Origin of the sequence: Pseudomonas sp. PAMC 26793 (assembly GCF_000313235.1) — a bacterium.
GTDB lineage: Bacteria > Pseudomonadota > Gammaproteobacteria > Pseudomonadales > Pseudomonadaceae > Aquipseudomonas > Aquipseudomonas yamanorum.
Genome location: NZ_AMXG01000036.1, coordinates 455,190 through 510,157 on the forward strand (window position 1 = coordinate 455,190; position 54,968 = coordinate 510,157).

Below are 54,968 nucleotides of genomic sequence, written 5' to 3' on the forward strand. Positions count from 1 at the left end.
CGCGCCAGCAGCGCCCAACCGGCGCAAGGGGCGCTGGCAACTGATCCTGATTTTGCTGATGGTGATCGGCCCGATGGTGCTCGCCACCTTCATGTACAAGTTGCAGTTCTGGGTGCCGGACAGCCGCAGCTACCACGGTGAGATGATCGGCAACGGCCAGACCCGTGCCGACATTGGCGTGCAGGCCGACGAAGACCGCTGGCAACTGCTGGTCACTGCGCCCACCGCCTGCACTGCCGATTGCCAGCAGCTGGTGTACCTCGCACGCCAACTCCAGATCGGCCTGGGCCGCGATGCCTCTCGCGCCAGCCACGCCCTGGCCAGCGCACAACCGGTAAGCACTGACTACGACGCCAAGCTCAAGGCTGAATACCCGCAACTGCAGCGCTATTCCCTCGACCTCTCGACTTTCAATAAAGACGCTGCCGCCCGAGGCACTGGCGATGCCCAGCTGTGGATCGTCGACCCCCACGGCAACCTGGTGTTGCGCTACGACGCCCAGGTCAAGGGCAAGGACTTGCTCAACGACCTGCGCCTGCTGCTGAAACTGTCGAACATCGGATAAGGACACCGTCATGGCCAAACCTGGATTTCGCCTCGCGCTGTTTGCCACCCTGCTGGCCCTGATCGTGGTGCTGCTGGGGGCCTATACCCGGCTGACCCACGCGGGCCTTGGTTGCCCGGATTGGCCGGGCTGTTATGGCTTTATCAGCGTGCCGAAAAGCGAAGCCCAGCTGGCTCATGCCGAACTGCATTACCCGGACACACCGGTGGAGGCGGACAAGGGCTGGAACGAGATGACCCATCGTTACTTTGCCGGCACCCTGGGGCTGTTGATCGTGCTGCTGGCGGCGCGGGCCTGGACCCATCGTCATCATCCGGGGCAGCCGTTGAAGTTGCCGTTGTTTCTGTTGGCTGTAGTGTTTGCCCAGGCGGCGTTTGGCATGTGGACGGTGACGCTGAAGCTCTGGCCGCAAGTGGTTACCGGGCATTTATTGGGCGGGTTTGCGACGTTGAGCCTGCTGTTTTTGCTGACACTGCGGCTGTCCGGTGTATTGCCGGCGCTGATCGTGCCCAGGCGTTTGCAGTATTGGGCGACGGCTGGCCTGGTGCTGGCGATCGGCCAGATTGCCCTGGGTGGATGGGTCAGCTCCAACTACGCGGCCGTGGCCTGTATCGACCTGCCGACTTGTCACGGGCAGTGGTGGCCGGCGGCGGATTTCGCCAATGGCTTTCACCTGACCCAGCATATCGGCCCCAATTACCTCGGTGGGCAGCTGGACAGTGATGCACGCACGGCGATTCACCTGACCCATCGGATTGGCGCGCTGCTGGTCACCGTCGTGCTGCTGGGCCTGGCCTGGCAACTCAAGGTGGTCGGCATGACCCGCTTGGCCGGCCTGTTGCTGATCGCCCTGGCGGCGCAAATTTGCCTGGGCTTGAGCAACGTGTATTTCCACCTGCCGCTGCCGGTTGCGGTCGCGCATAACGCCGGCGGCGCGGCGTTGCTGCTGACGCTGGTGCTGGTCAATTACCACGCCCGCACCAGCCTGGTTCGAGTGCGACATCAGTTACCGTTCGGCTGGCGCTTCAGCCCGCGTAAACACGTGTCGGGCCTCATGACCCTAAAAGGAGAGATGCCATGGCGACCTTGATCGGCGAGCGTCATAGCCAGGCGATCTGGCGTGACTACCTGGAGCTGACCAAGCCCAAAGTGGTGGTGCTGATGCTCATCACCTCGCTGGTGGGCATGTTCCTCGCCACCCGCGCCGGGGTGCCTTGGCCGGTGCTGATTTTCGGCAACCTGGGGATCGCGCTGTGTGCCGGCGGCGCGGCGGCGGTGAACCATGTGGTGGATCGGCGCATCGATGCGCTGATGGCGCGCACCCATAAGCGTCCGCTGGCGGAAGGGCGCGTATCGCCTGTGGCGGCGCTTGTTTTTGCGCTGGTGCTGGCGGTTGCCGGGCTGGCGCTGTTGCTGGCGTTTACCAATCCACTGGCCGCCTGGCTGACCCTGGCCTCGCTGTTGGGCTACGCGGTGATCTACACCGGTTTCCTCAAACGTGCGACGCCGCAGAACATCGTCATCGGCGGCCTGGCCGGCGCCGCGCCGCCGTTGCTGGGTTGGGTTGCCGTCACTGGCTACGTCAGCGCCGAGCCGCTGCTGCTGGTGCTGATCATCTTCGCCTGGACCCCGCCGCACTTCTGGGCCCTGGCGATTCACCGCAAGGAGGAATACGCCAAGGCCGACATCCCGATGCTGCCGGTGACCCACGGCGAGCACTACACCAAGGTGCATATCCTGCTCTACACCTTCGCCCTGTTGGCGGTCAGCCTGATGCCGTATGTCATCCACATGAGCGGCTTGCTGTACCTGGTGTGCGCGCTGGTTCTGGGCGGGCGCTTTCTGCAATGGGCCTGTGTGCTGTACCGTGGCAGTCGGCCGCACGCGGCGATCAACACCTTCAAGTACTCTATCTGGTACCTGTTCGCGCTGTTTATCGCCCTGCTCGTAGACCACTACCTATTGTTGAACCTATGACTCGAACTCAAAAAACTGTCTTCATTCTGGTGGCCATTGTCGCGTTGATCATGGGCCTGACCGTCAACAAAGTACTGAGCGGCAAAGGCCAAGGCGACCCGACGGCCTTGATCGATGCGGGCATCATCCTGCTGCCGCAAAGCCGCCAGTTGCCGCCGGTGACCATGACCAACCAGGACGGCCAGCCGGTGGTGGTCAACGAGCTGAAAGGCAAGTGGAGCGTGTTGTTCTTCGGTTACACCTTCTGCCCGGACATCTGTCCGACCACCCTCGCCCAACTGCGCCAGATCAATAGCGAACTGCCTAAAGACGTGGTGGATAAGTTGCAAGTGATCCTGGTCAGCGTTGACCCGAACCGCGATACGCCGGCGCAGCTCAAACAGTACCTGGGCTACTTCGATCCCCAGTTCGAAGGCCTGACCGGCGCGAATGTGGAGGATGTGCAGAAGGTTTCGAACGCGGTAAGTATTCCGTTCATTCCGGCGGACACCAGCAAGCCCAACTACACCGTCGACCACAGCGGTAACCTGGCGCTGATCGGGCCGGACGGCACCCAGCGCGGGTTTATCCGGGCGCCGTTGAACAACCAGAAGCTTGTGGCGCAGTTGCCGGGGTTGTTGCAGCGTAAATAAGCCTGCCGACCATTTCATGAGCGACACAAATCAAATGTGGGAGCAAGCCTGCTCCCACATTGGTTTAGATCGTTCCCACGCTCTGCGTGGGAATGCCGCACTGGACGCTCTGCGTCCGCTTTTGAGGTCGTGACGCAGAGCTTCACAGGATGCGTTCCCACGCAGAGCGTGGGAACGATCGATCGGGGTTTCGGTCTTGGATCAGAACGCTGGCAGGATCGCGCCTTTGTACTTCTCGAGAATGAACGCTTTCACTTCCGGTGTGTGCAGGGCTGCTACCAGCTTCTTCACCGCATCCGAATCCTTATTGTCTTCGCGGGTCACCAGAATGTTCACGTAAGGCGAGTCGTTGCCTTCGATCACCAGTGCGTCCTTGGAGGGGTCCAGCTTGGCTTCCAGGGCGTAGTTGGTGTTGATCAGCGCCAGGTCGACCTGGGTCAATACGCGCGGCAGCGTGGCGGCTTCCAGTTCGCGGAACTTCAGGTCTTTCGGGTTGCCGGTGATGTCCTTGATGGTCGACAGGATGTTGGTCGGGTCCTTCAGGGTGATCAGGTTGTGCTTGGCCAGCAGCAACAGCGCGCGGCCGCCGTTGGTAGCGTCGTTCGGGATCACGACGTTGGCGCCGCTTGGCAGGTCTTCCAGCTTCTTGTACTTGCTGGAGTAGGCGCCCAGAGGCTCCAGGTGCACAGCGCCGACGCTCACCAGGTGAGTGCCCTTGGCTTTGTTGAATTCATCCAGGTACGGCTGATGCTGGAAGAAGTTGGCGTCCAGGCGTTTTTCGGCAACCTGTACGTTTGGCTGGACGTAGTCGGTGAAGACTTTGACCTGCAAGTCCACGCCTTCTTTAGCCAGAACCGGCTTCACGAATTCGAGGATTTCAGCGTGGGGCACCGGGGATGCGGCCACGGTCAGGGTTTCGGCGGCGTGGGCGGAGAACGCGGCAACGGCGGCGAAAGCAACCAGTAGTTTTTTCATTCAACAAGCTCCTTGTTCGGGAATTGGCCGGCTTCGCGCCGGCAATAGCCGTTATTTTCGAGAAAAGTGCACCACCAGCTTGTCGCCGACGGTTTGCAGAATTTGTACCAGGATCAACAGCAGCACCACGGTGACCACCATCACGTCGGTCTGGAAGCGCTGATAACCGAAACGGATCGCCAGATCACCCAAACCACCGGCACCTACCACACCGGCCATCGCCGTGTAGGAAACCAGTGTAATCGCCGTCACCGTAATCGCCGCGAAGATGCCAGGGCGGGCTTCGGGCAGCAAGGCGTTGGTGATGATCTGCCGGGTAGTGGCGCCCATGGCCTGGGTCGCTTCGATAATCCCGCGGTCCACTTCGCGCAACGCGGTTTCCACCAGGCGCGCAAAGAACGGCGTGGCGCCCACCACCAGCGGCGGAATCGCACCGGCAACACCCAGCGAGGTGCCGGTGATCAGCACCGTGAACGGGATCATCACGATCAGCAGAATAATGAACGGCAGCGAACGCAGGATGTTCACGATCAGCGACAGCATCGCGTACAGGCCTTTTTGTTCGAACAGCTGGCGCGGGCTGCACAGGAACAGCAGCACGCCCAGCGGCAGGCCCAGCAACACGGTGAACAGCAGCGAGCCGAACAGCATGGTCATGGTGTCGCCGGTGGCCAACAGGATTTCGGACCGGTCGATGTTCGAGAAAAAGCTCAAGAAGATTTCCATTAGCGCAGCACCTCCATGTGGACGTCTGCGGCGGTGAAGGCGGCAAAGGCTGCCTCCATGTCGCCACCGGTGACGGCGAGGGTCAGTTGCCCGTAAGGAATGTCTTTGATGCGGTCGATACGACCGGCAAGGATGCTGTAGTCCACACCCGTTTCACGGGCGACGGTGCCCAGCAGCGGTGCGTAGGTCGCTTCGCCCTGGAACGTCAGGCGTACGATGCGGCCCGGCACGTGGGCGAAGTCGTCACGCTGCTCGCCTTCGTCGACTTGCTCGGACTCCTGCACGAAACGCTTGGTGGTCGGGTGCTTGGGGTGCAGGAACACGTCGGCGACGGTGCCTTGCTCAACAATCACGCCGGCGTCCATCACGGCCACGTGGTCGCAGACCCGGCGGATCACGTCCATTTCATGGGTGATCAGCACGATGGTCAGCTTCAGCTCGCGGTTGATCTCGGCCAGCAGTTGCAACACCGAGGCGGTGGTCTGCGGGTCGAGGGCGCTGGTGGCTTCGTCGCACAGCAGGATCTTTGGCTTGGTGGCCAGGGCGCGGGCGATGCCGACGCGTTGCTTCTGGCCGCCGGACAGCTGCGCCGGGTACTTCTTGGCGTGGTCGGACAGGCCGACCCGGGCCAGCAGTTCGGCCACGCGCAGGTCGATTTCCTTGCGGGAAAGTTCGCCCGCGAGAGTCAGCGGAAGTGCCACGTTGTCGGCGACGGTCTTGGAGGCCAGCAGGTTGAAGTGCTGGAAGATCATCCCGACCTGTTGCCGGAAACGGCGCAGGCCGTTGGCGTCCAGGGCCGTGACTTCCTCGTCATCGACCTTGATCTGGCCGCCGCTGGGTTCTTCCAGGCGATTGATCAGGCGCAGCAAAGTACTTTTTCCCGCACCGGAATGGCCGATCAGACCAAACACCTGGCCATTTTCGACGCGCAGGTTGGTGGGATGCAGTGCGGGGATATCCTTACCGGCGACCCGGTAGGTTTTATGGACGTTATGAAACTCGATCACGTAGCGAACCTTGTGGGGCGCATTAAAAAGGGATCAGCGGTTAGCCGGGCGCGCATTTTAGCCTGTCCGTATAGCGTTTCTTAGCATTTATTTCTCATCCGACCAGCGATTTGGCAATAACGCGATCAAAGGTCATAAAAAAGGAACGGTACAAAACCGTGTCAGTCACTACTTAAGCAACTCGAAATTCCCAGGTGCCGTGCCTGGGGTTTTGCTCAAGAAGAGCCGGGGATCGCTCTGGCCTACGCAAACGAGGAGTTTTTGTCTGATGAGTACTAAAAAGCCAGTTACCCCGCCCAAGAGCGAACTTGCGGGTACCGACACTCTGGACCGTGGCAATACCAACGCCAAGCTGCAAAGCCTGGAAACATTTCGCTCCGACGCGACGGGCCAGGCGCTGCGCACCAACCAGGGCGTGAAGGTTTCCGATAACCAGAACAGCTTGAAGGTCGGTTCCCGCGGGCCTTCGCTGCTGGAAGATTTCATCATGCGTGAAAAAATCACGCACTTTGACCATGAGCGCATCCCGGAGCGTATCGTCCATGCCCGGGGTACCGGCGCCCATGGTTATTTCCAGACCTATGAAAACCATTCGGCGCTGACCAAGGCCGGGTTCCTGCGTAACCCTGCGCATAAAACCCCGGTCTTTGCGCGTTTCTCCACGGTGCAGGGCCCTCGTGGTTCGGGTGATACCGTGCGTGACGTGCGTGGTTTTGCCGTGAAGTTCTTCACCGACGAGGGCAACTTCGACCTGGTGGGCAACAACATGCCGGTATTTTTCATTCAGGACGCGATCAAGTTTCCTGACTTCGTGCATGCGGTAAAACCTGAGCCCCACAACGAGATTCCTACCGGCGGCTCGGCCCACGATACGTTCTGGGATTTTGTCTCGCTGCAGCCGGAGTCGGCGCACATGGTGATCTGGGCCATGTCTGACCGGGCCATTCCAAAAAGCCTACGGACCATGCAGGGGTTTGGTGTACACACCTTCCGCTTGGTGAATGCCGAGGGTAAATCCAACTTCGTCAAATTCCACTGGCGTCCTACCGTCGGCACCTGTTCCCTGGTGTGGGACGAGGCGCAGAAGCTGGCAGGCAAAGACACCGACTTCCACCGTCGTGACCTGTGGGAATCCATTGAAAGTGGCGATTACCCGGAGTGGGAATTGGGCGTGCAGATCATCGCCGAAGAAGACGAGCATAAGTTCGACTTCGATATTCTCGACCCGACCAAGTTGATCCCCGAAGAGTTGGTGCCCATCACGCCGCTGGGCAAGATGGTGCTCAACCGCAACCCGGACAACTACTTTGCCGAGACCGAGCAAGTGGCGTTCTGCCCGGGGCATATCGTGCCGGGTATCGACTTCTCCAATGACCCGCTGCTGCAAGGCCGCCTGTTTTCCTACACCGACACGCAGATCAGCCGACTCGGCGGCCCGAACTTTCACGAGTTGCCGATCAACCGTCCGGTCGCGCCGTTCCATAACGGCCAGCGTGATGCCATGCACCGCACCACCATCGACAAGGGGCGCGCGTCCTACGAGCCGAACTCCATTGATGGCGGCTGGCCGAAAGAAACTCCGCCTGCGGCGCAGGACGGTGGTTTTGAGACTTATCCGGAGCGAATCGACGCCCACAAGATCCGTGCGCGCAGCGAGTCGTTCGGTGATCACTTCTCCCAGGCGCGCTTGTTTTTCCGCAGCATGAGCAAGCACGAGCAAGAGCACATCATCGCGGCATACAGCTTCGAGCTGGGCAAGGTGGAGCGTGAATTCATCCGGGCTCGGCAGGTGAACGAGATCCTCGCCAACATCGACCTCGAACTGGCCAAGCGTGTGGCGCAGAACCTGGGCTTGCCGGCGCCGAAGAAAGGCACGGTGTCGGAGCGCAAGACGTCTCCGGAACGTTCGCCAGCGTTGAGCCAGGCCAACTTGCTGTCGGGTGATATCAAGACCCGCAAGGTCGCGATCCTGGCGGCGAACGGCGTTGATGGTTCGGCGATTGACGCCTTGAAGAAGGCGCTGGAAGCCGAGGGTGCGCATGCGAAGCTGCTCGGGCCGACATCGGCACCGGTGACGACGGCGGAGGGCAAGAGCCTGCCGGTGGATGCATCCATGGAAGGCTTGCCTTCGGTAGCGTTCGATGCTGTGTTTGTGCCGGGTGGCGCCAAGTCGGTTCAGGCGTTGAGCGGTGATGGCGTGGCGTTGCATTACCTGCTGGAGGCGTACAAGCACTTGAAGGCGATTGCCTTGGCCGGAGAGGCAAAGCGGTTGCTGGATGTGCTGAAGCTTGAGGCAGATGCGGGGCTGATAGTGGGCGGTGATGCGAAGGCGTTGAAGGCGTTTTTTGCAGCGATTGCCCAGCATCGGGTCTGGGATCGGGAGCCGAAGGCTAAAGCTGTTCCGGCTTAAGGTATCGGTTGTTTGTTAGATCGCCTTCGCGAGCAAGCCCGCTCCCACATTTGAACGCATTCCAACGTTGGAACTCGGTTAAATGTGGGAGCGGGCTTGCTCGCGAATGGCTTTATTCAGTCTTACGCGGAATCAGCACAACCTGCGCCGGAACCTTCTTCAGGATCTGCCGGTGAATCTTCAGGTCATACCCCGAATCAATGCGCTTTACCCGTTTGGCCAGCAGCGTGGCCAGCCATGGGTAATCTTCGGTGCGCGGTGCCTGGATGCTCACATCGCACTGGTAATTCACCACATCGGTAGCGATCTCATCCAGTTGATGGCGCAGCGCTTCAATATCGGTGAGGTTCAGTGCAACCGTGGTGCTTGGCGCTGCCGGGTCGATGACCTTGGCCGGTGGCTTGGCCTCAGCGGCTTTCAAGGCCGCCTCGGCTTTATCCAACTCGACTTTACGGGCGTGGGCAATCGCGCTGTTGACGCCACCGGTCAGCGCCGGCGCCTTGGGCATTAAAGCCCGAGCGCGGCTCAAGGCCGTGGCAGCTGCGTTGACGTCACCTTTTTGCAGGACGATCTGGCTGCGCTGCAAATAGGCTTCGGCCAGTTGGCGCTGATAAGGCTCCAGCGCCGGGTCGTTGGGCGACTGGGCCTGCAAGGCGGCCAGCTCGTCTTCGGCGGTGGCCAGTTCACTGCTGGCGAGGTTTTGCTCCAGCTGTGCGATGGCCGCAGCGCGTGCGTCCGGCGCCTGGGGGGCGGCGGGCGGGGTGCTTTGGCAGGCGCCCAGCAGCAAGGAAAATGCGGCAAGGAGCAGATAACGGGCGTTGAACAGCTTCATTCCTGCGACTCTCTAATTGCGCAAAAAGCGAGCAAGTCTACACCCCACGACGGGGCAGGACAAAACTCAGCAGAAACAGGGCGGCCGCCGTGACCACAATCGACGGGCCGGCCGGGGTGTCCTTGAACCAGGACAGCGCCAGGCCACCACACACCGCAAGCATCCCCAACAGGCTGGCGCCAATCGCCATTTGCTCCGGCGAGCGGGCATGACGCTGGGCCGCTGCCGCCGGGATGATCAGCAGTGATGTGATCAACAATACGCCGACAATCTTCATCGCGACAGCAATCACCACGGCGATCAGCAGCATCAGGGTCATGCGCAGCGCGGCCACGGGCAAGCCTTCGACAGTGGCGAGTTCTTCGTGGACGGTGATCGCCAGCAGTGGGCGCCACAAGGTCACCAGCAGCACCAGCACTGCCGCGCTGCCGCCGAGGATCCAGGCCAGGTCGGTGGGGCTGATGGCCAGCAGGTCGCCGAACAGGTAGGCCATCAGGTCGATACGCACTTCATGCATGAAGCTCAGCACCACCAGGCCCAGGGACAAGGTACTTGGGGCCAGGATGCCCAGCAGCGTATCGGAAGCCAGCGGCTGGCGCTGTTGCAGGGTCACCAGCAGCACCGCCAGCAGCAGGCAGCCGACGGTGACGGCAATGGTTGGGCTCACATCCAGCAGAAAGCCCATGGCCACGCCCAGCAGCGCAGCGTGGGACAAGGTGTCGCCAAAATAGGCCATGCGCCGCCAGACCACGAACGAGCCCAGTGGGCCCGCCACCAGCGCCAGAGCCAAGCCTGCCAGCAGGGCGTAGAGCAGAAAATCAGCCATGCTTGCAGCTATCTCCATGAACGTGGGTATGGGGTGTGGCGGGGTCAGAGACAACAGCGCCATGCAGGTCATGGGCGTGGTCGTGATGGTGGTGATAGATCGCGAGACTTTGGGCGTTCTTGCCGAACAGCTCGACGAAAGCCGGGTCGCCGCTGACCTGTTCCGGGTGGCCGGAGCAGCACACGTGGCGATTAAGGCACACCACCTGGTCGGTGGTGCTCATCACCAGGTGCAGGTCGTGGGAGACCATCAGCACGCCGCAGCCATGGCGGTCCCGCAGGCGGGTGATCAGGCTGTACAACTCGGCCTGGCCGGCCACGTCGACACCTTGCACGGGTTCATCGAGTACCAGCAGTTCCGGTTCGCGCAGCAGGGCGCGGGCCAGCAGCACACGCTGCATTTCGCCGCCGGAGATGCTTTGCACCGGGCTGTCGATCACCTGTTCGGCGCCGACTTCCTTAAGGGCGGACTGCGCGCGGGCGCGGTCTACGCCGGGCACCAGGCGCAGGAAGCGCAGCACTGACAGGGGCAGGGTCGGGTCCACATGCAGCTTTTGCGGCATGTAGCCCACTCGCAACTTCGGCTTGCGCCATACGCTGCCGCTGTCGGGTTTGAGCAGCCCGAGCACGGCGCGCACCAAGGTAGTCTTGCCGGCGCCGTTAGGGCCGATCAGCGTGACGATCTGCCCCGGCTCGACGCTCAGGGCGATGTTGTCCAGCACGTTTTGCCCGGCGAACGTGACCCCGACCTGCTCCAGGCGGATTAACGCAGTGCTCATCAAGCCCCCTGGCAGCCCGAGCACACACCGACGACTTCGACGGTTTGCCCTTCGACCTTGAAGCCGACGTCGCCGGCGCTCTTGATGATGCTGTCGCTGATGCTTTTTTGCTCAAGCTCGATGGCGGCGTGGCATTCGCGGCAAATCAGAAACTGGCCCTGGTGCGCGTGTTCCGGGTGGTTGCAGCCGACAAAGGCGTTGAGCGACGAAATGCGATGTACCAGGCCGTTATCCAGCAGGAAGTCCAGCGCGCGGTACACCGTGGGCGGCGCGGCGCGGCGGCCATCCTGCTCGCTGAGTACGCCGAGGATGTCGTAGGCACCCAGTGGCTTATGGCTTTGCCACACCAGCTCCAGCACCCGGCGACGCAGGGCGGTCAGGCGCAGCCCTTGGCGCGCGCACAAGGCGTCGGCCTCTGACAGCGCGGTGTGCACGCAGTGAGAGTGGTCGTGGGGACGGCTGGCAAGCGGTGTTTTAGGCATGAGCGGCGACAGATATTTGTGAGAGACGTTATTATGTTACCTGTTCCTGCCTCCTTGAGTGGTCATCGTGTCCAGACTTTTTCCCGTTTTTGTCGTATTTGTCACCAGTTTGCTGCTTGCCGGTACCGCTCAGGCGGAGGTTCGGGTGTTGACCAGCATCAAACCGTTACAGCTGATTGCCGCCGCCGTGCAGGATGGCGTGGCGATTCCCGAGGTATTGCTGCCGCCGGGCGCTTCGCCCCATAACTATGCGTTGCGTCCTTCCGACGTACGGCGCGTGCAGTCGGTGGACCTGCTGTATTGGATCGGCCCGGACATGGAAAGCTTCCTGCCGCGCGTCTTGAAAGGCCGCAGCTTGCCGACGGTGGCCGTGCAGGACCTTCCCGGAATGAAATTGCGCCGGTTCGCCGAAGATAGCCATTCCCATGCTGAAGAGGCTGACGAACATGATCACGATCATCGCCCAGGCAGCCTGGATGCGCATTTGTGGCTGTCGACGGTCAACGCTCGGGTGATCGCCAACCGCATGGCGGCGGACCTCAGCACTGCCGACCCGGCCAACGCCGAGCGTTACCAGAGCAACGTGAAGGCCTTTGATGGCCGTATGGATGCGCTGGATGCGCGCTTGAAAGCACGCATGGCGGACGTCGCCGGCAAGCCTTACTTCGTGTTCCATGAAGCGTTCGATTACTTCGAAGATGCCTACGGCCTCAAGCACGCCGGTGTGTTCAGTGTTGCCGCAGAAGTGCAGCCTGGCGCCCAGCACGTGGCGGCGATGCGCACGCGTTTGCAGGAAGTGGGCAAGACTTGTGTATTCAGCGAGCCGCCATTGCGCCCTCGCCTGGCGGAAACGCTGGTGGCGGGTTTGCCGGTGAAGTTGGCGGAGCTGGATGCGTTGGGCGGTTACACGCCGGCTTCCGCCCAGGGGTATGAGCAGGTGCTGGAGAAGCTGGGGAATGACCTGGCTGGGTGCCTGGAATCCCTGTAAGGCTCAGCGAAGATCAAATGTGGGAGCGGGCTTGCTCGCGAAGGCGGAGTGTCAGGCAGCAGATGCATTGACTGATCCACCGCCTTCGCGAGCAAGCCCGCTCCCACTTTTTTTGACCGTGTACGATCTTTAGAGGGCGAATGGCAGCGGGGTCTTGACCTGCTGGCGTTGCGCCAGGCGCACCTGAAACTCTCGCGGGTCGTGAATCAGCACGTCCTGCCCGGCGAACGATTCAGCCGCAATCAGGCGTGACAGCCAGAACCGCACACAGGCCACACGCAGCATGGTCGGCCACAGCTCTGCTTCCTTGGCAGTGAACGGTCGCAAGCCCGCATAAGCCCCCAACAATGCCCGTGCCCGCTGGCCGTCGATCACGCCGTCGGCGTCCGAGCACCAGTCGTTCAGGGCAATCGCTACGTCGTACAGCATCGGCCCGGAGCAGGCGTTGTAGAAGTCGATCAGCCCGGTCAGGTGCGTACCTTCGAACATCGCGTTGTCGCGGAACAGGTCGGCGTGGATATTCGCCCGGGGCAGCGCGAGGATCTGCATCTTGTGCGCCTCGATCTCATCCAGCGCAGCTTGCAGCAGGCGTTGTTGTTCCGCGTCGAGGTGTGAAATCAGTTGCGCGCCTTCGCTGAGCATCCAGTCCAGCCCGCGATCGGTCTTGCGTTCCAGCACCTTGTCGCCTTGGGTGGCCAAGTGCAGGTGACCGAGCAATTCGCCCACTTGCACGCAATGTTGGGCGTTGGCGTCCTTGATGTGCTTGCCCGCCAGGCGCGGTTGCAACAGTGCCGGTTTGCCCGCCAACTCGCGCAAGGCCACGCCGTCAGTGGTACGCAGGGCGTAAGGCACTGGCAGGTCGGCGTCGTGGAGCACGTCCAGCAGTTCGATGAAGAACGGCATTTCCTGCACGGGGCCGCGCTCGACCAGGGTCAGGACAAACTCGCCCTGTTCCAGGCTGATAAAGAAATTGGTGTTTTCACTACCAGCGGCAATCCCCTGGAAATCAAGCAGGCGGCCGAGCCCGTAAGGGGCAAGAAAGGTTTCCAGCTCGGGCCGAGCCAGGGGGGTGAACACAGACATGGTTAAAACTGCCGTTACGGGCGCTGCGGGGAGCAGCGCCGATTAAAGTTAAGAAATCATTTCCATTCGAAAATCTTCCATGACGGGATCAGCATATCCGGCTGGTCAGAGCGGATGAAGTTCGCATCGGTTCCGTCCGCGCGCACCAGGAAGTAAGGCGGAAAGCCTTTCTGAGTCACCTTGATTGCGTACAGGAAGCCATTTTGGCGGTATTCCTGGATGGTCTTGTCGCCTTCCGTGCGAATGGTGACCTCCGGATCTGCCGAAGGCGCCCCGTCGGCTGCCATGGCGGCCAGCGGAAGGAATGCAATCAAGCCGGTCAACAACAAGCGATTTACTGTACGCATGATAACCTTGTCCCTTTGTCGTCATTGGTCCGGCTATTCTAGCGCCTGACCCGCCGAAAAGGTTGATCCTGCTCATGAGCCAAGCCCCCCTCGTCCTGGTGGACGGTTCTTCTTACCTGTACCGCGCCTTTCACGCGCTGCCGCCGCTCACCACTTCCAAAGGCCTGCCTACCGGCGCGGTCAAGGGCGTGCTGAACATGCTCAAAAGCCTGCGCAAACAGTACCCGAACAGTCCGTTCGCGGTGGTGTTCGACGCCAAGGGCGGGACATTTCGCGATGAGCTGTACGCCGAATACAAGGCCAACCGCGCGAGCATGCCCGATGACATGCGCGTGCAGATCGAGCCGCTGCACCAGAGCGTGATCGCCCTGGGCTTCCCGCTGCTGTGCGTCGAAGGCGTGGAAGCGGACGACGTGATCGGCACCCTGGCCCGCAGCAGCGCGGCCGCCGACCGGCCGGTGGTGATTTCCACCGGTGACAAGGACATGGCGCAGTTGGTGGACGGGCACATTACCTTGGTCAACACCATGACCGGTAGCGCCATGGACGTTGAGGGCGTGAAGGAGAAATTCGGTGTCGCTCCCGAGCAGATCATCGATTACCTGGCGTTGATGGGCGACTCGTCCGACAACATCCCGGGCGTTCCGGGCATTGGTCCGAAGACGGCTTCCGGCCTGTTGGTAGGCGTGAACGGCGGTTTGAAAGAGCTCTACGAGCAGCTCGATATCGTGCCGACCTTGCCGATTCGTGGTGCCAAGACCCTGGTCGCCAAGCTCGAAGAGCACAAGGAAAGCGCGTTCCTGTCCTACCAGTTGGCAACGATCAAGATCGACGTGCCGCTGGATGTGGGCCTGGACGATTTGCACCTGATCGAGCCGGATCGCGAGAAGCTGCTGGAGCTGTACACGCTGCTGGAGTTCAAGAGCTGGATTGACGAGATTCAGCGCGATGCCAAGCGGGTTGAATTGAGCGCAGCTCCGTCGGCCGCAGTCGCCGAGGAAGCGGTTGAGACAGTTGCGCCGGTTTCTGTAGAGCCGGTGTACGAAACCATCCTCACCCAGGCTCAGTTTGATGTGTGGCTGAAGAAGCTCAATGACGCCAAGCTGTTCGCCTTTGATACCGAAACTACCGGGATCGACGCTCAGAAAGCGCAACTCGTGGGTGTGTCGTTTGCCGTGCAGGCCCATGAAGCAGCCTACATTCCGCTGACCCACTCCTACATCGGCGCGCCGGAACAGCTGGATCGGGACACTGTGCTGCTGGCCCTGAAGCCGTTGCTCGAAGATCCGGAAAAACTCAAGGTCGGCCAGCACGCCAAGTTCGACATGAACATCCTGGCCAACTGCGCCATCGGTGGTGACCCGGCACACGGCATCACCGTGCGCGGCATTGCCTTCGACACCATGCTTGAATCCTACGTGCTGAACTCCGTGGCGACTCGCCACGACATGGACAGCCTGGCGAAGAAGTACCTGGACCACGACACCGTCAGCTTCCAGGACATCGCTGGCAAAGGCGCCAAGCAGCTGACCTTTGACCAGATTGCCCTGGAGCAAGCCGGCCCTTACGCGGCGGAAGACGCGGATGTGACCCTGCGTTTGCACCAGGAATTGCACAAGCAGCTTGCCGCTATTCCTACCCTGGCCAGCGTATTGTCCGACATCGAGATGCCGCTGGTGCCGGTGTTGGCGCGCATTGAGCGCCAGGGCGCCTTGGTGGATGCTGCTCTGCTGGGTATCCAGAGCATCGAGCTGGGCAACAAGATGGTGGACCTGGAACGCCAGGCGTATGAAATCGCCGGCGAGGAGTTCAACCTGGGCTCGCCCAAGCAGTTGGGCGCGATTCTCTACGAGAAGCTCGGGCTGCCGGTGTTGAAGAAGACCGGCAAGGGCCAGGCCTCGACGGCCGAGGAAGTCTTGGCCAAATTGGCTGAAGACGACTATCCGTTGCCAAAAGTGCTGATGCAGTACCGCAGCATGAGCAAGCTGAAAAGTACCTATACCGACCGTCTGCCCGAACAGATCAACCCGCGTACCGGGCGGGTTCACACGTCCTATCACCAGGCCGTCGCGGCGACCGGGCGTCTGTCCTCGAGCGATCCAAATCTGCAGAACATCCCGGTGCGTACCGCCGAAGGCCGGCGTATTCGCCAGGCGTTTGTCGCGCCCAAGGGCTACAAGCTGTTGGCGGCGGACTATTCGCAGATCGAGCTGCGCATCATGGCGCATTTGTCCAAGGACGCAGGGTTGCTGAATGCGTTCCGCGACGACCTGGACGTGCACACCGCCACAGCGGCCGAGGTGTTCAAGGTTGAGTTGGCTGAGGTCACGTCCAATCAGCGTCGCAGCGCCAAGGCGATCAACTTTGGCCTGATCTACGGCATGGGCGCCCAGAAGCTCGGCAAGGACATCGGCGTCGACACCAAGACCGCCAAGGCTTACATCGATGTGTACTTCGCCCGCTACCCGGGGGTTCGCGAGTACATGGAGCGCACCCGTGCCCAGGCGGCTGACCAGGGCTACGTGGAAACCTTGTTCGGGCGCCGCCTGTACCTGCCGGAGATCAACTCCAACAAGCCTCAGGAGCGTGCCGGCGCCGAGCGTACGGCGATCAACGCGCCGATGCAGGGTACCGCGGCCGATATCATCAAGAAGGCCATGGTCAAGGTCGACAACTGGCTGACGGCCTCGGGCCTGGACGCCAAGGTGATCCTTCAGGTGCACGATGAATTGGTGCTGGAGGTGCGTGAAGACCTGGTCGCTGAAGTCAGCGCGAAGATTCGTGAACACATGAGCGATGCGGCGAAGCTGGATGTGCCACTGGTGGTGGACGTCGGCGTGGGCGACAACTGGGACGAGGCGCACTAAGCCTGGGGCTTGGGCCGCGGCATCATGCCGCGGCAGCGCTTTAGATCGGAAAACGCGGCGAGTTATTTCCAATAGTTTTTTGAACGTGCCGGAACTTAACCCGTGAATTGCTACTCAGAGTTACTGAATGGGTGGTGAAGCCCTTCAATGCTCCTATGTTGTGTTAAGTGTTGGCAGATATCTGGACCCCGCCCTAGCGGTCCGGAACTTGGACCCCGAACTTCCCCTCCCCATACGAAGTCCGGGGTTTTTTTTGCCCCGAGTTTTTACTCGGCGGCTTCCGAACCTTTGTCAGCCAGTTCCATCCAGCCTGCCAGTACCGTATAGGCGTCTTCCAGGCCCATGCGTTTTGGCGCCGAGAACAGCTGGATAGTCACCGCGTCGCCCCAACCCTTACGGATTTCTGCCTGCACTTTGAGCAGGGTGTTCTTGGCTGCGCCGTAGGTCAGCTTGTCGGCCTTGGTCAGCAGGACGTGCATCGGCATGCCGCTGGCGACAGCCCAATCGAGCATCAACAGGTCGAAGTCGGTCATTGGATGACGGATGTCCATCATCAGAATCAAACCCTTCAAACTCTCCCGGCCACCCAGATAGGCTTCCAGGTGACGCTGCCAGTGCAGCTTCAGCGGGATAGGTACTTTTGCATAACCGTAGCCCGGAAGGTCGACCAGACGCCGATCATCGTCTAGCTTGAAGAAGTTGAGGAGCTGTGTGCGCCCCGGGGTTTTCGAGGTGCGGGCCAGGCTGGCGTGGGTCAGGGTGTTCAGCGCGCTGGATTTGCCGGCGTTGGAACGGCCGGCGAAGGCGACTTCGAAGCCTTCGTCATCGGGGCATTGGTCGACTTTGGCGGCGCTGAGCATGAAGGTGGACTGTTGGCACAGGCCGAGGATGGGATTCTTGAGTTGCATGAGTTTTCCGATGTGGGCGGTGCCGGGAATAGGTGCGGCAAGCGGTGTCGTTTCCGTTTCAGTAGCGCCAGTATATAATGCCGCAGATTTTGTGTGTGCTTTGTCCCAGCGAAGGATGAAGTTCACGGGAGCGATAGACCTTTATTGCGCATTAGAACGCAAAACGCTCTCAAACCCTGAAAAGGTCGATGTATGACCAAGTGGCTGCTAGCCGTCGGTGTCTTGATGCCACTTTACAGTGCTCAGGCTACACAGGAACCGGAGGCTGTGTACAACCGTGTTTGCGGGGCCTGCCATGCCCGACAGTTGCCCAACGCCCCGAAACGGGGTGACCAGGCAGCCTGGAAGCCAAGATTGGCTCAAGGTATGGACACGCTGGTGCAACACGTGACCCAGGGTTTCAAGGCGATGCCGCCGCGTGGTTTGTGCATGGACTGCAGTACCGAGGATTACCATGCCGTCATTCAGTTGATGGTGAGTAAACCCGGTCCATAACTCTTTAACCCTTAGCCGTAGTTGGATTAGCTGATGAACAAACTGATCGTGAGTCTGCTGTTGACCTTGGGCATCACCGGTGTTGCCCATGCCGCAGGCGACGCCACTGCCGGCCAGGCGAAAGCCGCCGTATGTGGTGCTTGCCATGGACCGGACGGTAATAGCCCGGCGCCAAACTTTCCAAAACTGGCCGGCCAGGGTGAGCGTTACCTGACCAAGCAGATGCACGACATCAAGGACGGCAAGCGTACGGTCCTGGAAATGACCGGCTTGTTGACCAACCTCAGCGATCAGGACCTGGCGGATATCGCGGCGTATTTTGCCAGCCAAAAGGGCAGCGTGGGGGCTGCTGATCCGAAATTGGTGGCCCGCGGTGAAGAACTGTTCCGTGGCGGCAACCTGGAAAAAGGCATGCCTTCCTGCATCGGTTGCCACTCGCCTAACGGCGCGGGCCTCGCTGCTGCTGGCTTCCCGCACTTGAGCGGCCAACATGCCCAGTACATCGGCAAACAGCTGACGGACTTCCGCGAAGGCAATCGTACCAACGACGGCGATACCAAAATCATGCAGAGCATCGCCGGGAAACTCAGCAACAAGGACATCGAAGCCGTGTCCCAATACATCCAGGGCCTGCACTAAGTGCCCCGGCTACGTTAACGCTCGATTAATCCGTCGATGCAAGCATAAAAAGGGTGGCTTAGGCCGCCCTTTTTTGTGGCCGGTGCCGTTACACTAACGAACTCATGCCCGCGTAGACCTGTCACAACAAAGGTCGCGTGAGGCGACTTTATTTGTCCAGGAGTAAAGCATGCGTAATCTGATCCTCAGCGCCGCTCTCGTCACTGCCAGCCTTTTCGGCATGACCGCACAAGCAGCCGACGTGCCGCTTGAAGCCGGTAAAACCTACGTTGAACTGGCCAATCCTGTGCCGGTTTCCGTGCCGGGCAAGATCGAAGTGGTGGAGCTGTTCTGGTATGGCTGCCCGCATTGCTACGCCTTTGAGCCAGTCATCAATCCGTGGGTCGATAAGCTGCCTCAGGGCGTGAACTTCAAACGTATTCCTGCCCTGTTCGGCGGCCCATGGGATGCCCACGGTCAGTTGTTCATTACCCTGGACACCATGGGTGTAGAACACAAGGTTCACGCGGCTGTGTTCAATGCCATCCAGAAAGAAGGCAAGCGCCTGGTGAAGCCTGAAGACATGGCCGATTTCGTCGCCACCCAAGGCGTCGACAAAACCAAGTTTCTGGAGACATTCAACTCGTTCGCTGTGAAGGGCAAGATGGCCCAATACAAGGAACTGGCCCAGAAATACGGCGTGCAAGGCGTACCGACCCTGATCGTCAACGGCAAATACCGCTTTGACATCGGCAGTGCCGGCGGCGAAGAGCAAGCGCTGAACGTGGCCGACCAGTTGATCGCCAAAGAGCGCGCAGCCAAGTAAGGGGCCCGTCATGCGTCGCTGGGGTACTGAACGTGTCGTTGGCTTGCATGACCCGAAGGTCAACGAGCACCACCTTGAATCCACGGGCCTGCCGGCAGACAGTCGGCTGCGCCTGCTCAGTTTCAATATCCAGGTGGGCATCAGTACCGAGAAATACCGGCATTACCTGACCCGTGGCTGGCAGCACCTGCTGCCCCACAACGGGCGTGCCGGTAATCTGCAAAAGATCGGCGACCTGCTGGGCGACTTCGATCTGGTAGCCCTGCAGGAGGCCGACGGTGGCAGCCTGCGTTCGGGCTACATCAACCAGGTCGAGCACCTTGCCCAGCTCGGTGCTTTTCCCTACTGGTATCAACAACTCAATCGCAACCTCGGCAAACTCGGCCAGCACAGCAATGGTGTGCTCAGCCGCCTGAAACCGTGGGCGATCGAGGATCACCCGTTACCCGGTCCAAAAGGCCGCGGGGCGATTCTCGTGCGGTTCGGCGAAGGGCCGGAAGCGTTGGTCGTGGTGATGATGCACCTCGCGTTGGGGGCACGAACCCGCACCCTGCAGTTGGCCTACATCCGCGAGTTGATTGGCAACTACAAACACCAGGTGCTGATGGGGGACATGAATACCCACGCCAGCGACCTGCTACAGAATTCCCCGTTGCGCGACCTTGGGTTGCTGGCGCCGCAAGTCGAAGCCACCTTTCCCAGCTGGCGACCGCAACGTTGTCTTGATCACATCCTGCTCAGCCCGACCCTGACACTCGAAAGCGTGCAGGTACTGGCGCAGCCCATCTCCGATCACCTGCCCGTCGCGGTAGAGATTCGTCTGCCGGGTTCGCTCACGGCTGATGCATTGCCCGCGTTGAGCCCCGGCCCTCGCGGACCTCTTGCATGAGCGACGACGCCCAGCGTTGGAAAGAAAAATACCTTAAAAGCGTCGAGCAACAAGAAAAGCTCGAACGTCGCTGGGCCGCCCGCCTCGACCTGCTGCGCCGGGGGCTGGTACGCAGCACCCTGGCGGCAGAAGGGACTGACCGTGCGGTTGACCAATGCATGAAGGAAATGCGCGATGTAGTGCGCACCGACGACATGGACGCTGCCCTCGCTGCATTGCTGCCGCGCCTGGAAAAGGCCGTGCTGGATTCGGAGCAGCGCCGCGAAACCCGGGTTGATCAGATCGGCAGCGCGTTGACGGCCCTGGTCACTCAGTTACAGAAACTGCCCTTGCCGCGGGAGGTGAGTCGCCCGCTGAAGGCCTTTGCCAAGCAGTTGGAGAGTCGGGTCGGCCAGGCGCGGGAGATCCCGCTGTTGCTGAGTGAGCTGAGCGGCCTTCAGGGGCAGGCGTTGAGTAACCTGGAGCCGGAGGGCGAAACCAGCCGTTCGAGCCCGGGGCTGTTGCAGCGTCTGTTTGGCGCCAAAGATGCAGCGACCGAAACCCCGGAGGTCGAGCTACCCACGGCATCCCGCCCAGCTGCTCCGGCGCCTGCTGCGCCTGCTGCGCCAAAGCCCAAGCCGGTGGATGAGCTTGAGGCGCCGACGCAATCGGCGGAGCTGGCCCAGGCGCTGCGGGCATTTGCACCGCAGCCGAAGGCCCCGGCCCCTGTCGAGTCGCCTCCTGAGCCCGTGCCGCAAGTAAAGGCTGCTGAGGCTGTCAGCGAAGCGGCGACCGTTGTCACCGCCGTCGTGGCTGCGGCGCCCGTCATCGAGGCGCCCGCTGCCATTATCAAGACGCCGGAGCCCGAACAACCGACCGAAACGGAGGTTGAGCTCGAGAGTGCCCTCGCCGCCATGGTCGAAGCGCCAGAGGTGCAGGTCCGTGAGCCTGAGCGGACAGAGATCGGCAGCCTCTCCCTGCCACCGATCCTGGCCGACGAGTCGCAAGAGTCGCCCGAGCTGGCAGAGTTGAACCCCGACGAGCTGCTAGCGGATCAGACCTACGCCCTGCCCGACACCCCCGAGCCATCTTACAGTTCGGTGGCCAAACATATCGAAGACACCCTGCTCGGCTTGCTGGAAGACCTGTCGCTGCCCGAGCGTTATCGGCCCCAAGCCGAAGCCATGCGCGAGCGCCTGACCCACGGATTGAACTGGTACGAACTGCTGCCGATTCTCGATGACCTGGCGGTGTTGATGCTGGCGATCACCGACAGCGGCCAGCACGAGTTTGAAGCCTACCTCAAGCAACTCAACGAGCGTCTCGAGGCATTCCAGGGGCATCTGCAGGTCGCCACCGACGGTCACGCCGACAGTCGTTCGGCCGCCAGAGAACTGGATACGCAGATCCGCGAACAGGTGGATGGTTTGCAAACCAGCGTCCAGGATGCCGCGGATCTGGACAGCCTCAAGCACGTGTTGGAGAGCCATCTCGAAGGGCTGCTGGGCACCATGGACCAACAACAGCACCAGCGTGACCAGCGCGAGGAGGAAGTGGCTGCACGCCTCAAAAGCCTCGCCGAACGAGTCGCCAATATGGAGCAGGAGGCCCAGGGCTATCGCGAGCACCTTGAGGTCCAGCGCCAGAAAGCCCTGATCGACCCGCTCACCGGATTACCCAATCGCGCGGCCTGGACCGAGCGCCTGGAGCAAGAGGTCAACGCCTGGCATCAGCGTGGTAATAACCTGTCACTGGCGATGCTGGACCTGGATCACTTCAAGCGTATCAACGACGGCTATGGTCATCTGGCCGGCGACAAGGTGCTGAAGATTATCGCCACGGTGCTGCGAAAACACCTGCGGCCCAACGACTTCATCGCACGCTTTGGCGGTGAAGAGTTTGTGTTGCTGGTGCCCAACTCATCACTGTCCGATGCGTTGGCCGTGGGCGAGACCCTGCGCGCGGCCATCGAAGCGTGCCCGTTTCACTTCAAGGGCGAGCCGGTGACCATCACGGTATCCATGGGCATGGCGCAATTTCAGCCGGGAGAACGCAGTGACCTGGCGCTCAAACGCGCTGACGAGGCGCTTTACCGTGCCAAGGCGGCGGGACGCAATCAGGTGCAGGCGGCCTGAAAATGTTCCATTTTGTTTAAAACTCCGCATTTGGCCGCCTGGCAGCAAACGGTACGTTACACTGTTGCATTATTGTCTTAAGCGTATTGTCTGCTGCCATGAAACTTCTGTGTTCTGCCTTTCTGCTTCTCCTGCTCGCCGGTTGCGCGAGTGGTCCTCGCCTGGACACCAGCCATCCGTCGGTGAACCACGACAATCGTGTGCAGTTCGTCATCGTGCACTACACCTCGGCGTCCCTTGAGCGTTCCCTGGCGCTATTGACCCATGGCCAGGTCAGCAGCCATTACCTGATCGGTGATGATGCCTCGGCCACCATCTATAAGCTCGTGGATGAGAGCCAGCGCGCCTGGCATGCCGGAGAGAGTGAGTGGATGGGCCGCACCTGGCTCAACTCCAGTTCCATCGGGATCGAGATTGTGAACCCGGGTTATCGCGACTTGCCGACGGGCCGCGTCTGGTACCCGTACTCCGAAGCGCAGGTGCAGTCGCTGGTGGTGCTGCTCAAGGACATCAGCAAGCGTAACGGTATCGACCCGCGAAATATCATTGGTCATAGCGACATTGCCCCGCTGCGCAAGCTGGACCCGGGGCCGTTGTTCCCGTGGAAGCGCCTGGCGGATGAGGGGCTGGGCATGTGGCCGGACGCCAAGGCGGTTGCCCGTTACCAGGTGCAGTACGCCGCCGATCTGCCGAGCATTACCTGGTTCCAGGAAGAGTTGGCGAAGCTGGGTTATCCGACGCCGCAGACGGGCGAGTTGGATGTGGCGACACGGCATGTGTTGGCCGCATTCCAGATGCATTTCCGGGCGTCGCTGTTTGATGGGACGCCGGATGCCGAAAGTGCCGCGATCTTGCGGGCGTTGAATCACCAATAACGGTTGGCGCGTGATCCTACAGGGGCAGCGCCATATAGAACTGCGTCCCCTGCCCCGGCCGTGAATAGACCCCCATGCGGCCACCGTGCAATTGCACGATCTCCTTGCACAGCGCCAGGCCCAGCCCGGCGCCGCCTTTCTTGCGGCCTACCTGCACAAACGGTTCGAAGATCCGTCCTTGCTGGCCGTAGGCAATGCCTTCACCGTTGTCCTCGACGCTGACAATCACCCGTTCGCCATGGCGGCGCGCCTGCAAGCGGATCTGCCCACCGTCGGCAGTGTGCCGAAGGGCATTGCCCAACAAATTGTCGAGTACCCTTTCCAACTGCGCCCGATCGGCATGCAACCTCGGTAGCGGGGATTGCTCCTCAACCAGCAGTTCGATGTTCTGCGCATTCGCCTGCTCCGCGAAGCGGGCGCGGGCATGTTCGAGCAGGTCGCTGATATCACACGGGCCCAGGGTGAGTTTCTGCAAGCCATTCTGGTAGCGCGAAAAGTTGAGCAAGTCGTTGATCAACTGCATCAGGCGCTGCATTTCCTCGTTGACCGTATCCAGCAGGTCCGCTTCGCGCGATTCCGCAGGAAACTTCGCCCGTTCCCGGAACAAGCCGAATGCCATGTGCATACCCGTGACCGGCGTACGTAACTCATGGGACGCGCGCAACACGAACTCACTGCGCACCCGTTCAAAGGCGCGCTGTTCGGTGACGTCATGCAGCACCATTACCGCGCCCAGAATGTGCCCCTGGGTATGGCTGACCGGTGTCAGGCTGTACGTCAGCAGGCGCAGTTCACCCTCAACCTCCACTTCCAGGTCTTCAGGTGCACGCTCCAGATTTCCGCCGCGCAGTACCAGGTGCAGCTGTTCATCCAGTTCCGGGCGGCCCAGGGCGTCGCCAAGGCCTTGGCCCAGGCGATTCTCGTCCCAGCCCAGTTGGCGCTGTGCCACCGGGTTAAGGTGTTCCAGGCGACCCTGGCGGTCAATCATCAGCAGGCCGTCGTCGATGCTGTCGAGCACCGCCTGCAGGCGTTGCTGCCCGGCAAGCAGCTCATCGACATTGGTTGCCTGATGCTGGCGCAACGCCTCGGCCATGATGCCGAAGCGTCGGGTCAGCAGGTTCATCTCCGCCGCCGACGAAATGGGCAGCGTGACTTCGAAGTTGCCCTGGCCGATCTTGTCGGCGGCCTTGGCCAGCGCTTCGATCGGCGCGCCAAAGCGTCGGGCAATGCCATGGGCGGTGATGAAGCCAATGATTAGCACCGCCAGGCCCACTAGGCCCAGCAAGCCGGCAATCAGCAGTGCGCGTTCACGAGATTTGTGTTCGGTATCGTTGATGTTATCCAGGGCCTTCTTGTGCTCGGCAATCAAGCCGTTGCGCAAGGTGTTGAAGCGTTCGGTGAGCTCATTGTTGTTGCGCTGTTGCGGCGGGGCATTTTCATTCTTGGCGAACGCCTCGAGAAAACTCAGGTAGTCGCTTTTGGCCTGGGTAAAACCGCTGGTTGCCGCGTCCTTTTGTTCGTGTTCGATGCCTTGCTGCAGGAGCTCGAAATAGCGTTGCTTGGAGTCTTCCAGCGCGGCGGTGTTCGGCTGTTCGTTGAGCATGATCATCAACTGGTCGCCGAGGGTCTGCCGAAGCTTGAGGCCCAGGTCCAGGGTGATGAAGTTGCTGCGAATCAGCGATTCCTGGGTCTTGGCCATTTGCATGACACTCACCAGGCCCAACAGCAACCCCAGCAAGGCAACGGTGATCAGCGCGGAGATGCTCAGGAACAACCGAGTGCGCAGCTTCATCGCAAGCTTCATAGGCTACAGCTCACAGGTTGTATTGTTTGCGTTTGCGGTACAGCGTTGACGCATCAATGCCGAGGGTTCGTGCCGCCTGGTCCAGGGTGTCACTGGTGGCCAGCACGGCGCCGATATGTGCCTTTTCCAGTTCATCCAGGCTCAACGCCGCACCAATACGCGGGGCGTTGTTGGTCGGCTGCTCGGCCATGCCGAGGTGACTGATCTCAACTTTTTCCTGTGGGCAGATGATGCTGGCCCGCTCCACCACGTTGCGCAGCTCGCGGATGTTTCCCGGCCAGCGGTAGTTGAGCAGCGCCTCACGGGCTTCATCGCTGAAGCCGCGAGCCGGCCGCGCATATTCCTTCACGAAGCGCGCTAGGAAGCGGTCGGCCAGGGTCAGGATGTCTTCGCTGCGCTCGCGCAGAGGTGGCAGGTGCAAGGTGATGACATTCAGGCGGTACAGCAGGTCTTCGCGGAAACGACCGTCACGAACCATGTCTTCCAGGTTCAGGTTGGTGGCGGCAAGAATTCGCACGTCAGCACGGCGAGTGACTGGGTCACCGACGCGCTCGTATTCCTTGTCCTGGATAAAACGCAGCAACTTGGGTTGCAAGGTAAGTGGAAAGTCGCCGATCTCGTCGAGAAACAGCGTGCCGCCATCTGCCTGGTTGACCCGGCCCAGGGTACTTTCACTGGCGCCCGTAAACGCACCACGGCTATGACCGAACAGCTCGCTTTCCATCAGCTCCGCCGTCAGCGAAGGGCAGTTGATGGTGACGCAGGATTTTTTCGCGCGCTTACTCCAGCCGTGGATCGCTCGGGCCAGCTCACCTTTACCGGTGCCGGACTCGCCGAGAATCAGGATGTTGGCATCAGTGCCCGCCACCTGGCGTGCGGTTTCCAACACCACCATCATTGCCGGGCTGTGGGAGTCCAGACCGTCCTTGGGCTGGCGCACTGCGCCTTCCAGGGCTTCCAGGCGCGCCGAGAGCTGGCGTACTTCCAACTGTTTGGCCGTGGCCAGGCGCAATTGGTCGGGGCTGCAAGGTTTGACCAAGTAGTCGGCCGCGCCGGCCTGGATCGCATCCACGGCGGTGTCGACGGCCGAATGGGCAGTGACGATCACCACGCGCATCCACGGTGCCTGGATACGCATTTGCGCCAATACATCGAGACCGTTGTCTTCGCCCAGGCGCAGGTCGAGGAAGCACAGGTCAAACACCTGGCGTTGCAACAGGGCATCGGCCTGGGCGGCGCTGTTGGCGGTGGCTACGGTGTAGCCTTCATCTTCCAGGCAGTAACGGAAGGTGCGAAGGATCGCGGATTCGTCATCCACTAAAAGAATGCGGCCTTGAAGTTCCTTGGCTGATTCCATCTGTCCCGCGCTCCCACTAAGAATGAATGATGTTGTTTAGTCCCGGAATAATCGGGCAAGTTGCATGGTTTATTCTGATTGATTAAAGCCGTCACCGCGCAGCTATCTGCGCTTCTTCTAAAAGAGACGCCGTTTTGAGGCGTTTTTATCGCCTTCTTGCCCATTCGGCAGTCGACCGCTGCCTTCCTATCCCTTGATCCGACCAGTGACCATCGTGCATTTCGCACGGTAAGGATAGGGGCATCGTGCAGGATGCTCGTGGTGTCAAAGCGCTTTTGTTTTCAAACTATTGATTTTATTGGGTTTTATTTTGTTAAAAAACTGGCACGCAGGGTGCAATACACCTCATACGAGTTTCATAAACGAATAATCAGAATGCGGGAGAGATACAGCATGACTCGCCAAAGCCTGACCCAACTGCGTGTATCGCCACTGCGTCTGCAACAGGGGCTGTTTGCCAGCCTGGCCCTGATGGTGACCCTGATTGGCGGTCAGCAATTGGCGCATTGGCAGCAGAGTCAGCAGCAAGTAGCCGCGCATTTTGAACGCCCGATGATGACCCAGACCCATTTCCGCTCCGTCGGCAGCACCAGCGCCGACGTGACAACACCGCAACTGACGGCGGTTGAACAAGACTCCACCCTCGGCGACCTGCCTTATCAGGAACGCTGGGTGTTCTAAGCAAGACACGGTCCTTTAATCGAGCGACCGCAGGCACCACCGCTGTTACCCCTAAAAGAAGCGTAAGGAGAATCACCATGTTGAGTTGGGCAATCACATTTCTGATCATCGCCATTGTGGCTGCAGTCCTGGGCTTCGGTGGTATCGCGGGCACCGCCACGGGTATCGCCAAGATTCTGTTTGTGGTCTTCCTGGTGATGTTTATCGCTTCCTTCTTCTTTGGCCGTCGTGGCCGAGGCTGAACATGTTCAATTCGTCTCTTAAAGTCTTGGCTGCCGCCCTGTTGTTGGGCGGCAGCGGCTTGGCGCTGGCTGCCAATGACGGCCAGACCCGGGTCAACGAACTGCTGAGTGCGAACCCGCAGTACCGCGAAACCTGGCAGAGCGTGGTGAAGAAGGAAGAGCGTTTGCCGGAATGGGTGTTGAACCTGTCGGGCAGCGCTGAACAGATGAATGCCGTTGAAGAGGATGGCGACAAGTACTTGGTAGGGCCGCTCTGCGAGACCGCAGACACGTGCCTGAACAAGCGCCTGATCGTCGCTTTCAGCTTCGATAAGGAAGATGCCTACGCCATGTTGGTGGAAGTTCCTGCGGGCCTGCCTGCGGACAAATCGCCAACACGGCACGCCGACTACCGTTTTCTTGGCAAGCCGAACGAAGGCATGCAGAAGCTGCTGATGGAACAGCTCAAGAAAGATCCGAATTGGTACTAGGTTCGGTCTGACGACGCTGTCGTCTACCGGCTTATCGTCCATAGAAAGAAGCGCCATGCTTCTTTCTGTTTGCATCGCCCGACAAGGGCGGTGCATGACCAAGGGGCCGGGTTGCTCTGATCGATCGGATCGGCGTGACCTACGGGGACAGGGAGTGCCTGCGCAAGGGCCGGGTCAGGTGAAAAGCTGCGACGCAAGTTCCCAAGCCGACGGTTTGTGGAACTTGCAACGGGCTTGCGGCTCTTATGCCCGCTTCAGTCATGCCGCCCATAGCGGCCATTTTTCTTTTTGCGTCGCCCCAACCATTTCTTAGTGTTTCCGCGTGACCATCTATCGAGAAAGTTTGTCTCCTGCCAGACGAGTTTTTCGATGGTATGCGTAGGAAATTTCAGGGGTTTTCAACCGCGACCGTAGAATTTCAAAAAACCCTGCGCAAGCCTGAAATGGCAGGTTCGCGGCATTTATGCCTGCCGAAATGTCGTATTCGAACTGACCGTTCAGACAGAAAAACTCAAAAAAACTCATGCCGATTCGGCATAGGGTAGGCGTTTACGGCATTAGACGTCGCCTGCTTGCATCGGAATAGTTGCGCCTTTTTTCGCCTGCCAGTGAGCCATATCGGCCAACTGCGGTGACCTTCTACGGGGGCAGATGCACACACTTTTTCGCTCTCGAGCGTTCCAGCTGCTGGCGCATCTGCCTGAGTCCACTTGAAGTAAGGGTAATGACATGAAGAAGGCAAAGCTAAGCCTCGCCTGGCAGATCCTCATCGGTCTGGTGCTGGGGATTGCAATCGGTGCGGTGCTTAACCATTTCAGTGCTGAAAAGGCCTGGTGGATCAGCAACGTATTGCAGCCCGCTGGCGATATCTTTATCCGCCTGATCAAGATGATCGTTATCCCGATCGTGATTTCGTCGCTGATTGTCGGGATCGCCGGTGTTGGGGATGCGAAAAAGCTCGGTCGGATCGGCGTGAAAACCATCCTTTACTTCGAAGTGGTCACCACCATCGCCATTGTGGTCGGCCTGCTGTTGGCCAACCTGTTCCATCCGGGTACGGGCATCGACATGAGTACTCTTGGTACCGTCGACATTTCCAAATACACGGCCACCGCCGCCGAGGTTCAGCATGAGCATGCGTTCATCGAGACGATCCTCAACCTGATCCCGTCGAACATCTTCGCCGCCGTCGCCCGTGGCGACATGCTGCCGATCATCTTCTTCTCGGTATTGTTCGGCCTGGGCTTGTCGAGCCTCAAGCCTGAACTGCGCGAGCCCCTGGTGACCATGTTCCAGGGCGTGTCCGAGAGCATGTTCAAAGTCACCCACATGATCATGAAATACGCCCCGATCGGTGTATTTGCCCTGATCGCAGTGACCGTCGCCAACTTCGGGTTCGCTTCGCTGCTGCCGCTGGCGAAGCTGGTGATCCTGGTTTACGTCGCCATCCTGTTCTTCGCCTTTGTGGTGCTCGGCCTGATCGCCCGCCTGTTCGGCTTCTCGGTGATCAAGCTGATGCGCATCTTCAAGGATGAGCTGGTGCTGGCCTACTCCACCGCCAGTTCCGAAACCGTACTGCCGCGTGTGATCGAGAAGATGGAAGCCTACGGCGCGCCGAAGGCGATCTGCAGCTTTGTGGTGCCGACCGGTTACTCGTTCAACCTCGACGGTTCGACCCTGTACCAGAGCATCGCGGCGATCTTTATCGCCCAGCTGTATGGCATCGACCTGTCGATTGGCCAGCAACTGATGCTGGTGCTGACCTTGATGGTCACCTCCAAAGGCATCGCCGGCGTACCGGGTGTGTCGTTCGTGGTACTGCTGGCGACCCTGGGCAGCGTGGGTATTCCGCTGGAAGGCCTGGCGTTCATCGCCGGTGTCGACCGCATCATGGACATGGCGCGTACTGCACTGAACGTGATCGGTAACGCCTTGGCCGTACTGGTCATCTCCCGCTGGGAAGGCATGTACGACGACGCCAAGGGCGAGCGTTACTGGAACTCCCTGCCGCACTGGCGCACCAAGCAAGTACTACCGGCCGGCGAGACTACTCGCGGCTGATCGCCAGAGTTGGCTCCTACGCAAACCCCGGAAAATTCCGGGGTTTGTCGTTTCTGCCAGCCCCGCTATCATTCGCCCCATCTTTCGGGGGATTCAACTGATGCTCAATGGCCTGTGGCTTGGCTTTTTTATCGTGGCGATGGTGTCCGCGCTGGCGCAATGGCTGATTGGCGGTAACGCCGGCATCTTTGCGGCGATGGTGGAAAGCATTTTCGCCATGGCCAAGCTGTCGGTCGAGGTGATGGTGTTGCTGTTCGGCACCCTGACCTTGTGGTTGGGCTTCCTGCGCATCGCCGAGAAAGCCGGGATCGTCGATTGGCTGGCCAAGGCCCTTGGCCCTCTGTTCCGGCGCCTGATGCCGGAAGTGCCCGCCGGCCACCCGGCCATCGGCTTGATCACCCTCAACTTCGCCGCCAACGGCCTGGGCCTCGACAATGCCGCCACGCCCATCGGCCTCAAGGCCATGAAGGCGCTGCAAGAGCTCAACCCCATCCCCAACACCGCCAGTAATGCGCAAATTTTGTTCCTGGTGCTCAACGCGTCTTCCCTGACCCTGCTGCCGGTCACCATCTTCATGTACCGCGCCCAACAAGGTGCAGCGGACCCAACGCTGGTGTTCCTGCCGATCCTGCTGGCCACCAGCGCCTCGACCCTGGTGGGCCTGCTGTCGGTGGCGGTGATGCAACGCCTGCGGCTGTGGGACCCGGTGGTGCTTGCGTATCTGATTCCGGGTGCGCTGGTACTGGGTGGTTTCATGGCCTTGCTGGCGACGCTCTCAGCCACTGCGCTGGCGGGCCTGTCGTCGATCCTCGGCAACCTGACGCTGTTCGGGCTGATCATGCTGTTCCTGGTGATCGGCGCGCTGCGCAAGGTGAAGGTCTACGAGGCGTTTGTCGAAGGCGCCAAAGAAGGTTTTGACGTGGCCAAGAACCTGCTGCCGTACCTGGTGGCGATGCTCTGTGCCGTGGGCGTGTTGCGGGCGTCCGGCGCGCTGGATTTCGGCCTGGAAGGGATTCGCCATGTGGTGGCCTGGACCGGCATGGACACGCGCTTTGTCGATGCGTTGCCGACGGCGATGGTCAAGCCGTTCTCCGGCAGCGCGGCGCGGGCGATGCTGATTGAGACGATGCAGACCCAGGGCGTGGACAGCTTCCCGGCGTTGGTGGCGGCGACGATTCAGGGCAGTACCGAGACCACGTTTTATGTGTTGGCGGTGTACTTTGGCTCGGTGGGGATCCAGCGGGCGCGGCATGCGGTGGGGTGTGCGTTGTTGGCGGAGTTTGCTGGCGTCGTGGCGGCGATTGCGGTGTGCTACTGGTTCTTCGGCTAAGCGCTAAATCCCCTGTGGCGAGGGAGCTTGCTCCCGTTGGGCCGCGAAGCGGCCCCAGTAAGTTATCGCAGGTGTGTCAGTCAAAGCTCATTGACTGGTTTTGGGGCTGCTGCGCAGCCCAACGGGAGCAAGCTCCCTCGCCACAAAAGCGCGGCTTCCCAGGCCGACTGCCCAATCCACCACCTGCTTGTTCAACGCATCCCCAGCCTGACCAAACCCGGCCACCACCGCCGGCACCTTGGTATCCCCCACCGGCTGTCTCACCTCAAACCGCTTGCTGGCAATAATCCGCTGATCACTCCCGCGCACCAACCGCGCGTCCAGGCGTATCACCACCTCAACCGCACTGCCGCGATACTCACTCTGAAACGCCTGCAACTGCCCGCCCAGCTCAAAGTCCGCCTGCAGATTGGTCTCATCGGTACTGAGCAGCGTCACCCGTCCGTCCCGCTGGAACCCGTCCAGCAACCGGTTACGCAACAGCACCGGTGCCGGATCGCTCCAGCGGGAATTCGCGTAGCTGCTGATCAGGTCACCGTTAGGCACTACGGCAATCCGCGGGCTGTCGAGGAATTCGCTGGTCTGCGGCTTGGCCACGCGCAGCGACCAGGTCACAGGGCTGGCCTGCGCGGTGGTCTGGGCCGAGGGCAGCCGGTACACGTCCGAAGGGTCCGCCTTGGGCAAGATCGAACACGCACTGACCAATGCCAGGGCAACGGGGGCGATCACTTGGTAAGCACGCTTCATGGCGTGAACTCCTTGTTCTTGTCGCTGCCCAGCAGGTAACCGCTGGGGTTGGCTTCCAGGCGGCGAGAAATGGCGCGCAACGAACCCAGGGTTTCCCGCAGCTCGCGCACCGCTGGCGCCAGTTCGTTGAGACCCTGCATGCCACTGTTCAGGGAATCCTTGTTGTTGGTCAGCAAGGTGTCGATCGTGGCCGTGCTTTGTTGAAGGGACTGCATGGCCTTTTCAGCGCTGCCGAACACCTGCTTGCCCTGATCATTGAGTAAACCGTTGGCGTTGCGCATCAGTGCGGTGGTTTGCTCCAGGGTGGCGCTGGCCTGTTTGCTCACCTGCATCAATTGCTGCATCACCACCTTGATGTCGCCGCGTTGGTCGGCAATCGCGCCGGTGGTCTGCTGCAGGTTGTCCAGGGTGTTGCTGAGGCGCTCGACGTTCTCCCGGGAGAACATGTGGTTGGCGTTGTGCAGCAGCAGGTTGATGCTGGTCATCAGGTCATTGCTGTTGTTCAGCAGGCGAGCGATAGGCGACGGTGAGGCGATGATTTGTGGCAACTCGCCGTCCTTGCCCTTGAGTTCCGGGCTTTGGGGCGTGCCGCCGCTGAGCTGGATGATCGAGGTGCCGGTGATGCCGGTCAGGGCCAGCTTGGCCTGGGTGTCTTCCTTGATCGGTGTTTGGCCGGCCAGACGGATGCGTGCCAATACCCGGCGCGGGTCTTTCGGGTCGAGGCGCAGGCTGGTGACGTCGCCCACCTTGATCCCGCTGTACTGCACGGCGCTGCCTTGGGACAAACCACTGACCGCCTCGTTGAAGATCACTTCGTAATCCTGAAAGGCGCTGTCGACGCTGGATTTGGCCAGCCACAGGCCAAACAGCATGGCGCCGACCACGACGATCACGCTGAACAGACCGATCATCACATGATGGGCTCGGGTTTCCATGTCATACCTCGTTGAGCAGTTGAGCGGCATCCAATGCCGCGCGGCCCCGTGGGCCATGGAAGTATTCGTGAATCCAGGCGTCGTCGGTTTCCGAGACGACATCGATGGCATCTGCCACCAGTACCTTTTTCTGCGCCAGCACCGCCACGCGGTCGGTGATGGTGTACAGCGTGTCGAGGTCGTGGGTGACCAGGAACACGCTCAGGCCCAACGCATCGCGCAGGGTCAGGATCAGTTGGTCGAAGGCGGCGGCGCCGATCGGGTCGAGGCCGGCGGTGGGCTCGTCGAGAAACAGAATGTCCGGGTCCAGCGCCAGGGCACGGGCCAGGGCCGCGCGCTTGATCATGCCGCCGGAGAGTGACGATGGATATTTGTCCGCGGCCGACAGCGGCAATCCGGCCAACGCCAGCTTTACCGCCGCCAGGTGTTCGGCATCGGGGCGGCTGAGGCCGGCATGTTCGATCAGTGGCAAGGCAACGTTTTCGGTGACCGTCAGCGAGGAAAACAGCGCGCCCTTCTGGAACAGCACACCGAAGCGCCGTTCCACCATCGAGCGCTCGTGTTCCGAGAGGCTCGGCAAGTTCTGCCCGAACACCCGCACTTCCCCTTCGCTCGGCTGGCGCAAACCAATGATGCTGCGCAGCAGCACCGACTTGCCGCTGCCGGAGCCTCCGACGACGGCGAGGATTTCGCCCTTGTACAAATCCAGGTCGAGGTTCTCGTGCACGCTTTGCGAACCAAAGCGGTTGCACAGCCCGCGGACTTCGATCACCGCCTCAGTGGGCGCACGGCGCAGACGACTCACCAGCCCATCTCCATGAAGAACAGTGCGGCGACCGCATCCAGTACGATCACCACGAAAATCGATTGCACCACGCTGGAGGTGGTGTGGGCACCGACGGATTCGGCGCTGCCGCTGACCTTGAAACCTTCGAGGCAGCCGATGGCGGCGATCAGGAATGCGAAGATCGGCGCCTTGACCATGCCGACGAGGAAGTGCTGCACGCCAATGTCCGATTGCAGCAGCGAGAGGAACATCGCCGGCGAAATATCCAGGGCCACGGCACACACCACACCGCCGCCGATAATCCCCGAGAGCATCGCGAGGAACGTCAGCATCGGCAGCGCCACCAGCAATGCCAGCACCCGGGGCAGCACCAGCAATTCCATCGGGTCGAGGCCCAAGGTGCGAATCGCGTCGATCTCTTCGTTGGCCTTCATCGAGCCGATCTGTGCGGTGAAGGCACTGGCGGTGCGGCCGGCCATCAGGATCGCGGTAAGCAACACGCCGAATTCCCGCAGGAAGGAGAACGCCACCAGGTCCACGGTAAAAATGCTCGCGCCAAAACTGGCCAGCACCGTGGCGCCGAGAAACGCCACCACCGCGCCCACCAGAAAGGTCAGCAAGGCCACGATGGGCGCGGCGTCGAGACCGGTCTGTTCGATATGCGCGACCATTGGCGTCACGCGCCAGCGCTTGGGCCGGAATACGCCACGGGCGAAGGTTTCGAGGATCAGGCCGATAAAGCCCAGCAGTTTCATGCCGTCTTGCCAGACGGTGTAGACCGCGCCGCCAATGCGCGCGAGCAATATGATGCCGGCGGCTTCTTCCGGTTCTTTGACCGGCACACAGAAGTCGTTCAGGGAGCGGTAGACGGTTTTCAGCAATGCGCGGTCGGCGGTCGAGAGGTTGCAGTCGGTCTGTTCGGCGGATTGTTCGATACGCTCGGGGCCGAGCAACTCCACCAGCAGCGAGGCGCCGGCGGTGTCCAGGGCGCCGAGACCGTTAAGGTCGATGCGTGCGCCCGCGTCGTACTGGCCGTCGAGCTTTTCCGACAGCTTCTTCAGGTTGGCATAGTGGGCCAGCGTCCAATCTCCCGTAATCCTCAACAGTGGAGGTTGGGTGGACGTGTCCAGATGGGCTGCACCGGCCGTTGTGCTACTGGTCATAAGCTCCGAGCTTGTTTGGCTATTCCAGAATTCCTACGTAATAGCACGATCCTGCCTACTTTGGCGCGTCTGGCGTTGTGGCGTCCTGACCGGGGTCAGTCACCTTGAAGCGCAACACACCGATCACTTGGCCATCTTCGGTCAGCACCCGTACCTGCCAGCGTCCCACCGAGTCGGGGGGGAAGTTCTGCTTGTGGGTCCAGGCCCGATAGCCTTCCTTGCGCCCACCATGGATGTCCAGGGCGATGCGGTCGACTTCCTTGCCGTTGAATTTCCACACATGGTAGATCCGCTCATCCAGGCCGCGCGGCGCGTTGATCGCGGTGTAGGCATACAGCCCGCTGCTGCGCAGCTGGGCGGCGCTGACTTCTTTCAGGTCATCGCCGGGTGTGCGGTCTTGCAATTGGGTGCTGATGGCCACTTCGGTCATCCACAGGGTAGCGGGCGGCACCCACGTGCGCAGGAACCAGCCGGCGCAACCAATCGCCGCGGTAACCCCCAACAGCATCGCCCAGCCCTTGATGCTGCGCAGCGGCAGGCTCACGGCCAGGCTCGGGATCGACAGCAGCATTGCCACGCCGAGGGCCAGTTTGTAACTCTCGGCGGTGGTCAGGTGGAGGATGATCGGCAGCGCGGTCAGCAGGGCCGCAAACAGGGTCAGGGTGTGCAGTGCCAGAAAGAGCGAGCGTTTGGGCGCCAGCCATTTGTAGTACAGCGGGTCGGTGATGGAGACCAGCGCCGCCGCGCCCAGCAGGCCGGTAAAAATCGACTGGCCGCTGTTCCAGGTGGTGGTGACAAAAAAGAACGGCAGAACAAAAAACAGGCTTTCTTGGTGGATCATCTGCGTGGCGTAGCGCAGCAGCGGTTCGGGGATTTCCCGTTTGAAGACTTTGCTGAACAGTTGGGTGAGGCTGTTTTCGAGCATCAGCCATAACCAGCTCACCAGCATAATGATCGCGATCCAGCTGGCCATGCCTTGCTGGCGATCCACCAGGATGAAGCTGCTCACACCCGAGATGAAGCCGCCGAGTGCAATCACCCCTGGGTAGCGCTTCATCAGCTCGAGGATGCGCTGGATGTAGTGGGTCAGGTTAGGCATTCGGCAGTTCACAGTTTTTGTAGGAAAAAATCCCAGACAGAATAACGTTTTAGCCGTTTTCTCGGGGCCTGATTACGCAATCCCTTTGCGATAACGCCACACGCCCAGCAACACAATTGCAAGCAGCCCCAGCGCGCCGGCGGCGATCCAGTTGAGGGTGTCGTAGCTGAACAACGGTTTCTCGATGCGCCAGTAGCCGTTCTGCTTGAGCAGTTCGCGCATGGCCTGGTTGGCTTGCTCCAGGCTGACGGCCTTGATGCGCTTGGCCGGGTCGCTGAAACGCCCTTTGGCGTAGTCGCCCGAGGCACTCCAGTAATAGTCGGCCAACGCGCTATTACCTTGAACGGCCCAGGCCTGGCGGGCGATGGCGGCTTGTTGCAGGCGGGCGAAGGTGGCCGGGTCGAGGCCGTCCTTGAGCAGTTGGGCCCTGAGGGTTTCCAGTACGTGCTCGGCTTCGGGCAGGTTGTCGCGTTCAAGGTCGGCGTTGAGGCTCATGAAGCCGACACCGCCCAGCACTTCGCGCTCGCTCCATGGGCCGTAGGACAAACCATGCTGCAGCCGCAGTTGGCGATACAGCGCCCAGTCCAGGTAGTCCTTGAGCAGGTCGAAGGTTTCATCATACTGGTCGTCCAGTACCGGCTCGGGGAATAACCAGTGCAGTTTGGCGTTGTCACCGACCCAACCGTGGATCAGGTCGCGGCGAATGGCGGCGGCGTGTTGAATGTCCGGCAGTGGGCGATGTTCGCTGGGGTCAACCGGGTCAAGTGCGCCGTAGGTGCGTTCGAGATAGGCCGGCAGCAGCTTGTCGAGGTCGCCGACAATGATCAGGGTCATGTTGTTGGGGGCGTACCAGGCCTTGCGCAGCTTTTCCAACTGGTCGCGAGTCAGTTGCTCGACTTCGGCCCGCTCGGCGCATTTGAGGCCCAGCTCGACGGCAAGCTGACTGCTGGCCTTGTGGCCGAGGTCCTGGCGGTCCAGCAGGCGTTGCAGGTGTGAGTAATGGCCGCCGTCTTCGCGCTCCACCACCTGTTTGGCGGCGTTGATGTTGGCGTCGGTCAGCTGGGTGCGGGTGATGATGGCCAGCAGCAGGTCGAGTACCTTGCGCTGGTTTTGCGCCGGGGCTTCGATGACGAAGGTGGTGTCGGCGTTGCTGGTGTAGGCGTTCCAGTCACCGCCGAGGGCTTGCATGCGTTCTTCCAGCTCACCTTCACCGCCGCCGTCTATACCGCTGAACAGCAGGTGTTCCAGCAGGTGCGGCAGCTCCTTGTCTTCGCAACTGAAGTCATCCAGGCCCACACCCACCACCAGGCGAATGGCCACGTGGCCGCGTTCAGTGCCCGGCTTGAGCAGCAATTGCAGGCCGTTGGGCAGGGTGTAGCCCTCGACTTGCAGGCGGTCAAAGGCAAAGGTGTGTGCCGAGCCCATGAGCAGGCAGGCGAATAGCAGGCGACGCATAACAGGCTTCCTGGCGAGTGAGGTCCGTTGTTAACTGACTTCACTCGCCGTCGTACGTTCAGGGCGAATGGGTGATGTCGGCAATATCGTCCGCCGAGAGGGCGCCGGTGTCGGTGGTTTCCAGCACCACATACGCGCTGCTGCAGAACAGCGAGTTCAGACGCTTCATGTCGGCAATCAGCTCCAGGTGCAGGGAACTGGTCTCCAGGCTCTGTACGATTTTACGTTGCAAGCGGCTCACGTGGGCGTGGGCCAGGCGACGCTCCTGAGCGCGGAAGCGACGTTTTTCCCGCAGCAGTTGCCGGGCGCTTTCCGGGTCGGCGCTGAGGAACACCGACAGGCCCAGGCGCAGGTTGGCAATCAGCTGGGTTTGCAGGCCGGCCAGCTCTTCCAGGCCGACTTCGGAGAACGAGCGGCGCTGGGAGGTCTTTTGCTGCTGGACCTTGCGCAGCATGCGTTCGATCAGGTCGCCGGCCAGTTTCAGGTTGATCGACAGCTCGATGATCTCGGCCCAGCGTCGGCTGTCTTGCTCGCTGAGGTCTTCCCGGGGCATTTGCGCAAGGTAGAGCTTGATCGCGCTGTAGAGCGCCTCGACATCGTCGCTCAGGCTGCGCATTTCCTGGGTAATGGCGGTCTGCTTGCCCCGCAGCACTTCCAGCATCGAGGTCAGCATGTTGTCGATCAGGTCCCCCAGGCGCAGGGTTTCGCGGGCGGCGTTGGCCAGTGCCAGGCTTGGGGTGGCGAGTGCTGCCAGGTCCAGGTGGCGCGGCTTGGCCAGACCGTTGACCTCCTCGCGTTCCGGTAACAGCCAGGCGCATAGGCGGGACATCGGGCCGATGGTCGGCAGCAGAATCAGGCAACGGATAACGTTATAGAGCAGGTGAAAGGTGATCACCATGCCTTGGGGGCTGTAGTCCAGAGTGTCCATCCAGCCGACCAGCGGGTCGAGTACCGGGATGATCAGCAACAAGCCGATCAGCTTGTAGAGCAGGCTGCCCAGGGCCACCTGGCGCCCGGCAGCGTTCTGCATGCTGGTGCTGAGGAAGGCCAGCACGCCGCTGCCGATGTTGGCGCCGATCACCAGGCCGATGGCCACGTGCAGGCCGATCACGCCGGCACCGGCCAGGGTCGCGGTCAGCAGGACGGCGGCCAGGCTGGAGTAGGAAATCATCGCGAACAGCGCGCCGACCAGGGCGTCGAGCAAGATGTCGCCGGTCAGCGAGGCGAACAGGACTTTAACACCCTGCGCGTGAGTAATCGGGCCTGCGGCTTCGACGATCAATTGCAGCGCGAGGATGATCAGCCCGAGACCGATCCCGACACGACCCATCTGCCCGGCGCGGGTCTGTTTGCGCGACAGGAAGAAAATCACCCCGAGGAAAATCAGCAGCGGTGACAGCCATGAGAGGTCAAAGGTCAGTACCCGGGCCATCAGCGCCGTACCGACGTCGGCACCGAGCATGGTCGCCAAGGCAGGCATCAGGCCCATCAGGCCCTGGCCGACAAACGAGGTCACCAGCATCGCCGTGGCGTTGCTGCTTTGCACCATGGCCGTCACCAGGATGCCGGCGATAAACGCCAGCCAGCGCTTGGACATGTTCTGCCCGATGACCTGGCGCAAGTTGGAGCCATAAACCCGCAGGATGCCGGTACGGACGATGTGCGTGCCCCAGATCAGCAGGGTTACCGCGGAAAGCAGATTGAGCAGGGTCAGCATGCTGGGCCCCCTGTGTTGAGTCGTGCTCCAATCGGAGCCAGTGAATAGTGCCGCGTGCCTTTCTACGTCTTGTACTTAAGCTGTAGTTGGCGAATGGGCTCGGCGCCAGCATCGCATAGCTAAAGTCGGGATTGAAACAAAACTGTCATGAAATCAGCTTTTTGCAGATGAAAAAAAGGGGCTCGAGAGCCCCTTCTTCAGCAGCGGGTCAAGGTTATTGACCCGGAATGTCCTTGCGCAGTTTCACAGGGTCCTGCTGTTTCTTCTTTTTCGCGATGGCAGTGCGCATCTTGATGTTCACCGCTTCTACCGCCAGAGAGAACGCCATGGCGAAGTAAACGTAGCCTTTTGGTACGTGAACATCGAAGGCTTCGGCGATCAGCACGGTACCCACCACCAGCAGGAACGACAGCGCCAGCATCTTCAGCGACGGGTGCTTGTCGATGAAATCGCTGATGGTGCCAGCAGCCAGCATCATCACCAGTACGGCGACGATGATCGCGGCCACCATCACCGGTACATGGGAAACCATACCGACGGCGGTAATCACCGAGTCCAGGGAGAACACGATGTCGATGATCGCGATCTGGATGATGGTGTAGATGAACTTGCCACCGGCACCTTTCGGCTCGTCGTGGGTTTCGTCTTCACCTTCCAGGGCGTGGTACATCTCCTGGGAGCTTTTCCACAGCAGGAACAGGCCACCGAAGAACAGGATCAGGTCGCGGCCGGAAATGCCCTGGCCGAACACCACGAACAGGTCGTCGGTGAGGCGCATCACCCAAGTGATCGACAGCAACAACAGGATCCGCGTGACCATTGCCAGGGCCAGGCCGAAGATCCGGGTACGTGCCTGCATGTGCTTGGGCATGCGGCTGACCAGGATCGAAATCATGATGATGTTATCGATGCCCAGGACGATCTCGAGGGCCGTCAGGGTGAAGAAAGCAATCCAGATTTCCGGATTGGTCAGCCATTCCATGTGTATTCCTTTGAACGAGTGTTAGACCGCGCCAGCTTTAGGAGCCGGCGCAGTGAGTTGTACGATTATAGAGTGCTGAACAGCGGAAAAATCCCCATCAGCAATGCGGCGACCATTATGCACAGGCACACCAGCACCGCCCACTTGAGGGTGAAGCGCTGGTGATCGCCAAATTCGATACCCGCCAGCGCCACCAACAGGTAGGTGGATGGAACCAGTGGGCTCAACAAGTGCACGGGTTGGCCAACGATCGAGGCGCGGGCCATTTCCACGGCGGTGATGCCGTAGTGGCTGGCGGCTTCGGCCAGTACCGGCAGAACGCCGTAATAGAAGGCATCGTTGGACATGAAGAAGGTAAACGGCATGCTCACCAGCGCGGTGATCACGGCCAGGTAAGGGCCCAGGGCATCAGGGATGACCGCCAGCAGGCTCTTGGACATGGCATCGACCATGCCGGTGCCGGACAGGATGCCGGTGAAGATACCGGCGGCGAAGATCAACCCGACTACCGCCAATACGCTGCCGGCGTGGGCGGCGACGCGGTCTTTCTGCTGCTGCAGGCACGGGTAGTTGACGATCATCGCGATACTGAAGGCCACCATGAACAGCACGGGCAGCGGCAGCAGGCCGGCGATCAGGGTGCACATCAGGGCCAGGGTCAAGGCGCCGTTGAACCAGATCAACTTTGGACGGCGGGCATCCGGGTACTGTGAAACGCTGATTTCGCTGTGGTCGATCTCGTCGCCGTGCAGGTGCAGTTCGCCGAGGCGCGCGCGTTCGCGTTTGCCGTACATGTAGGCAATTACCAGGATCGCAACCACACCCGCCAGCATCGCCGGGATCATCGGAACGAAAATATCCGACGGGTCTACATGCAGCGCGCTGGCCGCACGAGCCGTCGGGCCGCCCCACGGGGTCATGTTCATCACGCCGCCGGCGAGGATGATCAGGCCGGCCATGATCCGCGGGCTCATGCCGATGCGCTTGTACAGCGGCAGCATGGCGGCCACGCAGATCATGTAGGTGGTGGCGCCGTCACCGTCCAGCGAGACCACCAGGGCCAGTACGGCGGTGCCGACCGAGACCTTCAGCGGGTCGCCCTTCACCAGTTTGAGGATCTTGCGCACAGCCGGGTCGAACAGGCCGGAGTCGATCATCAGGGCAAAGTAGAGAATGGCGAACATCAGCATTACGCCGGTCGGCGCGAGCTTGGTGATGCCTTCGAGCATCATCGGGCCGATCTTCGGCGCGAAGCCGCCGAACAGCGCGAACAGGATCGGCACGATGATCAGGGCAATCAGCGCGGACAGGCGCTTGGTCATGATCAGGAACATGAACGTGATGACCATGGCAAAGCCAAGGAAAGTCAGCATAGGAATACTCCAGGCGTAGCGCGGCTAGGGAATGGCGAACCAGTTGGGCTCAGCGCAGAACGAACAGCACGAGGCGTACGGGTGGAGTCGGGGCAAAGAGGCGGGTACGAGCGGACATCGGGAATCACCATTGTTGTTGTTAACAACCGGTCTGTTGCCGGTAGTGGTGGGCGATCCTAGTCTCGGAAGCTTTCAGCCAGCTTTCGCTTGAGAAACAGGCTACGTTGAATGACGACTGGTCCTATATGAAATAAGGACGTGAGGAACAGAGCATGCATGAGCAATACCAAGGCGGCTGCCATTGCGGCCGGGTGCGTTATCAGTTCAGCGGGGCGTTGGTGGATATTGCCCACTGCCACTGTTCGATTTGCCGGCGGGTCAGCGGCGGGTTGGTGACCACCTGGATCACCCTGCCCCGTTCCGCGTTCGCTTGGTTGGCGGGAACGGCGGCGCAGTACGAATCGTCATCGACGTGCGTGCGGTATTTCTGTTCGAACTGTGGGTCGCACCTTGCGTTGATGACCCGCCTGAGCCCCGAGAGTATCGATGTGACCATCGCAACCCTGGATCACCCGGAGCTGGCCCCGGCAGATCGGCACATCTGGGTAGAGAGCCGATTGCCGTGGTTGCATCTGGATGAGCAATTGCCGGAAGAACACGGAGAAACGCTCTAGGGCAGTTCGAACCCACCGGAGGCCTTGTGCAAGGCGCGCAAGTGCTCGCCCAGCTGCTTGAGGTTGGCTTCACATGCGGCAATCTCCGCCGCGCGGGACGGTTCCAGCAGAGCCCTCACCTCTTTGTCCAGATCGCCGGTCAGCGACTGCAGTTGCTTCTGGCGCGCAGCGCTTTCTGATTCCAGGCGTTTGGATTCTGTTGGTTGTGGCAAGCCGTAACCGCTGGTGCCCAGCAGCTCTGCCGGGCGACTGAGGAAGCCACTGTTGGCGAGGATCTGCTGCAACGTCGCGTTGGCCTTTTCCATGCCGCCGTTCTTCAGCTCGCGGGCGCCAAGGTAGCGTTGCTTGACTTCATCCTGGGCCAGCATGAGCTGCTTGCGGAAACTTGCCTGTTCCAGCAGCAACAAGGCGGCGCTGGCGCGCAGGTCGGCTTCGGCAAACCATGGGCGACGTTCCTCGGCGCTCAGGGACAACCAATCCTCCACTTCAGCCTGTTTGATCGGCAGGCGCTTTTTCAACACCTCGAACATCGCCTGGTACCGCTCGCGGAAGGAGTCGAAGTGATAGCCCAGGCGCAGCGCGCGTTTTTTGTCATCCAGCACACTGGTATCGGCCAGGCCCCGGCCCTTGAGGACTTCCAGCAGGCCATTGGGGGTGATGTTGTCCAGTCCGGTCAGTTGCGGGTTGGCGCTGCCGCTGCGTAACAGTTTCAGGCTCTCCACTGCGCAGTTGTTGGAGATGAAGAAGTAGTTGCCGTCGTAGCTCCAGTGCATTTCGGCGGCGTGCTCGACGGTGTCGTTGATCTCCTGGCGCGTCAGTTTCAGGGGCACCGAGGCCAGGCCACGCAGTTCGGTCTTGGTGTACTCGTCGATGACCTGGGACAACGGCAGCACGAACAGCCGCGACGGGTACTTGCCGATCAGGCCGTCCCAGCTTGAAAGCTGTACGTCACCGACAAACGCGCGGTAGGACAGAACCAGGTGCTGATCCAGGTCCAGCCGGCAATCCGGGCCCCGTGGCCGGCCCGGGGCGCAGATCACCAGGCGCAGCATGCTGTGGCCCCAGCGGCTCACCAGGTTCTGGTTGGCTTCGGCCAGCAGGTAGTCGATTTCATAGACCCGCTCGGGGTCGACCTGGCCCAGTGGCGTCTTGGCGAAGTCGTTGCCGGCGTTGAGGAAGGCGTAGGTTTTGGCGCAGGTGTCCTTGGCCGGCGGCGCCCAGCCAAAGTGTTCCTTGTAATAGCGGTACAGCGAAGGCCGGCGGCAGGCGTAGCTCGGGTCGAGGAGGAAGTACTCCATGTTGACCGCGACGAACTCCAGCGGGCTGGTGGTTTCGTAGATGTCCGGGCTGCGGGCGACCTGGTGGTTGTTCTGCTCACGTTCTCCCCGGCGCCCGACGTATTGCGGCCACCCTGCGAGATCCAGCAGGCGTGGGTCATCGCTGAGGGTAAAGCGACGGTCGTTCTGGCCACGGCATTGATCGGGCAGGCCGATCAGGCCGGTGATGTTGTTCTGGCGGCTGCAGCGCTGGATCAGCTTGCGGTCAGCGCTGGACCAAAGGCGGGCACGGTCGTAGATGTGGGTGAGTTCATGCAGCACGGTGGCGAGCATTTCCCGTCGCACAGTGCCGTGGGGGCGATTGGTTTTTTGCGTCGCGGCGCTGCCGTCGGTGAGGCTTTCCAACAGGTTGCTGTTGAGGTCGAGTTCGGACACCAGCGAGGCCTGGCCGTAGGCGTTCTCGGGCATCTTATCGGTCCAGCCGACGTCGATGGTCCGGTCCAGTTGCTCGATGAAGCGCGGCGGCAACGCCTGCATTGCTTCATCCAGCAATGCCTGGCTGGCCTGTTGCTGGGCCGGGCTCAAGCCATCGGTCTTGAGCCGTAGTTGCAGAGCGGCCTGAGCCGCGCTGGCGCCCAGCAGCAAGGTGCCGGCCAGTAGCCAGGCGGCAATGCGCCTCACAGAGAGAGGATAGCTTCGGCGAGGACCTGGTCGCTGGCGTCGCGGGCTTCCGGCACGCGGGTCCGCAGGGTGTCGAAGGCGGCTTCCAGTTGAGCGCCGCGAATTTCGCCATTGCTGGCGACGAAACTGGCGGCATCGTCATGGGCTTCGCGTACGACTTTGGAGTCGCGGATGGACGTGGTGGTGTCCGACGTGAAATCGATGGTGCGGGCCGAAGCACGGACGATGATGTTACTGGTGGCCTTCAGGGTTTGTGCCTGGGCAACACCGGCCAACAACAGCAGGCCAAGAGCGGCGGCGATCAGCGGGCTACGCATGGAATGACTCCGAAATACAAAGATGATTATTGGACGAGAATTGCTTGCGCCAGTTCAAGGTCACTGGCGTTAAGTTTTGGCTGGGTATGGCGCAGATAATCCAACGCTGATTCCAGTCGGGCTCCCCGCCATTGGCCGTCAGTGGCAATGAAAGCGGCAGCGTCATCCTGGGCGGCCAGTATCAGTTTATGGTCGAACGGTGCGGAGGTCACTTTGCTGGTGGCGTACGCACTGACAACGAGGCTCTGGGTGGACAGGTCAAAGGCCAGAACCTGCGTGGACCAGCAGGCGCAAAATAATACGGGAACGATCAACAGGCGGTATGAAAAAGCCATGGGACTCGACAACTGAAAGCGAGCGCCAAGGCTAGCGTAATGCCCGTGCGAGAGCCAGCGCGAAGGGTTCAAGGAGCGCTTGGCGCTCCCCTCTTCCTCGTCTGCGGTCAGATGGCCAGGATCGCTTGGGCCAGTTGAGCGTCAGTCGCAGTGTTCAGTTGCGGGGCCTGTTGGCGGATCTGGGCCAGGGCGCTTTCCAGCTTCACGCCACGGATCGCGCCTTCGCTGGCGACGAAGCTGGCGGCGTCGTCTCGGGCAGCACGTACGACCTTGTTGTCACGCAGGGAGGATGTGGCGTCGGAAGTCGCATCTGAGGTGGCTTTCAGTGCGCCGACGATCGAGTCTGTGGTCACGATCAGGCTGGAGGCGTTGGCATTGGCAGCCAGGGCCAGCAGGGCTGCAGTGCTCAGCAGGCGAAGACGGGACATGGGGTGACTCCTGTAGATGAACGAATAAGGGTGGCACAAAGCCGCTGTGAGCAGCGGGACCATGGGCATCAGACGCCCGTTCTACAGGGTTCGCCACGTGGTAAATGGATATTAAGCCGCCGTTTATCTGTTCGGATAGCCACCCGAAGCGATTACTCACTCCAGAACGACTTGGACAGCTCAGTTGCTCGGTCGCCGTGACTGATGCCAGCGTCAGACAATTCCCGCGGATCCAACTGGGCCAGCAGCCTGCGGGTGCGGGAACGTTGCTCCCAGCGAGCAAGCGCTGCGGCCGTGCGCTTGAGTAGCCGTATCAACAGAGGGCGTTGCTGGATTTGGGTATTCATGGCGAGCGCCTTTCATGAGGTTCTGGAACACCATGTTGGGCTGGAAGGTAATACCAGTACAGATACACTAAGTCTTAATTGTACTGCTTAATTGTTATGTTTTTTTAAACTGTACCTATCCATATAAAAGCCGACTGTTTTCACTCTCAAAAAACCCAGATCCCAGAAACGACAAAACCCGCCTCCGGTTACCCGGGGCGGGTTTTGTTTTCACAATTCAGAGTGCTGGCGGTGGACCCGGTGGGTCAGGGCCAGCGGACGCTAATTAGCGCCAGAACGGCTTGCTCAGCTCTTCGTAGCGTTGTGCTTCGCTGATACCGGCGTCAGCCAGCAGACGCGAATCCAGACGAGCCAGTTGATGGCGGCTGGAGATGCGGCGCTGCCACAACATCAGGTTGGCGAGAACGCGCAGAGGCAGGGAAGCCTGGGTGTTTACAGCTTTTTCTTCGAAGAACAGATCGGAACTGAGTGTACGTTCCATGATGACATCCTTCCGCTTGTGGCGGGATTAGGTAGTGGTTTAACTGATGCCAATGATCCTCCTCCGGCGCAAGACTCTCTAGATACAGTTCACCTGTATTGTGAGGGGCCAGTTAACTGTTTATAGGGGCTGTACTGTACGAAATTGGGGCAACTGTACCTGTCGGCACTTTTATGGTGCGTTTTAGGCGGTTTTGGAGATTGGGGTAGGATATTTCGGTAGGAAATTACCGGTACAGCAGTACAGTTTTTTATAAAAGTTAAGTTTGGAAACCCGGACTGATGAAACTGTGTTTGCATCAGTCCGAATCTGTATCAATCACGCCTTCAGCATATGCCCGGTTTCTTCCAGGTTGATGTGCCAACTCAGTGCTTCCCGCAAGATATGCGGGGTGTGACCGCCCAGCGCACAGGCTTGGGTGAAGTAGGTATTCAGGGCATCGCGGTACGCCGGATGCACACAGTTGTCGATGATGACCCGAGCCCGCTCCCGCGGCGCCAGGCCCCGTAGGTCGGCCAGGCCGACCTCGGTCACCAGGATATCGACGTCATGCTCGGTATGGTCCACATGGCTGACCATTGGCACCACGCTGGAAATCGCGCCGGCCTTGGCAATCGACTTGGTGACAAAGATCGCCAGGTGCGCGTTGCGCGCAAAGTCGCCCGAGCCGCCAATCCCGTTCATCATCCGGGTGCCGCAGATGTGGGTGGAGTTGACGTTGCCGTAGATGTCGAACTCCAGCGCAGTGTTAATGCCGATGATGCCCAGGCGACGCACCACTTCCGGGTGGTTGGAGATTTCCTGGGGCCGCAGCACGAGCTTCTCTTTATAGCGGTCCAGGTTGCCGAACACGTCGGCGTTGCGCCGTTCCGACAATGTGATCGAGCTGCCTGAGGCAAAGCTCAGCTTGCCGGCATCGATCAGGTCGAACGTGGAATCCTGGAGGACTTCCGAATACATCGTCAGGTCTTCGAACGGCGACTCGATCAAGCCACACATCACCGCGTTGGCAATGTTGCCGATGCCTGCCTGCAGCGGGCCGAGCTTATTGGTCATGCGCCCGGCGTCGACCTCTTCTTTAAGGAAGTTGATCAGGTGATTGGCGATCGACTGAGTGTCACTGTCGGGCGGCGTCACGGTGGAGGCCGAATCCGCCTGATTGGTGATGACGATTGCGACGATCTTCTCCGGCGGGATCGGGATCGCGGTATTGCCGATGCGGTCGTCCACGGCCACCAACGGAATCGGTGTGCGAGTCGGGCGATAGCTTGGGATATAGATGTCGTGCAGACCTTCCAGGTTCGGGTTATGTGCCAGGTTGATCTCGACGATCACCTGCTTGGCGAAAATCGCGAAACTGGCGGAGTTGCCAACGGAAGTGGTCGGCACAATGTGGCCTTGCTCGGTGATCGCTACGGCTTCGATTACCGCAATGTCCGGCAGCTTGAGCTGATTGTTACGCAGTTGCTCGACGGTCTCCGACAAATGCTGGTCGATAAACATCACCTCGCCGGCATTGATCGCCTTGCGCAGGGTGCTATCTACCTGGAATGGCATGCGTCGCGACAGTACACCGGCTTCGGTCAGTTGCTTGTCCAGATCGTTGCCCAGGCTGGCGCCGGTCATCAGGGTGATTTTCAGCGGTGATGTCTTGGCGCGTTCGGCCAAGGCGTGAGGCACGGCCTTGGCTTCACCGGCGCGGGTGAAGCCGCTCATGCCGACGGCCATGCCGTCCTGGATCAGTGCGGCAGCGTCAGCCGCGCTCATGACCTTGTTCAACAACGAAGGCAAGCGGATACGATCACGGTACATGGATTGTTATCTCGGGCTACGGAAGCAAGATGCGCAGTCTAGTGATTTCAAAAAGTTTCGTCCCGCTACCATGGTCGAATGCCAGGCAGCGATTTAGAGCCTTTTGTCGGTTTTCTATCAGCAATAAAAAACCCCAGCCTACTAAAGGCCAGGGTTTTGGGTATTGCGCTGGCGCAGTGTTTATTCGACGGCCTTGACCATGTCTTCGATGACCTTCTTGGCATCGCCGAAGACCATCATGGTCTTGTCCAGGTAGAACAGTTCGTTGTCCAGGCCAGCATAGCCGCTGGCCATCGAGCGCTTGTTGACGATGATGGTCTTGGCCTTGAACGCTTCGAGGATCGGCATGCCCGCAATGGGCGACTTGGGATCGTTCTTGGCGGCCGGGTTGACCACGTCGTTGGCGCCGAGCACCAGCACCACGTCGGCCTGGCCGAACTCGGAGTTGATGTCTTCCATCTCGAACACCTGGTCGTAAGGCACTTCTGCCTCGGCCAGCAGCACGTTCATGTGGCCAGGCATACGGCCGGCAACCGGGTGGATCGCGTACTTCACGGTCACGCCGCGGTGAGTCAGCTTCTCGGTCAGCTCTTTCAGCGCATGTTGCGCCCGGGCTACCGCGAGGCCGTAGCCCGGTACGATGATAACGGTGTCGGCGTTGGTCAGCAGGAAGGTCGCGTCGTCAGCCGAGCCGGACTTCACCGGGCGCGCTTCTTTCGAACCAGCCGGGCCAGCGGCGTCTGCCGTGTTGCCGAAACCGCCGAGCAGCACGTTAAAGAAGGAGCGGTTCATCGCCTTGCACATGATGTACGACAGGATTGCGCCGCTTGAGCCCACCAGCGAGCCGGCGATGATCAGCATCGAGTTGTTCAGCGAGAAGCCGATACCCGCCGCCGCCCAGCCTGAGTAGCTGTTGAGCATCGAGACGACCACCGGCATATCGGCGCCGCCAATCGGGATGATGATCAGCACGCCCAGCACGAATGCCAGGGCCAGCATCAATGCGAAAGCGCTGAGGTTGCCGGTGAACATGAAGGCCAGGCCCAGGCCCAGCGTCAACAGACCCAGCACCAGATTCAGCTTGTGCTGACCGCCGAACTGTACCGGTGCGCCCTGGAACAGGCGGAACTTGTACTTGCCCGACAGCTTGCCGAAGGCGATGACCGAGCCGGAGAAGGTAATTGCACCGATGGCTGCACCGAGGAACAACTCCAGGCGGTTGCCGGCGGGGATCGAATCCCCCAGGTGTTTGACGATGCCCAAGGATTGCGGCTCGACTACGGCGGCAATCGCAATAAACACCGCTGCCAAGCCAATCATGCTGTGCATGAACGCTACCAGCTCCGGCATCTTGGTCATTTCCACGCGCTTGGCCATGATTGAGCCAGCGGTACCACCGACCAATAGGCCAACGATGACGTAGCCGATGCCGGCAGTCGCCAGTTCGGCGCCGAGCTTATAGATGAGGCCCACAGTGGTAAGGACCGCCAGCGCCATGCCGAGCATGCCGAACAGGTTGCCGCGCCGTGAAGTGGTTGGGTGTGACAAGCCTTTGAGGGCTTGGATAAAGCAGATCGACGCGATCAGGTAGAGCGTCGTGACCAGATTCATGCTCATTACTTGGGCGCCTCTTCTTTTACTTTCGGGGCTTTCTTCTTGAACATCTCAAGCATCCTGCGGGTAACCAGGAAGCCACCGAACACATTGACCGCGGCGAGGGCTACGGCCAGGGTGCCCATGGTCTTGCCCAGCGGCGTTACAGTGAGTGCGGCTGCCAGCATGGCGCCGACGATCACGATCGCCGAAATCGCGTTGGTCACGGCCATCAGCGGGGTATGCAGGGCCGGGGTAACGTTCCAGACCACGTGATAACCGACATAAATTGCCAGCACGAAGATGATCAGGTTGTAGATACCGGGGGAGATAAGCTCTTCCATCGTCTGAATCCCTGCTTAGGCGTTTTTGCGGATGACTTGGCCGTCGCGGCACATCAGGCACGCGGCGACGATGTCGTCTTCGAGGTTGATTTCAAACTGCCCTTCCTTGGTGAAGACCAGCTTCAGGAAGTCCAGCAGGTTGCGCGCATACAGCGCCGAGGCGTCGGCTGCGACGGCGCCCGCCAGGTTGGTCGGGCCACAGATGGTCACGCCGTGTTCCACCACCACCTGGTCTGCCACGGTCAGCGGGCAGTTGCCGCCTTGGGCAGCAGCGAGGTCGATGACCACTGAGCCTGGCTTCATCTGTGCCACGGTCTCGGCGCTGAGCAAGGTCGGTGCCTTGCGGCCCGGGATCAATGCGGTGGTGATGACGATGTCGGCTTGCTTAGCACGCTCATGCACGGCCAGGGCCTGACGCTGCATCCAGCTTGTTGGCATCGGGCGCGCGTAGCCGCCGACACCGACGGCGCACTCACGCTCTTCGTCGGTTTCGTAGGGCACGTCGACGAACTTGGCGCCCAGGGATTCGATCTGTTCCTTTACGGCCGGACGCACGTCGGACGCTTCGATGACCGCACCCAGACGTTTCGCGGTAGCGATCGCCTGCAGCCCTGCTACGCCCGCGCCGAGAATCAGCACGCGGGCGGCTTTCACTGTGCCGGCGGCAGTCATCAGCATTGGCATGAAGCGAGGGTAATGATGGGCGGCGAGCAACACGGCCTTGTAGCCGGCGATGTTGGCTTGGGAAGACAGCACATCCAGGCTCTGCGCACGGGAGGTGCGCGGCGCTGCCTCAAGGGCAAAGGCCGTAACGCCATGCTCGGCCAAGCGGGTGATGGTTTCGTTGCTGAACGGATTGAGCATGCCCACCAGCACGGCGCCGCTTTTGATCAGCGTCAGTTCGCTGTCATTGGGGGCGACCACCTTGAGGATCAACTCGGCGCCGAATGCATCACTGGCGCTGCCAATGGTTGCGCCTGCCGCTTCATAGGCACTGTCGACGACACTGGCATTGACGCCTGCTCCGCTTTGCACAGTGACCTTGTGGCCCTGGCCGATCAGCTTCTTGATGGTTTCCGGGGTGGCAGCCACCCGCGTTTCACCGGTCTGGGTTTCGAGAGGAACACCAATGTGCACGTCAAATCTCCTGCATGATCTTTTTGCTTTGATTTTGTAAAAAGGCCAGTGCACCGCAAGAGGTGCATCTGGGCGGCCGATCAGCACGATCCCGCTGAAATACAGCGGGGCGCGGCATTTTGCAGGCGAACTTTACGGCCTTCAAGAGATTATGACGGGTGACGAAAAATTAACTACAAGTCACCCTGTGACTGATTGTCGCAATACTTACTAATAAATCTTTAAAATACAGGTGGTTAAAGGCTTATAGCTGAAATGTGAGCTGTTTTCCATCGCCGATGTGAATGGCTGTGTATCGCTGGGACTTTATGGCTACAGGCCAATATATGCATGGCTTTAAGGCTTGTTTAGAGGCAAAAACTACGGTCTTCTAAATTGCGACATATATATACATATGTAGGTATTTACAATATTTGACTACAGGGTCAGCTTGTTGAGTTTCCCCTTTAAATATTGAGGTTATAGCGTTGTGACTGGTCGATCAGCCAGTCTCTGAATGCGTGGAGAGAGGCAGATTCGACTTTTCTCTCGGGAATCATCAGGTAGTAAGCCTTCGAGCTCGCCAATACCTGAGGGCTGGCGACCACCAGGTGCCCTTCCTTCAATTCCCTCTGAATAAGGAACGGCGGGATCAGTGCGACGCCCATGTCGTGCATGGCTGCCTGGGACAACATGGAGAATAGCTCGTAACGCGGGCCTGTCATGTCGCGGGGTATGTCCAGCTGTTGCGCGTTGAACCATTGACGCCAGGCGTAGGGTCGTGTGGTTTGCTGCAGGAGAGGCAGTTCGGCAATTTCCTGCGCGGAGAAGTGCGTTCGCTCACCCAGCAAGCGTGGGCTACATACCGGAAGCGGGTTTTCTCCCATCAGTTTGTGGGATTCGGTACCGGACCAGTCGGCATCGCCAAAGTAGATCGCGGCATCAAATTCGGTATCGGCGAACAGGAAAGGCCGTGTGCGGTTGGTGAGGTTGACGGTGACTTCGGGGTGTTTGCGCTGGAAGTCCTTGAGGCGCGGAATCAGCCATTGGGTGCCGAAGGTCGGTACCACCGCCAGTTCGATAACGTTGGTGCCCTGCTGGCCCATGACCGATAAGGTGTCGCGCTCGACCGCGTCCAGCTGCGTAGCCACTCGGCGGCTGTAGGAAAGCCCGGCTTCTGTCAGTTTTACGCCTCGGCGCGAGCGTCGAAACAGCTCGACACTCAAAAAGTCCTCGAGGCTGGCGATCTGTCGGCAGATTGCGCCCTGAGTGATCGAAAGCTCCTGCGCAGCCTTGGTAAAGCTCTCGTGGCGGGCTGCTGCCTCAAAACTGACCAGCGCCGTGGTGCTGGGAATCTTTCTGCGCATATACCGTAGCCTCACAAGTAAAAGTCATCCATGGCGGTTCTGGATGTTACGGAGTGAGAAATTAGCACAAGGCTATGCAAAAACCTCGTTTGCCCTCCTCGCCTGGCCGGCCTAGGCTCCATGCACGACTTTTGATTTACTTCGCGAGGACTCACTCATGGGCGGTAAGGCAAGCTTCAACTGGATCGATCCACTGCTGCTGGATTCACAGCTCACCGAAGAAGAGCGCATGGTGCGCGACAGTGCCGAGCAGTTCGCCCAGGACAAGCTGGCGCCGCGTGTGCTCGAAGCTTTCCGCCATGAAAAGACTGACCCTGCGATCTTCCGCGAAATGGGCGAGACCGGCTTGCTGGGGGCGATGATTCCGGAGCAGTACGGTGGCAGCGGTCTGAACTACGTCAGCTATGGCCTGATCGCACGTGAGGTCGAGCGTGTGGACTCCGGCTACCGTTCGATGATGAGTGTGCAGTCCTCCTTGGTGATGGTGCCTATCAATGAGTTCGGCACCGAAGCGCAAAAGCAGAAATACCTGCCGAAGCTGGCCTCTGGCGAATGGATTGGCTGCTTTGGTCTGACAGAACCTAACCATGGTTCCGACCCGGGAGCGATGATTACTCGTGCGCGTAAGGTGGATGGCGGCTACAGCCTCACTGGCAGCAAGATGTGGATCACCAACAGCCCGATTGCCGATGTGTTCGTTGTGTGGGGCAAGGACGATGCGGGCGACATCCGCGGCTTCGTCCTGGAAAAGGGTTGGAAAGGCCTGAGTGCTCCGGCGATCCACGGCAAGGTCGGATTGCGCGCTTCGATCACCGGTGAAATCGTCATGGATAACGTGTTTGTTCCTGAGGAGAACATCTTCCCGGATGTGCGTGGCCTGAAAGGACCGTTCACTTGCCTTAACTCGGCACGCTACGGGATCTCGTGGGGGGCGTTGGGGGCTGCAGAGTTCTGCTGGCATACCGCGCGTCAGTACACCCTTGATCGTCAACAGTTCGGGCGCCCATTGGCGGCTACCCAGTTGATCCAGAAGAAGCTCGCAGACATGCAGACTGAGATCACCCTCGCCCTGCAAGGTTGCCTGCGGTTGGGTCGCATGAAAGATGAAGGCACTGCGGCTGTGGAAATCACCTCGATCATGAAGCGCAACTCCTGTGGCAAGTCCCTCGACATTGCCCGGATGGCGCGTGACATGCTTGGTGGGAACGGCATCTCCGATGAGTTCGGCATTGCCCGTCACCTGGTCAACCTTGAGGTGGTAAACACCTATGAGGGTACCCACGACGTGCATGCGTTGATCCTGGGGCGCGCGCAAACCGGTATTCAGGCGTTCTATTAATAGGAGGACGACCATGGGCGCGCTATCGCACCTGCGGGTACTGGATTTGTCACGAGTGCTGGCGGGCCCTTGGGCCGGGCAGATACTGGCGGACCTCGGCGCTGAAGTGATCAAGGTCGAGAGGCCCGGCAACGGCGACGACACTCGTGCCTGGGGGCCGCCCTTCCTCAAGGATGCCTATGGGGAGAACACCACTGAGGCGGCGTATTACCTGTCGGCCAATCGCAACAAGGAATCGGTGACGATCGACTTCACGCGGCCGGAGGGTCAGAAGCTGGTGCGTGACCTGGCGGCGAAGTCCGACATTCTGATCGAGAACTTCAAGGTTGGGGGCTTGGCGGCCTATGGGCTGGACTATGAGTCGCTCAAGGAGATCAATCCGGAGTTGATCTACTGCTCTATTACCGGATTTGGCCAGACTGGGCCCTATGCGACGAGGGCGGGCTACGACTTCATGATCCAGGGGCTTGGCGGGCTGATGAGTCTGACTGGCCGCCCTGAGGGTGAAGACGGCGCCGGGCCGGTCAAGGTGGGTGTAGCGCTGACGGATATTCTTACGGGACTCTATTCAACGGTTGCGATTCTGGCGGCCATGGCTCACCGAGATCATGACGGCGGTGGTCAGCATATCGATATGGCGCTGCTGGATGTGCAGGTGGCTTGTCTGGCCAATCAGGCAATGAACTACCTGACGACGGGAGTCTCTCCCAAGCGTTTGGGTAACGCTCATCCGAATATTGTGCCGTATCAGGATTTTCCTACGGCGGATGGCGACTTCATTCTTACTGTGGGTAACGACGGGCAGTTCCGCAAGTTCGCCGAGGTGGCTGGGCAGCCCCAGTGGGCGGATGATCCTCGGTTTGCCACTAATAAGCTGCGAGTGGCCAATAGAGCGACGCTGATCCCGTTGATTCGTCAGGCTACTGTGTTCAAGACCACTGCTGAATGGGTCGCTCAGCTGGAGCGGGTGGGCGTGCCTTGTGGGCCGATCAATGATTTGGCGCAGGTGTTTGCCGATCCTCAGGTAAAGGCGCGTGGGTTGGCGATGCAGTTGCCTCATGCGTTGGCTGGGATGGTGCCCCAGGTGGCCAGTCCTATGCGCTTGTCCAAGACGCCCGTTGAATATCGTAGTGCGCCGCCCCTATTGGGTGAGCATACCCATCAGGTGCTGCAGCAAGTGCTGGGTTTGACGCCTGCGAGTGTGTCGGCTCTAAAGGAGGCTGGAGTCATCTGAGGGCCCTCTTCTATATAGAGGGCTGTTTAGGCTCTCTATAGAGAAGAGAGTTGGTCGAATTTTAGTCAGAAGTGCCTATTTGATAGAAATCCTGAATTAAGGGTTGACGGCAGATTCTGGAAGTCTATAATTCGCCCCACTTCCGGCGCAGTCGAAACGGAAAACTCTTTGGTAAACAAAGAGTTATGTAGGTTTCGACA

The 54,968-nt window shown here is 60.3% G+C and carries 53 protein-coding genes (1 of these 53 only partly in view); 21 read left to right on the forward strand and 32 right to left on the reverse strand.

Annotation, left to right across the window (positions count from 1 at the left end):
- The 4 genes in view from D109_RS0117175 to D109_RS0117190 are tightly spaced (at most 10 nt apart) and all read left to right on the forward strand, a layout consistent with a single transcriptional unit that may run on beyond the window.
- Positions 1-565: the 3' portion of a hypothetical protein gene (locus D109_RS0117175; RefSeq protein WP_026078034.1), read on the forward strand. It extends 35 nt beyond the left edge of the window; only the last 565 of its 600 coding nucleotides appear in the window; its start codon lies off the left edge, out of view; it ends in the stop codon at positions 563-565.
- 10 nt (positions 566-575) lie between these two features.
- Entirely contained in the window at positions 576-1,655 is a 1,080-nt protein-coding gene (locus D109_RS0117180; RefSeq protein ID WP_017477965.1) for a heme A synthase, read from the forward strand.
- Positions 1,643-2,542, forward strand: coding sequence for a heme o synthase (cyoE, locus tag D109_RS0117185; protein WP_017477966.1), 900 nt, complete (start codon positions 1,643-1,645; stop codon positions 2,540-2,542). Before D109_RS0117180 ends, cyoE begins: the two co-directional genes overlap by 13 nt.
- Positions 2,539-3,174 (forward strand): SCO family protein, encoded by a 636-nt coding sequence (locus tag D109_RS0117190; RefSeq protein ID WP_017477967.1) that lies wholly within the window; start codon positions 2,539-2,541, stop codon positions 3,172-3,174. Before cyoE ends, D109_RS0117190 begins: the two co-directional genes overlap by 4 nt.
- Before the next feature lie 201 nt (positions 3,175-3,375).
- On the opposite strand, the gene D109_RS0117195 is transcribed toward D109_RS0117190, so the two are convergent.
- From D109_RS0117195 to D109_RS0117205, 3 genes are read right to left on the reverse strand one after another with little or no spacing between them, the layout of a single operon-like run.
- Positions 3,376-4,149, reverse strand: a complete 774-nt coding sequence (locus D109_RS0117195; RefSeq protein ID WP_017477968.1) for a MetQ/NlpA family ABC transporter substrate-binding protein — start codon at positions 4,147-4,149, stop codon at positions 3,376-3,378.
- A gap of 51 nt (positions 4,150-4,200) precedes the next feature.
- Positions 4,201-4,875: a methionine ABC transporter permease gene (locus D109_RS0117200; protein ID WP_017477969.1), complete on the reverse strand. Its 675-nt coding sequence runs from the start codon at positions 4,873-4,875 to the stop codon at positions 4,201-4,203.
- A complete protein-coding gene (locus tag D109_RS0117205; RefSeq protein ID WP_017477970.1) occupies positions 4,875-5,882 on the reverse strand; it encodes a methionine ABC transporter ATP-binding protein in 1,008 nt (335 codons plus the stop codon). Before D109_RS0117205 ends, D109_RS0117200 begins: the two co-directional genes overlap by 1 nt.
- A gap of 268 nt (positions 5,883-6,150) precedes the next feature.
- Between D109_RS0117205 and katE the strand changes: the two genes are divergently transcribed.
- Positions 6,151-8,292: a catalase HPII gene (katE, locus tag D109_RS0117210; RefSeq protein WP_017477971.1), complete on the forward strand. Its 2,142-nt coding sequence runs from the start codon at positions 6,151-6,153 to the stop codon at positions 8,290-8,292.
- Positions 8,293-8,404: 112 nt separating this feature from the next.
- Here katE and D109_RS0117215 read toward each other — a convergent pair whose 3' ends face one another.
- From D109_RS0117215 to zur, 4 genes are read right to left on the reverse strand one after another with little or no spacing between them, the layout of a single operon-like run.
- The gene (locus D109_RS0117215) at positions 8,405-9,124 is read right to left on the reverse strand and encodes a PA5502 family lipoprotein (protein ID WP_017477972.1); all 720 of its coding nucleotides are present in this window, start codon (positions 9,122-9,124) and stop codon (positions 8,405-8,407) included.
- 37 nt (positions 9,125-9,161) lie between these two features.
- Positions 9,162-9,950, reverse strand: coding sequence for a zinc ABC transporter permease subunit ZnuB (znuB, locus tag D109_RS0117220; protein WP_017477973.1), 789 nt, complete (start codon positions 9,948-9,950; stop codon positions 9,162-9,164).
- The gene (gene znuC, locus D109_RS0117225) at positions 9,943-10,728 is read right to left on the reverse strand and encodes a zinc ABC transporter ATP-binding protein ZnuC (protein WP_017477974.1); all 786 of its coding nucleotides are present in this window, start codon (positions 10,726-10,728) and stop codon (positions 9,943-9,945) included. Before znuC ends, znuB begins: the two co-directional genes overlap by 8 nt.
- Positions 10,728-11,210, reverse strand: a complete 483-nt coding sequence (gene zur / locus D109_RS0117230) for a zinc uptake transcriptional repressor Zur (protein ID WP_026078035.1) — start codon at positions 11,208-11,210, stop codon at positions 10,728-10,730. Before zur ends, znuC begins: the two co-directional genes overlap by 1 nt.
- Before the next feature lie 58 nt (positions 11,211-11,268).
- On the opposite strand from zur, the gene D109_RS0117235 reads away from it, so the two are divergent.
- Positions 11,269-12,198 (forward strand): zinc ABC transporter substrate-binding protein, encoded by a 930-nt coding sequence (locus D109_RS0117235; protein ID WP_032868704.1) that lies wholly within the window; start codon positions 11,269-11,271, stop codon positions 12,196-12,198.
- Between the two features lie 129 nt (positions 12,199-12,327).
- Here D109_RS0117235 and D109_RS0117240 read toward each other — a convergent pair whose 3' ends face one another.
- Positions 12,328-13,281: a homoserine kinase gene (locus tag D109_RS0117240; protein ID WP_017477977.1), complete on the reverse strand. Its 954-nt coding sequence runs from the start codon at positions 13,279-13,281 to the stop codon at positions 12,328-12,330.
- Positions 13,282-13,337: 56 nt separating this feature from the next.
- On the reverse strand, positions 13,338-13,628 hold the full coding sequence (locus tag D109_RS0117245) for a DUF2782 domain-containing protein (protein WP_017477978.1): 291 nt from the start codon (positions 13,626-13,628) through the stop codon (positions 13,338-13,340).
- A 74-nt stretch (positions 13,629-13,702) separates the two neighbouring features.
- On the opposite strand from D109_RS0117245, the gene polA reads away from it, so the two are divergent.
- A complete protein-coding gene (gene polA, locus D109_RS0117250) occupies positions 13,703-16,495 on the forward strand; it encodes a DNA polymerase I (protein WP_017477979.1) in 2,793 nt (930 codons plus the stop codon).
- 266 nt (positions 16,496-16,761) lie between these two features.
- Here the strand turns inward: polA and yihA are convergent, their stop codons facing one another.
- The gene (gene yihA / locus D109_RS0117255) at positions 16,762-17,403 is read right to left on the reverse strand and encodes a ribosome biogenesis GTP-binding protein YihA/YsxC (protein WP_003214811.1); all 642 of its coding nucleotides are present in this window, start codon (positions 17,401-17,403) and stop codon (positions 16,762-16,764) included.
- 192 nt (positions 17,404-17,595) lie between these two features.
- Here yihA and D109_RS0117260 point away from each other — a divergent pair, with 192 nt between their 5' ends.
- From D109_RS0117260 to D109_RS0117285, 6 genes are all read left to right on the forward strand, one after another.
- A complete protein-coding gene (locus tag D109_RS0117260) occupies positions 17,596-17,898 on the forward strand; it encodes a cytochrome c5 family protein (RefSeq protein WP_026078037.1) in 303 nt (100 codons plus the stop codon).
- Positions 17,899-17,931: 33 nt separating this feature from the next.
- The gene (locus D109_RS0117265) at positions 17,932-18,537 is read left to right on the forward strand and encodes a cytochrome c4 (protein WP_017477981.1); all 606 of its coding nucleotides are present in this window, start codon (positions 17,932-17,934) and stop codon (positions 18,535-18,537) included.
- Positions 18,538-18,706: 169 nt separating this feature from the next.
- The gene (locus tag D109_RS0117270; protein WP_017477982.1) at positions 18,707-19,342 is read left to right on the forward strand and encodes a thiol:disulfide interchange protein DsbA/DsbL; all 636 of its coding nucleotides are present in this window, start codon (positions 18,707-18,709) and stop codon (positions 19,340-19,342) included.
- Positions 19,343-19,352: 10 nt separating this feature from the next.
- A complete protein-coding gene (locus D109_RS0117275; RefSeq protein ID WP_003214803.1) occupies positions 19,353-20,231 on the forward strand; it encodes an endonuclease/exonuclease/phosphatase family protein in 879 nt (292 codons plus the stop codon).
- Positions 20,228-22,345 (forward strand): diguanylate cyclase, encoded by a 2,118-nt coding sequence (locus D109_RS0117280; protein ID WP_017477983.1) that lies wholly within the window; start codon positions 20,228-20,230, stop codon positions 22,343-22,345. Before D109_RS0117275 ends, D109_RS0117280 begins: the two co-directional genes overlap by 4 nt.
- A gap of 98 nt (positions 22,346-22,443) precedes the next feature.
- Entirely contained in the window at positions 22,444-23,220 is a 777-nt protein-coding gene (locus D109_RS0117285) for an N-acetylmuramoyl-L-alanine amidase (RefSeq protein WP_017477984.1), read from the forward strand.
- A gap of 16 nt (positions 23,221-23,236) precedes the next feature.
- Here D109_RS0117285 and D109_RS0117290 read toward each other — a convergent pair whose 3' ends face one another.
- Positions 23,237-25,024: a KinB sensor domain-containing domain gene (locus tag D109_RS0117290; protein ID WP_026078038.1), complete on the reverse strand. Its 1,788-nt coding sequence runs from the start codon at positions 25,022-25,024 to the stop codon at positions 23,237-23,239.
- 10 nt (positions 25,025-25,034) lie between these two features.
- Positions 25,035-26,381, reverse strand: a complete 1,347-nt coding sequence (algB, locus tag D109_RS0117295) for a sigma-54-dependent response regulator transcription factor AlgB (RefSeq protein ID WP_003214793.1) — start codon at positions 26,379-26,381, stop codon at positions 25,035-25,037.
- Between the two features lie 393 nt (positions 26,382-26,774).
- On the opposite strand from algB, the gene D109_RS0117300 reads away from it, so the two are divergent.
- The 5 genes from D109_RS0117300 (at position 26,775) to D109_RS0117320 (ending at position 31,165) form a co-directional block, all read left to right on the forward strand.
- Entirely contained in the window at positions 26,775-27,062 is a 288-nt protein-coding gene (locus D109_RS0117300) for a hypothetical protein (protein ID WP_017477986.1), read from the forward strand.
- A 77-nt stretch (positions 27,063-27,139) separates the two neighbouring features.
- Positions 27,140-27,304, forward strand: a complete 165-nt coding sequence (locus D109_RS1000000132925) for a DUF1328 domain-containing protein (protein ID WP_003170804.1) — start codon at positions 27,140-27,142, stop codon at positions 27,302-27,304.
- A 2-nt stretch (positions 27,305-27,306) separates the two neighbouring features.
- On the forward strand, positions 27,307-27,774 hold the full coding sequence (locus tag D109_RS0117310) for an inhibitor of vertebrate lysozyme family protein (RefSeq protein WP_017477987.1): 468 nt from the start codon (positions 27,307-27,309) through the stop codon (positions 27,772-27,774).
- 729 nt (positions 27,775-28,503) lie between these two features.
- A complete protein-coding gene (gltP, locus tag D109_RS0117315) occupies positions 28,504-29,835 on the forward strand; it encodes a glutamate/aspartate:proton symporter GltP (protein ID WP_017477988.1) in 1,332 nt (443 codons plus the stop codon).
- A gap of 100 nt (positions 29,836-29,935) precedes the next feature.
- Complete coding sequence (locus D109_RS0117320; RefSeq protein ID WP_003214785.1) at positions 29,936-31,165, forward strand: nucleoside recognition domain-containing protein; 1,230 nt, start codon at positions 29,936-29,938, stop codon at positions 31,163-31,165.
- 87 nt (positions 31,166-31,252) lie between these two features.
- On the opposite strand, the gene D109_RS0117325 is transcribed toward D109_RS0117320, so the two are convergent.
- From D109_RS0117325 to D109_RS0117365, 9 genes are all read right to left on the reverse strand, one after another.
- The gene (locus tag D109_RS0117325; RefSeq protein WP_017477989.1) at positions 31,253-31,912 is read right to left on the reverse strand and encodes an ABC-type transport auxiliary lipoprotein family protein; all 660 of its coding nucleotides are present in this window, start codon (positions 31,910-31,912) and stop codon (positions 31,253-31,255) included.
- A complete protein-coding gene (locus tag D109_RS0117330) occupies positions 31,909-32,847 on the reverse strand; it encodes an MlaD family protein (protein WP_017477990.1) in 939 nt (312 codons plus the stop codon). The genes D109_RS0117325 and D109_RS0117330 overlap by 4 nt, the downstream gene beginning before the upstream one ends.
- A gap of 1 nt (position 32,848) precedes the next feature.
- Positions 32,849-33,652 carry an ABC transporter ATP-binding protein gene (locus D109_RS0117335; RefSeq protein WP_017477991.1) on the reverse strand — a complete coding sequence of 268 codons (804 nt, stop codon included), beginning with the start codon at positions 33,650-33,652 and terminating at the stop codon, positions 32,849-32,851.
- Entirely contained in the window at positions 33,649-34,797 is a 1,149-nt protein-coding gene (locus D109_RS0117340; protein ID WP_017477992.1) for an ABC transporter permease, read from the reverse strand. Before D109_RS0117340 ends, D109_RS0117335 begins: the two co-directional genes overlap by 4 nt.
- A gap of 55 nt (positions 34,798-34,852) precedes the next feature.
- Positions 34,853-35,896: a DUF5924 family protein gene (locus D109_RS0117345; protein WP_017477993.1), complete on the reverse strand. Its 1,044-nt coding sequence runs from the start codon at positions 35,894-35,896 to the stop codon at positions 34,853-34,855.
- A gap of 72 nt (positions 35,897-35,968) precedes the next feature.
- On the reverse strand, positions 35,969-37,351 hold the full coding sequence (locus tag D109_RS0117350; protein ID WP_017477994.1) for a pitrilysin family protein: 1,383 nt from the start codon (positions 37,349-37,351) through the stop codon (positions 35,969-35,971).
- Positions 37,352-37,409: 58 nt separating this feature from the next.
- Complete coding sequence (locus D109_RS0117355; protein WP_017477995.1) at positions 37,410-39,068, reverse strand: Na/Pi cotransporter family protein; 1,659 nt, start codon at positions 39,066-39,068, stop codon at positions 37,410-37,412.
- Between the two features lie 214 nt (positions 39,069-39,282).
- Positions 39,283-40,050 (reverse strand): TerC family protein, encoded by a 768-nt coding sequence (locus D109_RS0117360; protein WP_003214768.1) that lies wholly within the window; start codon positions 40,048-40,050, stop codon positions 39,283-39,285.
- A gap of 65 nt (positions 40,051-40,115) precedes the next feature.
- The gene (locus D109_RS0117365; RefSeq protein WP_017477996.1) at positions 40,116-41,423 is read right to left on the reverse strand and encodes a CitMHS family transporter; all 1,308 of its coding nucleotides are present in this window, start codon (positions 41,421-41,423) and stop codon (positions 40,116-40,118) included.
- A 272-nt stretch (positions 41,424-41,695) separates the two neighbouring features.
- On the opposite strand from D109_RS0117365, the gene D109_RS0117370 reads away from it, so the two are divergent.
- Positions 41,696-42,097 (forward strand): GFA family protein, encoded by a 402-nt coding sequence (locus tag D109_RS0117370; protein ID WP_017477997.1) that lies wholly within the window; start codon positions 41,696-41,698, stop codon positions 42,095-42,097.
- Here the strand turns inward: D109_RS0117370 and D109_RS0117375 are convergent.
- The 11 genes from D109_RS0117375 to D109_RS0117425 all read right to left on the reverse strand — a co-directional run bounded on the left by D109_RS0117375 (position 42,094) and on the right by D109_RS0117425 (position 52,195).
- The gene (locus D109_RS0117375) at positions 42,094-44,055 is read right to left on the reverse strand and encodes a DUF4105 domain-containing protein (protein ID WP_017477998.1); all 1,962 of its coding nucleotides are present in this window, start codon (positions 44,053-44,055) and stop codon (positions 42,094-42,096) included. The two genes, D109_RS0117370 and D109_RS0117375, sit on opposite strands and share 4 nt — an antisense overlap.
- Positions 44,052-44,372: a DUF2388 domain-containing protein gene (locus D109_RS0117380; RefSeq protein WP_003214760.1), complete on the reverse strand. Its 321-nt coding sequence runs from the start codon at positions 44,370-44,372 to the stop codon at positions 44,052-44,054. The genes D109_RS0117375 and D109_RS0117380 overlap by 4 nt, the downstream gene beginning before the upstream one ends.
- Positions 44,373-44,398: 26 nt before the next feature.
- Positions 44,399-44,707 carry a DUF2388 domain-containing protein gene (locus D109_RS0117385; protein ID WP_017477999.1) on the reverse strand — a complete coding sequence of 103 codons (309 nt, stop codon included), beginning with the start codon at positions 44,705-44,707 and terminating at the stop codon, positions 44,399-44,401.
- A gap of 107 nt (positions 44,708-44,814) precedes the next feature.
- Positions 44,815-45,135 (reverse strand): DUF2388 domain-containing protein, encoded by a 321-nt coding sequence (locus D109_RS0117390; RefSeq protein WP_017478000.1) that lies wholly within the window; start codon positions 45,133-45,135, stop codon positions 44,815-44,817.
- A gap of 152 nt (positions 45,136-45,287) precedes the next feature.
- A complete protein-coding gene (locus D109_RS0117395; RefSeq protein ID WP_017478001.1) occupies positions 45,288-45,482 on the reverse strand; it encodes a DUF1127 domain-containing protein in 195 nt (64 codons plus the stop codon).
- A gap of 265 nt (positions 45,483-45,747) precedes the next feature.
- The gene (locus D109_RS0117400) at positions 45,748-45,963 is read right to left on the reverse strand and encodes a DUF1127 domain-containing protein (protein WP_003214752.1); all 216 of its coding nucleotides are present in this window, start codon (positions 45,961-45,963) and stop codon (positions 45,748-45,750) included.
- A gap of 318 nt (positions 45,964-46,281) precedes the next feature.
- Positions 46,282-47,775, reverse strand: coding sequence for an acetyl-CoA hydrolase/transferase family protein (locus D109_RS0117405; RefSeq protein WP_017478002.1), 1,494 nt, complete (start codon positions 47,773-47,775; stop codon positions 46,282-46,284).
- A 180-nt stretch (positions 47,776-47,955) separates the two neighbouring features.
- Entirely contained in the window at positions 47,956-49,392 is a 1,437-nt protein-coding gene (locus tag D109_RS0117410) for an NAD(P)(+) transhydrogenase (Re/Si-specific) subunit beta (protein ID WP_003214748.1), read from the reverse strand.
- Entirely contained in the window at positions 49,392-49,712 is a 321-nt protein-coding gene (locus D109_RS0117415; RefSeq protein WP_003187417.1) for an NAD(P) transhydrogenase subunit alpha, read from the reverse strand. Before D109_RS0117415 ends, D109_RS0117410 begins: the two co-directional genes overlap by 1 nt.
- A gap of 15 nt (positions 49,713-49,727) precedes the next feature.
- On the reverse strand, positions 49,728-50,849 hold the full coding sequence (locus D109_RS0117420) for a Re/Si-specific NAD(P)(+) transhydrogenase subunit alpha (RefSeq protein ID WP_017478003.1): 1,122 nt from the start codon (positions 50,847-50,849) through the stop codon (positions 49,728-49,730).
- Positions 50,850-51,295: 446 nt separating this feature from the next.
- On the reverse strand, positions 51,296-52,195 hold the full coding sequence (locus tag D109_RS0117425) for a LysR family transcriptional regulator (protein ID WP_017478004.1): 900 nt from the start codon (positions 52,193-52,195) through the stop codon (positions 51,296-51,298).
- A 157-nt stretch (positions 52,196-52,352) separates the two neighbouring features.
- On the opposite strand from D109_RS0117425, the gene D109_RS0117430 reads away from it, so the two are divergent.
- Positions 52,353-53,534, forward strand: coding sequence for an acyl-CoA dehydrogenase (locus tag D109_RS0117430; RefSeq protein ID WP_010168706.1), 1,182 nt, complete (start codon positions 52,353-52,355; stop codon positions 53,532-53,534).
- Positions 53,535-53,547: 13 nt separating this feature from the next.
- Complete coding sequence (locus D109_RS0117435; protein WP_017478005.1) at positions 53,548-54,768, forward strand: CaiB/BaiF CoA-transferase family protein; 1,221 nt, start codon at positions 53,548-53,550, stop codon at positions 54,766-54,768.
- The last annotated feature ends 200 nt before the right edge of the window (positions 54,769-54,968 follow it).

What these genes read in the sequence shown, in the direction of transcription:
- D109_RS0117275 (WP_003214803.1), top strand. Translation starts at nt 19,353, where the DNA reads ATGCGTCGCTGGGGTACTGAACGTGTCGTTGGCTTGCATGACCCGAAG.
- D109_RS0117435 (WP_017478005.1), top strand. Translation starts at nt 53,548, where the DNA reads ATGGGCGCGCTATCGCACCTGCGGGTACTGGATTTGTCACGAGTGCTG.
- D109_RS0117290 (WP_026078038.1), bottom strand. Translation starts at nt 25,024, where the DNA reads ATGAAGCTTGCGATGAAGCTGCGCACTCGGTTGTTCCTGAGCATCTCC.
- D109_RS0117195 (WP_017477968.1), bottom strand. Translation starts at nt 4,149, where the DNA reads ATGAAAAAACTACTGGTTGCTTTCGCCGCCGTTGCCGCGTTCTCCGCC.
- D109_RS0117345 (WP_017477993.1), bottom strand. Translation starts at nt 35,896, where the DNA reads ATGCCTAACCTGACCCACTACATCCAGCGCATCCTCGAGCTGATGAAG.
- D109_RS0117390 (WP_017478000.1), bottom strand. Translation starts at nt 45,135, where the DNA reads ATGTCCCGTCTTCGCCTGCTGAGCACTGCAGCCCTGCTGGCCCTGGCT.
- D109_RS0117215 (WP_017477972.1), bottom strand. Translation starts at nt 9,124, where the DNA reads ATGAAGCTGTTCAACGCCCGTTATCTGCTCCTTGCCGCATTTTCCTTG.
- D109_RS0117190 (WP_017477967.1), top strand. Translation starts at nt 2,539, where the DNA reads ATGACTCGAACTCAAAAAACTGTCTTCATTCTGGTGGCCATTGTCGCG.
- D109_RS0117415 (WP_003187417.1), bottom strand. Translation starts at nt 49,712, where the DNA reads ATGGAAGAGCTTATCTCCCCCGGTATCTACAACCTGATCATCTTCGTG.
- D109_RS0117280 (WP_017477983.1), top strand. Translation starts at nt 20,228, where the DNA reads ATGAGCGACGACGCCCAGCGTTGGAAAGAAAAATACCTTAAAAGCGTC.
- D109_RS0117400 (WP_003214752.1), bottom strand. Translation starts at nt 45,963, where the DNA reads ATGGAACGTACACTCAGTTCCGATCTGTTCTTCGAAGAAAAAGCTGTA.
- D109_RS0117360 (WP_003214768.1), bottom strand. Translation starts at nt 40,050, where the DNA reads ATGGAATGGCTGACCAATCCGGAAATCTGGATTGCTTTCTTCACCCTG.
- D109_RS0117425 (WP_017478004.1), bottom strand. Translation starts at nt 52,195, where the DNA reads ATGCGCAGAAAGATTCCCAGCACCACGGCGCTGGTCAGTTTTGAGGCA.
- D109_RS0117245 (WP_017477978.1), bottom strand. Translation starts at nt 13,628, where the DNA reads ATGCGTACAGTAAATCGCTTGTTGTTGACCGGCTTGATTGCATTCCTT.
- D109_RS0117395 (WP_017478001.1), bottom strand. Translation starts at nt 45,482, where the DNA reads ATGAATACCCAAATCCAGCAACGCCCTCTGTTGATACGGCTACTCAAG.
- D109_RS0117430 (WP_010168706.1), top strand. Translation starts at nt 52,353, where the DNA reads ATGGGCGGTAAGGCAAGCTTCAACTGGATCGATCCACTGCTGCTGGAT.
- gltP (WP_017477988.1), top strand. Translation starts at nt 28,504, where the DNA reads ATGAAGAAGGCAAAGCTAAGCCTCGCCTGGCAGATCCTCATCGGTCTG.
- yihA (WP_003214811.1), bottom strand. Translation starts at nt 17,403, where the DNA reads ATGCAACTCAAGAATCCCATCCTCGGCCTGTGCCAACAGTCCACCTTC.
- D109_RS0117265 (WP_017477981.1), top strand. Translation starts at nt 17,932, where the DNA reads ATGAACAAACTGATCGTGAGTCTGCTGTTGACCTTGGGCATCACCGGT.
- D109_RS0117285 (WP_017477984.1), top strand. Translation starts at nt 22,444, where the DNA reads ATGAAACTTCTGTGTTCTGCCTTTCTGCTTCTCCTGCTCGCCGGTTGC.
- D109_RS0117350 (WP_017477994.1), bottom strand. Translation starts at nt 37,351, where the DNA reads ATGCGTCGCCTGCTATTCGCCTGCCTGCTCATGGGCTCGGCACACACC.
- D109_RS0117330 (WP_017477990.1), bottom strand. Translation starts at nt 32,847, where the DNA reads ATGGAAACCCGAGCCCATCATGTGATGATCGGTCTGTTCAGCGTGATC.
- D109_RS1000000132925 (WP_003170804.1), top strand. Translation starts at nt 27,140, where the DNA reads ATGTTGAGTTGGGCAATCACATTTCTGATCATCGCCATTGTGGCTGCA.
- algB (WP_003214793.1), bottom strand. Translation starts at nt 26,381, where the DNA reads ATGGAATCAGCCAAGGAACTTCAAGGCCGCATTCTTTTAGTGGATGAC.
- D109_RS0117240 (WP_017477977.1), bottom strand. Translation starts at nt 13,281, where the DNA reads ATGTCTGTGTTCACCCCCCTGGCTCGGCCCGAGCTGGAAACCTTTCTT.
- D109_RS0117385 (WP_017477999.1), bottom strand. Translation starts at nt 44,707, where the DNA reads ATGGCTTTTTCATACCGCCTGTTGATCGTTCCCGTATTATTTTGCGCC.
- D109_RS0117405 (WP_017478002.1), bottom strand. Translation starts at nt 47,775, where the DNA reads ATGTACCGTGATCGTATCCGCTTGCCTTCGTTGTTGAACAAGGTCATG.
- zur (WP_026078035.1), bottom strand. Translation starts at nt 11,210, where the DNA reads ATGCCTAAAACACCGCTTGCCAGCCGTCCCCACGACCACTCTCACTGC.
- D109_RS0117310 (WP_017477987.1), top strand. Translation starts at nt 27,307, where the DNA reads ATGTTCAATTCGTCTCTTAAAGTCTTGGCTGCCGCCCTGTTGTTGGGC.
- katE (WP_017477971.1), top strand. Translation starts at nt 6,151, where the DNA reads ATGAGTACTAAAAAGCCAGTTACCCCGCCCAAGAGCGAACTTGCGGGT.
- D109_RS0117270 (WP_017477982.1), top strand. Translation starts at nt 18,707, where the DNA reads ATGCGTAATCTGATCCTCAGCGCCGCTCTCGTCACTGCCAGCCTTTTC.
- D109_RS0117370 (WP_017477997.1), top strand. Translation starts at nt 41,696, where the DNA reads ATGCATGAGCAATACCAAGGCGGCTGCCATTGCGGCCGGGTGCGTTAT.
- znuC (WP_017477974.1), bottom strand. Translation starts at nt 10,728, where the DNA reads ATGAGCACTGCGTTAATCCGCCTGGAGCAGGTCGGGGTCACGTTCGCC.
- D109_RS0117325 (WP_017477989.1), bottom strand. Translation starts at nt 31,912, where the DNA reads ATGAAGCGTGCTTACCAAGTGATCGCCCCCGTTGCCCTGGCATTGGTC.
- D109_RS0117180 (WP_017477965.1), top strand. Translation starts at nt 576, where the DNA reads ATGGCCAAACCTGGATTTCGCCTCGCGCTGTTTGCCACCCTGCTGGCC.
- D109_RS0117320 (WP_003214785.1), top strand. Translation starts at nt 29,936, where the DNA reads ATGCTCAATGGCCTGTGGCTTGGCTTTTTTATCGTGGCGATGGTGTCC.
- D109_RS0117410 (WP_003214748.1), bottom strand. Translation starts at nt 49,392, where the DNA reads ATGAGCATGAATCTGGTCACGACGCTCTACCTGATCGCGTCGATCTGC.
- D109_RS0117365 (WP_017477996.1), bottom strand. Translation starts at nt 41,423, where the DNA reads ATGCTGACTTTCCTTGGCTTTGCCATGGTCATCACGTTCATGTTCCTG.
- polA (WP_017477979.1), top strand. Translation starts at nt 13,703, where the DNA reads ATGAGCCAAGCCCCCCTCGTCCTGGTGGACGGTTCTTCTTACCTGTAC.
- D109_RS0117355 (WP_017477995.1), bottom strand. Translation starts at nt 39,068, where the DNA reads ATGCTGACCCTGCTCAATCTGCTTTCCGCGGTAACCCTGCTGATCTGG.
- D109_RS0117380 (WP_003214760.1), bottom strand. Translation starts at nt 44,372, where the DNA reads ATGCGTAGCCCGCTGATCGCCGCCGCTCTTGGCCTGCTGTTGTTGGCC.
- D109_RS0117300 (WP_017477986.1), top strand. Translation starts at nt 26,775, where the DNA reads ATGACTCGCCAAAGCCTGACCCAACTGCGTGTATCGCCACTGCGTCTG.
- cyoE (WP_017477966.1), top strand. Translation starts at nt 1,643, where the DNA reads ATGGCGACCTTGATCGGCGAGCGTCATAGCCAGGCGATCTGGCGTGAC.
- D109_RS0117340 (WP_017477992.1), bottom strand. Translation starts at nt 34,797, where the DNA reads ATGACCAGTAGCACAACGGCCGGTGCAGCCCATCTGGACACGTCCACC.
- D109_RS0117260 (WP_026078037.1), top strand. Translation starts at nt 17,596, where the DNA reads ATGACCAAGTGGCTGCTAGCCGTCGGTGTCTTGATGCCACTTTACAGT.
- znuB (WP_017477973.1), bottom strand. Translation starts at nt 9,950, where the DNA reads ATGGCTGATTTTCTGCTCTACGCCCTGCTGGCAGGCTTGGCTCTGGCG.
- D109_RS0117200 (WP_017477969.1), bottom strand. Translation starts at nt 4,875, where the DNA reads ATGGAAATCTTCTTGAGCTTTTTCTCGAACATCGACCGGTCCGAAATC.